Below are 57,671 nucleotides of genomic sequence, written 5' to 3'. Positions count from 1 at the left end.
CCACATTTGCTTCAGTAGGGTTGCTTACATAAGTAGCAGGTTTCCATTCTATTTGAGAGAACACACCTTGTACATTGTAGGCTACCAACTCACCTTTACAGATGGTGGTATCGCCAGCATTTACATCTAACTGTGTAGGCACATCAACATGAACCATTTTGCTTACAGTATCAGAACAACCAAATACATCTACGGCTACAAATGATACCGGATAGTCGCCACCAACGGTAAACACTTTATTGGTATTGCAAGAGTTATTGAAACTTCCATCGTGGAAAATCCACAAGCAAGATTGCAATGCACCACTGCCCTGTACCGATTGGTTAATTAAAGCCATTGGAGTGGCTTGGCACACAGCTTGCCATTGAAAATCTGCTGTTGGTATTGATAAGATTTGGATATTGGTAGTAGCTGTATCTACACAACCGTTGGCATCTGCCACAGTAAGTTTTACTGTTTTATTGCCCGGAGTTGCATATTTGTGGCAAGCTACTTTATCGGTAGTGTAATCTACGGTTCCATTTGCATTCATTTCCCATGCGTAGGTAGTAATACTGCCTTCGCCCGGAGTTGAAAGGCTTGTTAATTGCACACAGTTGTTTAAACATACTGTAGAGTCGTACACAAACATTTTAGCCTGCGGTCCTTCAAAAATCCTGAAGGCAGAGTTAAGCGTATCGGCACACCCTTTTGTATCTGTAACTACTAATTGTACTGCATAATTTCCGGGAGCATTTCCAACTTGTATGGCAGGGTTTGCGGCAGTAGAAGTTGCTGGTGTACCTGTACCAAATATCCAGTTGTGAGCAGCAATGCTATTGCTTCCTGCAATGCTATTAGATGCAAAGTTAATAGTGGCATTGGTACAGTTGTTAGCCACGCTAAATAATGCTTGAGGCAATACAAACACTGTAACTTGTTTTACGGTATCGTGAGCACAACCAAAGTTATCGGCTACATGCAAAGCTGCTTGGTAAGTACCTGCTGCAGCATAAGTATATTGAGCATTGTTAGTTCCGGCTGCTGTATCTGCTCCGGCTACGACAGTATTAAAATCCCACAACAAGCTATTGATAACACCTGTTCCATTCTGTGCTGTTGCAGTAAAATCTGTTGCTTTTCCTTCGCAAGCTTGTGTTGCGGTAAAGTCTGCCACAGGATTACTGCGCACAAATATGTTGATAGAAGTACTGTCTGAGCAACCAGCATCGTTTGTTACTTTTAAAGTAGCAGTAAATAAACCGGCAGTAGGGAATGTAACAGTAACAATTGAATCTGATTTTACTTGATTGGCTACGTTCCAAACTCTGCTTACGGCATTAGCACCACCTAAGTTAGAAACATCGGTTAGTGTAGTTGCTTGACCAAAACAAACCGTATCGGCAATTGCTTGAGCAACTGGAGTAGCTCTTACAATTACAGACTGTATAGTATCATCTTGGCAACCATGATTATCGGTAACAATTAAACGCACGCTATATGAATTAGCAGCAGTATAGCTATGTGCATGGTTAGCAGTTGCAGCATTATTTCCATCGCCCAAATCGTAGAAATACGAAGCTATGTTACCGTTGGTATTAGATCCGTTGTATGAAAACTGAGTAGCAGCAGGGAAACAAACTGAGTTTGCAGTAAAGCTGGCATTTATTTTTGCAACTCTTACCAATACGGTATCTGTACCTTGGCAACCGTTTGCATCAATAGCGGTTAAAACATATTGTTGATCATTATCCGGAGAAGCTACCGGATTGCAGCTGGCAGGATTGTTTAAGCCCACCGCTGGCGACCACACACAGTTTACGCCACCCAAGCCCGAAAGTTGTGCAGCACCGCCCACACAAATGGTGGTGTCGCCTGTGCCTTGTGCTGTTGGTAACGCATTGATAGCAATATCTAACCCACCTACTCCTGTACATCCAAAACTATCTACTACGGTAAGTTTAACATTGTATAAACCAGCAGCAGTATAGGCCTGCGAAGGATTTGCTACGGTTGAAGTATTTCCATTTCCAAAATCCCAGCTTAAAGAAGCTATTCCTGTAGTAGAATCTATTAAAGAAACATTAGAGAACTGTATTGTTTGTGGCACGCATCCTGTAGAATCGTTGGCAGCAACCATTACTTTCGGAGAAGCGTGAATATGAACTTTTTGAGTTTCGCTCATACTGCAACCCAAGTTATTGTAAACAGTTAGTGTAACCATATAATCACCAGGCGCACTAAATACGTGGCATGGGTTGGCAACAGTATCGGTATTGCCATCTCCAAAGTTCCAAAGCCTTGAAGCAAATGCAGTACCCGGTGTAAAGAACATGGTATTGTCTGTAAAACATACACTGCCGGAGTCGCATACATTGTTTACAAAGCTGAAATGAGTAGAAGGCGTATCAATAAGAACCGGAATCGGTTGCAGCAACACATTACACCCGGCACCATCGCTCACTAATACTTGAGCATTGGCTGTACCTGAAGTACAGAACTGTACTTTTCTTTTCAACACCACAGGATTATCAAAAGTACCTGATGGTACAATTGGAGGGAAAGTGTAAGGTGAGTTTTGACCATCTAATAAAATGGCTTGTACAGCACTTACGGTGTTAATAGTAAATTCCACACTATCGCAAGGGCAAATTCCCGGCAGTGGTGCAAAGGTCATTGTTGCATAAGGACCTTCTACCTTTACAGTATCTTTAACCACAGTTGCTTCGCAACCATTGTTTGTTCTTACGGTAAGGCGTACCGGGAATTCACCTGCATGGTGGTAATAATGCGATGGATTTCTTAGGTTCGAGATTGGCGTTCCATCACCAAAGTCCCACTCCCAACTTTCAATATCATTTCTAGAAGAATCATAGAACTGAACCAAAAATGGTGGGTTCGGACATTGTGCATATTTTTGACTTAATCCATAATTTGCAATTGGATTGTAAACGTGTATTGTATCGCGTAAAGTATCGCGGCAAGTTCCTGTATTATCGTGCACTACCAACATCACAGGGTAATCACCTTCTACATTGTAAACTACATTCACATTTCTACCAATAGAGTAAGAAGGAATACCTCCGGGGAAGTGCCATTGATATACTTGGTTTATACCGGTAGATTGGTTAGAAAACAAATTGGTAGTTCCCACACAAGTACTGTCATCGAAGGTAGCCACAGCCACAATTTTATTAGCTAAAATTTGTTTTGAAGCTGTATCGCGGCAACCGTATTCATTGTACACAGTAAGTACCGGACGGTACACACCTTGTACGGTGTATTCATGAGAACCATTGTTTGAAGAATCAACATCAGAGCCATCGCCATACGACCACACACTTTGGGCAACCGAAGACATAGCCGCAGTTGAAGTATTGGTAAATGTTACTGTATTAGGAATACAAAAAACAGTATCGCTTGCACTCATATTAGCCGTTACCTTAGTTATCTTAATTAAGTTAGGTTTAGTAATGGTATCGCGGCAACCTTTAGCATCGGTGTTTATCATAGATACTCCAAAGTAACCCGGAGTAGTATAAGTATTGCTAGGAGTGGTTGGGCTATGAGCAGCATTCACATACTGCCTTCCGTTATTAGTATTAAAATCCCAACGGGTTTGAGTTTTGCTCGATGAAGTATTGGTAAATACCGGACGGAAATTGATACAACCCACAGTATCGCTCACAGTAAAATCTGCATCGGGGCAAATAACCGAAGTAAGCAATGTTTTAGAGTGCGTACATCCTGTTTGGCTGTTGTAAGCAGTTAGTTTAACACTGCATGTATCGCAACCGGCATAAAGCTTCTGCATATTAAACTGAGTACTGGTAGTGCCATCGCAAAAACTCCAAACATAAGAAGTAGCTTGTTTAGAATCATTTAAGTAGTAAAACTGCTTTCTGTTTGTACAGTGCGAAGAATCTTTAAAGTTAGCAGCAGGGCCATTTATGGTAACTTGGTTCAAACAAATAGAATCTGAACGACAACCATCTTTTGAAGCAATTACACATGGAGAGAAGTTTCCTAAATCTTGATAGAAATAGCTAATTGAATCTACCAATGTAGTGGCTTTTCCGCCATCGCCAAACGACCAAAATAAAGTATCAAATGCACTGCCTGTCCACTTAAACACGTTCGGTATTTCTTCATAACAAACAGTAGTTGGAGATACTGTAAATGGACCTGCTGGCTTATTCGATACACGAATGGTATCTCTTACAGTAGCCACACAGCCAGAAGCGGTTTGAACCTGCATGGTTACCACATATTCACCGGTAGTATTGTATGTAACAGCCGGAGGTGTTTTGCCTGTGGCCGAAGTAATATTAGCTCCCGGAAAACTCCATGAAACACCTGTAATTGGTTCCGGAGCTCTAGTGCTATCTGCAAATGAAACAGTATATGGAGGACATCCGCCTTTTCCTGTTTTAAATAATATTGCCTTTAGGTTTGAAATTTTTACGATAGAATTTTTTGTGGTTGTAGAAGAACATCCATTTGCATCGGTAACAGTAACACTGATATTTTTATTGCCCGATGTAGTGTAAGTAGCATTCAACGAAGCTGTATTAGCAATGGGCAAACCAGTAGTACTCCATTTGTATGTACAACCCACGCAAGGCGTAACTAGAGTAGCTACCGAAGTAGCCGGAACCGTACAATGCGCGGTTTTATCAACTGTAAAATCTGAACTCGGCAAAGTACCTACAGAAATAAAATTAGGCGCACAGAAAGTATCCATGCAACCTCCATTAAAAGTAGCAATTAAACATACATTGTAAGTTCCTACCGTAGAAAACGAATACCCGATAGAATCGAATAAAGCTGGAGAACCAGAACGCTGCACTACTACATTGTTTTGATCATCTGTAATCACCCATTTTAAGTTAGTAGCATTGCCCACAGTTTGGTTTCTAAGCACAACATTCAATGGAGTACAACCCGATGTTTTACTTGCTGTAAATGCAGGTTGGGCAGGTTGCCCCACCACTACATAATCTAATCTGCTTAATGTATCTGAACAGCCAATTACTGTATCGGTTACAACCAACTTAACATCGTGCGCACCATAACCAAAATTGTAATTAAACGCTAATGAAGTACTATTTTGTTGGCTAACACCATCTACAAACCATTGGTATTTAGCTCTTGGGCCTTGTGTTTGAGCACTAAAACTTACTGCATAAGGAGCAGTGCAACTTTGAGTACTTCCTGTGGCAGTAAAACTGGCTGTTGGTTTTGGTGAAACAACTATTGGTGCCGTCCAAGTAGAATCGGCATAGCAACCACAAGAATTTTTCACATAGAAAGTAGGCGTGTAATTTCCAGAGTTGGTATAAGTTGCAGCATAAGTTCCGCAAGCAGGAAAAGTTTCTACTGTTCCATTTTTAAAATCTATGGTTACGCTATCAATGGTTCCGCACAGCGCCTGCGAATTACACTGGTAATTTACAGTAAGTGGAGGACAGCCACCCATAGTTGACAAGGTAAAATCAATTTTAGGGCGTGGCTTCACGCAGATATAATCTTGCTTCACCTTATAGTCAGAAACTTGAAAACGGTTCACCGATAAAAGTGATACCGTATAGCATCCTGCCTCTGTTAGGTTTAAACCAATTGTAGTTTTATTGGCATTATCTTGAAACACCGTATCGCCCGAGGCATTGGTTATCACCCATCTCCTAGCAGTAATTGTGTTATCGCTCCGAGAGGAGTCAAACAAAAGAACCACAAATGGGGAACATCCCTGAGTATTCAGCGCTTTAAAATCGGCTGTAACGTAAGATGGTGATTGTGCATGGGCAATTCCGATACACACAAATGCAAACAGTGTTGCAAAGAGGAGTTTCAAATTTTTCATAACAAAACAGGTACGGTACTTAAAATCGCAACTGTGTGTTTCCACACGCTTGCTTGGTACACTTTACGCGTAGCCCATTTTTTTGTTACAAAAATCTTAAACCCACACTCTCACAATCCATTCCAAATCATTGCCATCACTAGCTTTCAAAGAATATAGCATCTAATATTTTTTTTACATTCTTGAAGCAAAATTCCCCTTGCTTAATATACTCTTTAGAGAAAAAACAAAACATTCCACCTTCAATTTGGGGTATGCCTAATCTTGAGCTTATACTAAGTTCAAAGCCGCCTAATAGCTTACTTTTAACTTTTCTTTCCACAAGGTGTTTCGTAAAGGCATTTTTCGGCTTAACTTAGCAGCCGTGTAATTATGGAAGCATTAAATGAAGAACAGGTAAAAAATGCCATCATAGATGTCATAAAAACCATCTACGACCCAGAAATACCTGTAAATATTTACGACTTAGGACTTATTTACGAAGTGAATGTTTTTCCCACTTTTGAAGTGGAAATTGTAATGACCCTCACTTCTCCAAACTGCCCTGTTGCAGAAACCCTGCCGAGCGAAGTGGAAGAAAAAACTAAAGCCGTAAATGGCGTAAAAGATGTAACCCTCGAATTAGTGTTCGACCCACCTTGGGGGCAAGATATGATGAGCGAAGAAGCCAAATTAGAACTCGGATTTTTGTAAGAAATATTCAACCAACAACTCATTTTTCATTTCAATAAAATATAAAGTATATGTATCCAGCAGATTTAGTTATGCCCATGAAAGCAGACTTAACAGATGTGGGCTTTAAAGAATTAACCAATGCAGCAGAAGTAGATGCCGCCCTCCAAAACCAAAGCGGAACCACATTTTTAGTTATCAACTCGGTTTGCGGATGCGCAGCAGGCTCTGCCCGCCCCGCAGTACAAGATGCCGTAAAAACAAGTGCTAAATTACCTTCCAATTTAGTTACAGCATTTGCCGGAGTTGATACCGAAGCTACTGCACGCGCTCGCGAATACACACTGCCCTACCCTCCTTCATCGCCTTCAATGGCATTGTTTAAAGATGGTAAGCTGGTTCACTTTATTGAGCGTCACCAAATTGAAGGCAACAATGCTGCCACCATTGCTGAGCATCTAAAAAAGGTATTTGAACACTTTTGTTAGTATTTACTGTGCTGCCAACACACATTGAAAGGCATAAAATTTATCCATTATACCAAATAGCAAAAGGCTGTTCGTGCAACAGCCTCCTTTGTTTAAAAACTAAACACCTATTCGCACATTTACAATGAGCAAATTCAACAAACTAAAAGTAACTTCGGTAAATAGAGAAACACCCGATAGCGTAAGTGTATCATTCGAAGTACCTGCCAGCCTCCAAAACCAATACCAATATATTCCCGGGCAGTACCTTACTTTAAAACTCAGTATAAATAATGAATTTGTAAACCGCAGCTACAGTTTCTGCAGTTCCCCATTTGCAAACGAACCCATGACCATTGCCGTAAAAGAAGTTACCGGAGGCAAGGCTTCTACTTTCATAAATAGACACTTAAAAGTGGGCGATGAAATAGAGGTTATGGAACCTATGGGAAATTTTCATGCTCCACTAAGCGAAAGCAATCAAAAACACTACGTTCTGTTTGGCGGAGGTTCCGGCATTACGCCAGTTTTCAGTATATTAAAAAGTGTATTACTGAAAGAACCCAACAGTAGAATCACGCTCTTTTATGGCAACCGCGATGAGCAAAGCATTATTTTTAAAGAACAGTTGCAAGCTCTACAAATCCAGCACGCCACACGCTTAAATATAATACATGTATTAAATGAAACTTCATCTACTGCCAAGTACCGCGGTCTTATATTAAAAGACATGGCATTACAACTGCTGCGCGAAAACACCAACCTGCAATTTGCCAATGCCGAGTTTTTCATCTGCGGTCCGGTACCTATGATGAAAGAGGTTGAAAATGCTTTAAACGAACTTGGAATTGCCAAACAACATATACATATAGAATACTTTACGGCAAAAGCCGATGAAGATAAAACTGCTGCCAGTGTAGGTACCACCACGCCATCGACAGAACCTTTCACCGGAAAAGCTAAAGTAAAACTCATTTACGATGGCAATGAGGTTGAATTTGAAATGAGTGAAAAAGACACCGTTCTCAATGCCGCATTAGATGCCGGTTTCGATCCGCCATACTCTTGCATGGTAGCAGCCTGCTGTACCTGCCGTGCTAAATTATTAGAAGGGAATGTGGTGATGGACGACCGCGAAAGCCTCACCGATTCTGAAATTTCCAAAGGTTATGTGCTTACATGCCAAAGCCATCCTAAAACCAATGTGGTAGTTTTAAACTACGATATATAATTCTATTTATAGCAAACAGCTTTAGCAGCCTCTACTACTTTGGCAACCGATGGTAAATATGCCTCTACCAAATTAGGAGCGTAGTGCATAGAAGCATCCGCCCCACACACTCTTCTTATAGGTGCGTCTAAACAATCGAAACCATAGCGCTGTACTTGAAAAGTTATTTCCGATGCAATTGAAGTAAATGGCCAACTTTCATCTACTATTACTAAACGGTTAGTTTTCTTCACCGATTGTAAAATAGTTTCCACATCCAGTGGTCGTATGGTTCGCAAATCAATTACTTCTGCGTTAATGCCGCTTTCTGCCAAAGCATCGGCAGCACCCAAAGCTATTTTCATCATTTTATTATAGCTCACCAAAGTAACATCGGTGCCTGCACGTTTTACATCGGCCTTTCCTATTTCTATAATGTATTCGCCCTCCGGTACTTCACCCAAGTCGGAATACATCATTTCGCTCTCCATAAACATTACCGGGTCATCATCGCGTATGGCAGCTTTCAATAAACCCTTAGCATCATAAGGATTTGAAGGCGAAATAACTTTTAAACCCGGCACACTTGCCAACATATTGGTAAGCATTTGCGAGTGCTGCGCTGCCAACTGCCCCGCGCTTCCCTGCGGCCCGCGAAACACAATTGGGCAACCAAACTCCCCTGCGCTCATAGAAAGCATTTTAGCTGCTCCGTTTATAATTTGGTCGAAAGCTAAAATGGCAAAATTCCATGTCATAAATTCTATAATAGGCTTGGTGCCATTCATGGCAGCTCCTACTCCAATACCAGCAAAACCAAGTTCTGCTATTGGTGTATCAATTACGCGCTTTGCGCCAAACTCTGCCAACATGCCTTGGCTTACTTTATATGCTCCATCGTATTCCGATACTTCTTCACCCATTAAAAATACGCGGGAATCGTTGCGCATTTCCTCGCTCATAGCTTCGCGAAGTGCTTCACGAAATCTTATTTTTCTTATGCTCATGATATTGTTCGTTTCCGTTTATTTCTATTTAAAAGTGGTGCAAAATAAAAAAGGCTGGCAAGCATACCAACCTTTGGGCGACCAATGGGACTCGAACCCACGACCAACGGAACCACAATCCGCTACTCTAACCACCTGAGCTATGGTCGCCATAGCGGGCGCAAAAGTAATTTCTTATTCTGAAAATTGGAAGTTTATTCTTTAGAAAAATAAAATTTTACGCAACCACCCAACTTCTTATTGAAAAAAGATATGCTACACTTTTTCGTTTTAATGTTTTTTATATTTTCACCCGTCTTTTTCAAAAAACCAAACGAAACAAAAAAACGGACGTAATGAAAAAACTTCTCCTTTCAGGTGCATTTGCTTTATTATTTATTCTTTCTTATTCCCAAACACGAAACATTAGCGGTAAAATTTCGGATGCTGCTAACAAAGAAGCCCTTATTGGTGCTAGCGTTTCGATAAAAGGGACCACTACGGGTGTTACTACCGATTTAGATGGACGATTCAAGTTGGAAATTCCTGAAACTGCTAAAGTATTGGTGTTTTCATATGTTGGATACGAAGCAAAAGAGGTTCCAATTGGGGCAGGCGGAGTCTATAATATTACTTTAGAGCCATCTTATTTTGGTGGTAGTGAAGTAGTGGTAACTTCATCCAGAGTAAGCGAGGCTTTAAAAGAAGCTCCTATCCAAATTGAAAAGATGAATGCAAGAGAGATTGCCAATTCTGCTTCGGGCGATTTCTATCAAAGTTTAGGCAACTTTAAAGGTATAGATATTGTTACATCCTCTGCAGGTTTTCAAGTTGTAAACCTTAGAGGTTTTAGCGATACCCGTTCATTAAGAACCAAACAATTTATAGATGGTACAGATAATGAATCGCCAGGCTTAAATTTTCCGGTGGGCAACTTGGTTGGCGCCAATGATTTAGACTTGGAGAGTGTAGAGATTATTTCGGGAGCTGCTTCGGCTTTGTATGGTGCCAATGCTATGCAAGGTGTTATTTCTATGACATCAAAAAACCCATACGATTTTCAAGGGTTTGCAGCTCAAGTAAAAGGAGGTTACAAAACTGTACCCGGCCCTTATGTAGATGCTCAATTCCGATACGCACAGGCATTTGGCAAAAACCAAAAGTTTGCGATAAAACTTACCGGTGGCTATACTTGGGAATACGACTGGCTGGCAAAAGATTCTGCCTTAAATACCTATGGCGATTTAGATACACTTACCAACCCCACCTCTGTAAACGTAAGTAAAATTCTTCGCCAAAATGCTTTAAAGCCTTATGGTCCCGGAACAGATGTAACTCAAGAAGATCACGAAACTTTTGTAAAACTAAACAACTGGCTAGATTTTAATCCATGGGCAAACCCCGATAAAGTAAAGATAAGAGCTCCCGGTTTTAGAGAGCCTGAACTTATTGACCCTAAAGCGCAAAGTTTTAAATTTTCTGCATCGGCTCATTATCGCTTTAATAAAGACTTAGAGCTTTCTGCTACCTATAAATTTGGATATGGAACAGCCGTGTACCAAAGCGCAGCTCGCTACCAAATTAAAGACTTTACTTTCCACAACCCTAAACTTGAATTAAAAGGAAAGAACTTTGTAATTAGAACTTACGCTTCTATTGAAGATGCCGGAAAATCATTCAATGTAGGATTAACCGGAGCTTACCTTACCCGCCATTCTATTAAAGAAAATTATTTGCCGGAGTGGATTGGTAAATACTTTGACGTGTTAGATACTGCAACAAATGGCTTCTGTGCCGACTGTATTGGCGACAGACAAAAAGCCCCTTTAAGAGCCAACGCACGCGGACAAGCATTTTCTTATGCACGCGATTTTTGGATTCAAAGGGGATCGCACGAATTTGATTCTGTTTACAACCAACTGGTTTCCGATCCAAATTCACAAACAGGAACACGTTTCTACGATAAAAGTGCGCTCTTTCATTTAGAGGGTCAATACTCTTTCGATTTTATTAAAGCTGTAGATTTATTAGCAGGAGCTTCATACCGTTTATACCTGCCAAATTCAAATGGAACAATTTTTGAAGATACTGCCGGCAGAAGGATTAGAGTACAAGAAGTGGGCGGCTTTATTCAGGCTTCTAAAAAATTGGCTAAAGACAAACTTAGAATTATTGGTTCTGTTCGCTTAGATAAAAACTCAAACTTCCCTGTGCAGTTTTCACCAAGATTAAGCTTTGTAATTACTCCCGATAAACAAAACACCATTCGTATTAGTGCTTCACGCGCATTTAGAATTCCTACGCTACAAGAACAGTATTTATACCTAAGCATTGGCGATAACTTCTTGGTGGGTAACTTAAATGGCTACGGAAACCTATATACGCAGCGTTCCGTAGATATTTTAGACTCCCTTATTACCAATAAGTACTACACTATAGACCAAGTTGAAAACCAATTAGGCGGAGTATTAAAAACATTTGATGTAAAACCATTAAAACCGGAACAAGTAACTACGGTAGATTTGGGTTGGCGTGGAGAGTTCTTAAATAAAAAATTGTATATAGATTTTTCTGCCTACTATAGCTACTATCAACGCTTTATAGGCTTCACCAGAGTAGCAGCTCCGGCAAGCGGCACCGCAAGCGAAACAGGTCAAAATGATATTTATGCCAGCTTAACCGATGGTGGCGATACCAACTACTACAAACCTTTACAATTATATGTAAACTTAGATAAACCAGTTTCGGCATGGGGTGCTAACCTTAGCATTAGTTATTATGTTGGAAAAGGTATTACTCCTTATATCAACTATACCTATGCAGATTTGTACGATAAACCTTTTAAACAAGCCGACAACTTACAACTTACAGGATTTAACACACCACGCCACAAAATAAATATTGGGGTAAACGCTTCTAAAGTTTGGAAAGGTTTAGGCTTTTCTGCCAACTTTAAGTGGGTACCTAATTACGAATGGCAAGCGCCAATGGGAGACGGCACTATTAAAAGCTATACTACTTTAGATATGGCAATATTCTATGTAGTAGAAAAAGCTTATTCTACATTTAGAATTGGCGGTTCCAACATTTACGACAAACGCTACCAAACAGCAATTGCATCGCCATTTATTGGCGCTCGCTACTATGCCGGATGGACTTTTGACTTGGCTAACTTTGGCAACTCAAGAAAATAATAATGTAGATTCAATAGGCAACAAAATCCAACATGTAAACGGGCTACTCCTAAAAAGGTAGCCCGTTTTTTTTATAGAAGCCTAAACATCCTCAGCAATTTTAAATTATACATTTGCAACTTCACTCATTTTACAATCCACTAAACAATACTGTGGCAAAAGTTTTTGAACAAGTGCAACTTGCTGATATGGCAACGGTAGCAAAAGCAATTTTGCAACTCTTTCCAAACACAAAAGTGTTTCTTTTAAAAGGCAATTTAGGAGCAGGCAAAACCACACTCACCCAACACTTTTGCAAAGAACTACACAGCACCGATACCGTTTCCAGTCCCACCTATGCTATTGCAAACCAATACGCTACCAACAGCAGCGCCTATATCTTTCATATAGATCTTTATAGATTAAAAACCGAAGAAGAAGTATTAGATGCAGGCATAGAAGAAATGCTGTTTAGCCCACACTATTGCTTTATAGAATGGTACGAAGTTGCCCAAGCACTTTTACCAGAAAATTGTGTGCAAATAGAAATTGAAAAACAAGATACCGATACTAGAAAAATAACCGTTCAACATTTTCAACACTAAGCCATATCCCTTCTGTAATTATTTTATTTTTTTACATTAGCATTTACTTATTGAAACATACAAATACACAATATGAAAAAACTATTCAGCATTATTTTAACTGTATTAACTATTTCGGCAATAGCACAAGTAACCCACGAATACGATAAAATCGGAAAGTTTAACCAAGGAGTGGCTTTAGCTTGGAAAAACGGAAAAGTAGGCTTGGTTTCGCAAGATGGCAAAGAAATTATTAAACCACAATACGAAGCCATTAGCGGCTTTGGTAGAGATGGTTTAGCATACACTACCAAAAAAGGATTAAAAGGACTCATTAACATGACCGGGAAAGTTATTGTAGATAACATCTATGGCGATATTGGAGCCTTTCATGGTTTTTGGGCAATTACGCGCAAAAATGGACTTGCAGGTATGATAAATAAACAAGGAGCCGTATTAGTTGAAAACAAATACGAAACCATAAAAGTTGAAAAAGGAGGAATTATCCGTGCCATAAAAGAAGGCAAGGAAGTTATCTTGAATTTAAAAGATGAATAAGCAATAGTTTCAACTAACTTGTACTAAAAAACTCATTGGTAAGCCAGTGAGTTTTTTTTTATGCCTATAGTCAATATTGTTTTCACAAACTAGATATATTTTCTTATACATTCAACAACTACTACACACCTAAAACTCAACAGTAAGAACAACTCCAATCTTGAATTTTTACTCTGCAGGATTTCCGTTCTTTTTACATAAAAATAAAGACGTATGAAAAAAACACTACTCAGCTTGTTGGCATACATGCTAATAATTTCATCCTGCAACAAAGAAAACAGCAGCAAATCCGTTACACTTTCAGACGACCAAATTGCACTACAAGGTGAAGTATTTGAATTCTCTACTCATGGCCCATCTTTCTGTGGAGCAGCTATTTATGGATACTATACACACTACCGCGATGTAATTCGCCCTAATACCACACAAAACACCCCCACCGTAAATATTACACTCACCAAATTGCCCGATCCGGGGCAAACGGCAACATTCACTTTAGATAATGGTACGTGGCTATACTCTGCCACCTCCCCTGCCGGCAGAGCAACCATGCGCGTTAGCAACTATTACGATGCCTCGGCACAGCAGCAACAAAACTGGTTTAGCGACAGTCTTTCCGGCACAGTAACAGTGGCTGTTTCCAGCGCAGGAAAACCTACATTTAACTTCACAGATGTGAAACTAATTCATACTTATACCGATATGGATAAACGCAAAACTGTGAGTGGCAAAAATGTTGTTTGCCACTAGTTATAGATTACATATCCGGTAACCTTGCTGATACTTAGTTATACCTAAATTTTTAAGCGAATACCGGCTAATACATTAATACCAGCCTGCGGATAGTAATAATTATACACCACGGGAGCGCCCACTGTACCCGCAGAATAATATCTTTCACTGTAAGTATAACCATTGCTTTCAAACATATAGTTAAACAGATTATTTACCAGTACCGAAACCGTTACGCTCCTACTCTTTGCAAATTGAAATGTATATGCTGCATTAAAATTAGTATATGAATAAGGTTTCAGTTTTTTAGCCTCACTTTGCGTGTTATCTAAATACTGCTTGCTTACTGCTTTAGTGCTAAGCGATAATTGCAAACCCGGCAATGGCGAACCCATCAACTCTATTCCTGCAATTACATCGGGCGAAAATGCAATACGTGTATTGGCATAATGCTGCACCAACAATAGCGTATCTATACGATTGTAATCATCATCAAAAGTTGGCGTTTGCTGTTCAAAGTTTTTAATTTTGCTTTGAGCATAAGTTAAGTTATAGCCAATTCTAAAAATTTCGCGCTCACTTATTTTAGAATTGAAAATGATAGCACCATTCAACTCCACTCCTGCCCTAAAACTCACCGGTACATTCACACGCTGTGCATTGCCCACATCATCTAACTGCCCTGTTAACACTAACTGATTAGTATAATACATATAATAGCCATTTACATACAACGGAAATTTTCTATGTCTGAATTGATAGCCTCCTTCCCAGTCTATTAACCGTTCACTTTTTACAGCCCTATTGTATGCCACATCATCGCGGTTAGGCTCTTTATTGCCCACAGCAACCGAAGTATAAAAATGATGCAGCGGTGTTGCCGCAACCGATATTCCGCCTTTAGGATTTACAAAATGCCACTTAGAATTAAAATCTATCTGAACTTTATCGTTATCGAAACCTTTGCCATTGTAGCCCACAAAACGGTATTGCACATCTGCAAATAGCGTTACCCTTTCTGCAAAAGTATAGCTTACGCGCAGGTACACATTAAAATCGTTCTTCACCGAATTATTATCGTAATAATGTGTATTGCTTGAAAAATCGTAACCTGCATCATTCCAAATAATATTACCAAAGTGCTTGCCCCTGTATTGGCTCAGCAAGCCACCCAAATACACGTTTACATTTTTCCTTTCAAAACTTAAAGAAAATGTACTTCCGTAAAAAATATTCTGAAGCCACCGCCTGCGTATCACATCTGTTCTCGAAGCATTTAAAAGCGTATCGAAAACAGGTGCATATTTTTTCAATTTTTGATTCACTTTGTATTGTTCATAATAGCCTTTTCCCAAGGTGGTAAACAAACCTACGTTCATCGAAAACCCTTTCTTGAATCCCTGCGAAAACAGCAACTGGCAATAGTGCTGTCCATAATTATCTACCTCGTTTCGCCATGGATTTTCTTTAGCACCATAATCTGTTCCCGCGCTATTGAATCGCCTGTTTGTTTTCAACATATCTTCCGAAACTCCATTCCATGCCTGATAAGTTTTTTCATTGCCTCCAAAAGCCACCAACTTTAGCACAGTGCTTTTATGCTGCATTCCGGTTGTTACAAAATAGCTCCACAAATTGCTACTTGCACGCTCCACATATCCATTGGAGTTTAGCTTAGAAAGTCTTCCTTCTATAAAGAATTTATTCTTAATTAAACCACTACTAGCTTGCGCAGTAAGTTTCACGGTATTAAATGAACCACCCGAAACTGCAAATATACCGGATGGCTTTGCTGCAATCTTTTGTGTTCTAATATTCACCGATGCACCAAAAGCACCTGCGCCATTGGTAGAAGTACCCACGCCACGTTGCACTTGAATATCTTCTACACTTGAAAACAAATCGGGTGTGTTTACCCAAAAAACATTGTGGCTCTCGGCATCATTTACCGGAATACCGTTTATGGTTACATTTATGCGAGTGGCATCGCTGCCACGAATGCGCATAGAGGTGTAGCCAACGCCCGCGCCTGCATCGCTGGTTGAAACAACCGAAGGCGAAAAGTCCAGCATCACAGGTAAATCTTGCCCAAGGTTTACCCGCTGCAATTCAGCAGATTTAATGAGTGAAAAAGTAGTAGGCGTATTAAGCGCTGCTCGCGTAGAAGTAATAAGTACTTCGTTGGCATTAAAGGTTTTAATACTATCCGGTTCTTGAGCCGCAACCAGAAACGGCATGGTAATGAAAATAAGTTTTTTCATGGCTTTGATTTGTTTTTAAAAAATTCAAAGCCTTCTGTAATAAGTTGAAGAGCCAAGGCAGAATAGAGCAGCAATGCCGCTATTCCGCTTTCATTTCCTACGCATGTATAAACATGTTCAGGTTCAAAGGGACTCTCTCAATCTTTACCTGTTAAATAAAGATACCCCCAGAAAGCTGGCGCAATAATATGCAAAGAATTGAAACTTGTGAGTGCTTTACATAAAAAAAGAGGCTGCTTCTATAAAGAAACAGCCTCTTGGCTATTAAGTAAACGTTGTAAACTATCCTATTAGTTCTACTCCGCTTTCTTGAGTTTGTTGTACTTTCTTTTCTGTACGCTCCATATCTTCTTTTCCGGCAATAAACAATTTAGAAAACTTACGCAAGCCTGTTCCTGCAGGAATTCTGTGTCCTACAATAACGTTTTCTTTTAAGCCTTCTAAGTAGTCTTCGCGAGCAGCAATAGAAGAGGTGCTCAATACTTTTGTAGTTTCTTGGAACGATGCAGCCGAAATCCATGAACCTGTACTCAACGAAGCTCTTGTGATACCTTGCAACTGTGGTGTAGCAGTAGCCGGAATAGCATCGCGGTATTCTACTACTTTTTTATCGTTGCGTTTCAACACCGAGTTTTCCTCACGAATTTTGCGAAGGGTAAGAATTTGCCCCGGCTTTAAATTGATAGAATCGCCTGCTTCGGTTACTACTTTCTTATCAAACAATTGGTCGTTTACATCCAATAATTCAAATTTTTCAACACTTTCACCTTCTAAGAATTTGGTATCTCCCGCATCTTCAATAATCATTTTGCTCATCATCTGGCGCACAATCACCTCAATATGCTTATCGTTGATTTTAATACCTTGTAAGCGATATACTTCTTGAATTTCGTTCACCAAGTATTCTTGAACGGCAAATGGCCCTTTAATGTTCAAAATATCGGCTGGTGTAATTGCACCGTCAGAAACAGATGTTCCTGCGCGAACAAAATCTTGTTCTTGCACCAATATTTGTTTTGAAAGTGGTACAAGGTATTTTACAATTTCACCCTCGCGGCTCTCGATAATTACTTCTCTATTACCACGTTTGATTCCTCCAAAACGAACAACTCCATCTATTTCTGCCACGGCAGCCGGATTGCTTGGATTTCTAGCTTCAAACAATTCTGTAACGCGTGGAAGACCACCGGTGATATCTTTAACTTTACCCATTACGCGAGGAATTTTCGCAATAATTTGTCCGGGTTTTAAAGTATCTCCGTTTTCAATAGAAATGTGTGCACCCACCGGCAAGCTGTAGTTTTTCCAATCCTTACCGCTTTCTACCACAATGGTTGGAGCCTTGGTTTTATCTTTAGACTCGGTAATTACCTTTTCGTGGTGGCCTGTTTGCTCATCCATTTCATCGCGGTAGGTTACGTTTTCAATAATATTTTCGAAACGTACTTTACCACTTACTTCAGAAATGATAACGTTGTTATATGGATCCCATTTACAGATAACATCGTCTTTGGTTACTTTTTGCCCATCTTTAAACATGATTACAGAGCCATAAGGAACGTGTGCAGAGATTAGCACTTTATCGCTTTCAGGCTTCACAATTCTCATTTCTCCTGTTCTTCCGATAACGATATTTTGCTTTTCTCCATTTTCATCTGTTGCAGCAATAACGCGTACACCATCTAATTGTAGTACGCCTTCAAATTTGGCAACTAATTTAGATTCTGAAGTGCCCACGCTTGCAATACCGCCCACGTGGAAGGTACGGAGTGTAAGCTGTGTTCCCGGCTCACCAATAGATTGTGCTGCAATAATACCTACGGCATCGCCTTCTTCGGCTACACGGTTGGTTGCTAAGTTTCTACCATAGCATTTTACGCAAACTCCTTTGCGGGCTTCGCAAGTAAGCACAGAGCGAATTTCTACCGTTTCTATTCCGGCAGCTTCTACTGCTTTTGCTTCTGTTTCATAAATATGTTCGGCAGCGGCTACAATTAGTTCATCTGTTTCAGGATGTACAATATCTACCAATGCAACACGGCCTAAAATTCTATCGGAAAGTGATTCTACGATTTCATCTCCGTTTTTAATGGCACTAACTGCAATACCTCTTAATGTTCCACAATCTTCTTCGGTAATTACTACATCTTGTGCCACATCTACCAATCTTCTGGTAAGGTATCCCGCATCGGCAGTTTTTAAAGCCGTATCGGAAAGACCTTTACGAGCACCGTGCGTAGAAATGAAGTATTCCAATACGCTCAAGCCTTCCTTAAAGTTAGCCAGAATTGGGTTTTCGATAACCTCTGCTCCGGTAGAACCTGCTTTACGTGGTTTTGCCATAAGCCCCCTCATTCCGGAAAGCTGCTTAATCTGCTGCTTAGAACCCCTTGCTCCAGAATCCAACATCATGAAAATACTATTGAATCCTTGGCGATCTTTAGTAATTTGGTTCATCAACTTAATAGTAAGTTGATTATCGGTATGTGTCCAAATATCTACTACTTGGTTAAAACGCTCTTTATCTGTGATAAAGCCCATTTGGTAGCTCTCGGTAATTTCATCAATTTTTTCTTGAGCTTGAGCCATCAACTTCTCTTTTTCGGCAGGTACCAACACATCACCTAAATTAAAGCTCAAACCTCCTTTAAACGAGTAGAAGAACCCTAAACGTTTAATATCGTCTAAGAACTTAGCAGTGGTAGGAATATCTGTTTGGGTAAGGATATCTCCGATTACATTCTTCAATTCCTTTTTACCCAATAATTTGTTTACATAACCAACTTTTGCAGGAACAACTTGGTTGAGTATAATTCTACCTAAAGTAGTTTCTAATACCTTGGATTTAATTTCACCGTTTTCTTTAGCGGCTACACGGCATTTAACTACTGCATTTAATTCTACTCTGCCTTCGTTGAAAGCTACAATTGCTTCTTCGGCACCATAGAAAGTTAAGCCTTCTCCTTTAATTTTTTCTGCCTCAGTACTTTTCTTAGCCTTGGTCATGTAATACAAGCCCAACACCATGTCTTGCGAAGGAAGTGTAATTGGTGTACCGTTTTGCGGGTTCAAAATGTTGTGCGATGCCAACATGAGCATTTGAGCTTCCAGTATTGCAGCATTGCCTAGTGGCACGTGTACCGCCATTTGGTCACCATCAAAGTCGGCATTGAAAGCCGTACAAACCAATGGGTGTAACTGTATGGCTTTTCCTTCTATCAATTTCGGCAAGAATGCTTGAATAGATAATCTGTGAAGTGTAGGAGCACGGTTCAATAATACCGGATGTCCTTTCAACACGTTTTCCAAAATATCCCAAATGATAGACTCTTTTTTATCAACGAGTTTTTTGGCGCTCTTTACGGTTTTAACAATACCTCTTTCAATAAGTTTGCGGATAATAAATGGCTTAAACAATTCCGCAGCCATATCTTTTGGCAAACCGCATTCGTGCAATTTTAATTCAGGTCCCACCACAATTACGGAACGACCTGAATAATCCACCCTCTTTCCTAATAAGTTTTGACGGAAACGACCTTGCTTTCCTTTTAATACATCGCTCAAAGATTTCAATTGGCGACCACCTTCTGCTTTAACGGCATTAGATTTACGTGAGTTGTCGAACAAGGAATCTATAGCCTCTTGTAGCATGCGTTTTTCGTTACGCAAAATCACCTCTGGGGCTTTAATTTCTAGCAATCTTTTTAAACGATTGTTACGAATAATTACTCTTCTGTAAAGGTCGTTTAAGTCTGAAGAAGCAAAACGTCCACCATCTAAAGGTACTAACGGGCGCAACTCCGGTGGTATTACCGGTAAGTGCTGAACCACCATCCACTCAGGGCGATTTTCCACATGCTCATTAGCTTCGCGGAAGGCTTCTACTACGCTCAAGCGTTTTAGCGCTTCGCTTTTACGCTGGCGCGAAGTTTCGTTGGCAGCAGCATGGCGCAACTGGTAGCTTAACTCATCTAAATTGATGCGGCTCAACAGTTCTTTTACTGCCTCTGCACCCATTTTAGCTACAAACTTATTGGGATCGGTATCTTCTAACTGGTAGTTATTCTTCATGATTTCGTTGTCGAAAACAGAAAGATACTCTTCCTCTGTAAGCAAGTCTAAGTAAGCTAATTTACGCTCTTCTTCACCTTTTTCAGTTTGCAGCATAACACCTTCTACTGCCTTACCCGGTTGAATTACCACATAACGTTCGTAATAAACAACACTCTCTAATTTTTTAGAGCTCATACCCAGCAAATAGCCGATTTTATTTGGAAGGCTCTTAAAATACCATATATGCACAATAGGCACTGTTAATTTAATATGCCCCATGCGCTCTCTGCGCACTTTCTTTTCAGTAACTTCTACTCCACAACGGTCGCACACGATTCCTTTGTAACGAATGCGCTTATATTTTCCGCAGTAACATTCAAAATCTTTAGTAGGCCCGAATACTCTTTCGCAAAACAAACCTTCCATCTCGGGTTTGTAAGTACGATAATTGATGGTTTCCGGTTTTTTAATTTCACCGTGGCTTCTATCCAAAATAGAGTCTGGACTTGCCAACATAATGGTGATTTTAGAAAAATTAGGATTTAGGCGATTTTCTTTTTTTGCCATGTATGTGAGATTATATTTATTCCAAATCTTCTCAAAGAAGCCCAAGTGAAGTTTTGCGTCAAGCCGTTGCTGCGCTTATGTTTCAAGCCAAAAAAACCATTAAAAGAATACCCACTTCGCTCAAAGAGAAGCGCAAAGATATATTAAGACAACATATTTCCAAATTTCACTTTATTTCTTACCGTAAGCCGCCAATTTCCTTTAAGAAGAAAAAATTTACTAGCAAGCACTGTTATTCTACAGCTAAAACTAATCCCTTTAAGTATTCGCCTTCGGGGTGAAATATATTTACGGGATGGTCTGCCGGCTGTGTGAGGCGATGGATAATTTTTGCTTTTCGCCCTGTTTCTATGGAAGCTGCGGTAACGGCACCTTCAAACATTTCTTGGTTCACGGCTTGTGAGCACGAAAATGTAAATATAAAACCTTGCTTTTTTACCTTTTGCAAAGCAGCTGCATTGAGTCTTTTGTATGCTTGAATAGCTTGGTGGCGTGCACCGTGATTTTTGGCAAAAGCTGGCGGATCGAGTACTATAATATCGTAAAAATCTGCCTGAGTTTGCTTGTGAATAAAATCGAACACATCGGTAGTAAAAGATTCGTGGCGCTTGCAGCCGTTTAACTCCATATTTTCGTTGGTAAGCTGAATAGCTCTAACAGAACTATCTACAGAATGAACTAGGGCTGCACCCGCCTTGGCTGCATATACCGAAAAACCGCCTGTATAGCAGAATGTATTCAGCACTTTTTTGTTTTCGGCATACCTTGCCAACAATCTGCGGTTTTCGCGCTGGTCTAAAAAGAAACCGGTTTTTTGCCCCGTTGGGAGTTCTACCTTAAAGCGAAGTTTATATTCATTTATCTCGGTGGCAAGGCTATTGCCTTCGAGCAAGCCATCGGTAGCTTCTTTATGTTTAAGTGCCGCATCGCTCTTAGAATATACATTTTCTATTATGCCTTTTGAATGCCTGCGCAACAAGGCTGCAATAAGTGCGCGGTGCTGAAACATGCCTTTACTATGCGCCTGTAGCACGGCTGTATTGCCATAAATATCTACAATCAACCCTGGCAATTCATCGCCTTCGCCATGTATTAAACGAAAAGCGTTGGTAACATCATTTTGCCACAAACCTATTTGCTTGCGCAGAGCAATGGCTGCTTCAATCTTTTGTGCAAATATTTTCTCTATATTTTTCTCTGCTGCGAACGAAAAAATACGCACGGCAATACTGCCTTTGGCATAATGCCCCAGCCCTAAAAAATTTCCTTTTTCATCGGCTACTTCTACTACATCGCCATCGTTTGGATTGCCTGCAATATTCTTAATAGCTCCGGAAAATACCCAAGGGTGAAATCTACGAACTGCTTCGGTTTTGTTTTGGTGTAATGTAACTTTCAAACTATTCAACTTTAAATTATTTCATATTGTTTGATACGAGGCGAAATACTGATAAGGTGCGGCTCAATTATTTTTCAAACCTACGTGAATTACTTTGAAAAAACCAATGAGCTGCAATTGCCGCCAAAGCCAAACGAATTAGACATTACATGGCTTACCGATGCTTTGGTGTATTGCAGTACAGGAACAAGCCTTGTGGCTGGAATTGGCGTTTTAAAATGCAAACTGGCATAGATTTCTTGATACTTGATGCTCAGCAAACAAATAACGGCTTCTATGGCTCCTGCTGCTCCAAGCGTGTGTCCTATATTGGATTTTGCCGAAGCAAATGGTGGCACATTGGCAAATACGCGCAACATGGCGCTGCTTTCGGCTTCATCATTATTTTCGGTACCCGTGCCATGTGTATTTACAAAATCTATTTGTACAGGCTCCAATTGTGCAACTGCCAATGCTTTTTGCATGGCAAGGAATGGACCTTCGCCTTCATCGGAAAGCGATGAAGGATGAAAAGCATCGTTGGTATTTGCCCAGCCCGACACTTGTGCGTATATTTCTTTCCCCTTGCAGTTTTCTTCTTTCTCCAATACTAAATAAGCGGCACCTTCACCTAAATTAAGGCCATTGCGCTCGGCATCGAAAGGGCGGCAAACTTCTGCGGAAAGGATATTGAGCGAATTAAAACCATTGATGGTAAACTTTGCAAGGCTCTCGGCTCCACCCACCACCACGCGCTCTGCCAAGCCGTGTTGCAACAACCGTGCGCCATACATAATAGCATTAGCAGAAGAAGAACATGCCGTATTGAACGTATTGGTAATACCTTTTATTCCATATTTATTTTGAATAAAAAGTGCTACCGAACCTAAGTCGTAGGCGTTCAGATAATCGGAACCAACCTCGTTGAAATTCGCATCTTGATAAAGTGTATCTGAAGCACACATACCGCCCACAGTAGTTCCATTTATGAATGCTGCCGTTTGAAGTTCGGCAGTTGAAAGTTGTGCATCTTTCACAGCTTGCTCAAAGGCTTCTAATGCCAGCAGTGTTGTTCTGGTAATACCCAATTGGCTAATTCCATGCTTTTGAGCCAAGGCTGCATTGCTCCATTTTACTTCGCCAAAGGGCAATTTACTGGCATAAAGCGATGGCGTAAATTCCATAGAGCCTAATGCGCATTTCCCTTGCTGTAATGCAGTTCTATTTTCGTGCAGCGAATTGCCTAGTGGAGATATTATTCCAATGCCTGTAACTACTATTTTGCTCATTGCTGAACAGTTCCTGCGCGGTGATTTTCAATATAATCGGCTATGGTATTTACATCTACCAAAATTTTTCTTCCCTCTTTGGGGTTTTCTATTTTAATACCGTATTCGCGCTCCAACATCACCACTAATTCAATAGAGTCAATAGAATCTAAACCAAGCCCGGTACCGAATAGCGGCATATCATCTCCAATTTCATCGGGAGAAATAGATAAATAATTCAGGTACTTGATAATCTTTACTTTTAAGTCGCTTTTTAATTCTTCTTTTGTCATACGGCTCGGTTAAACAAAGTTTTGGCTTTTCAGTTTCACCCACGAAACTAATTGCATTGCAATAATGAAGAAAAGTAGCGGAATAATACTCATTAGAACACTTTTTACGCCTCCACCTTGTAAAAACATTACATAATAGGCTTCTATACACCAATGCAATGGCGACATTTTCATTACCATTTGTAATGCCTCCGGCATGGCAAAAGCAGGAACAATTACACCGCCAATGGCAGCTAAAATTACCACAGACACCGCACCAAAGCCAATTGCCTGCTCCATAGTTTTGGCAAAAACGCCTACCAGCAAACCATAACTTACCGCGCTCCAGCCGCAGAAAAATGTTACTACAATCAATCCAATCTTATTGGTAGGAAAATTTAAAGCCGGCAAGCCAAGATGTGGGAATATGCCATAACCGATTGAAAAAATTACCAGCGCCTGCAACATGGTTACTAAAACAAATGTAATTTGCTTTGCCAGCAGCAACCAAGCGTAATTGGTAGGTAAGGTTTTTAGGCGAATAAAACTGCCACTTACTTTTTCTTTTACAATATTGGTACTAAGTGTTACTACAATAAAAAACATGGCGAAAATGGTCCATGCCGGCACATTGTGTTGCGAAGTATTGGGAATAGCGCGACTGCCATCTTTTGCTACAGGAAATTGAACGACATTGGATTTTGAAGCAAGAATTTGCTGCTCTAATGAATCGGGTAATTTTTTATTGCTCAACTGCTTGTAAAGCGCCTGCAACACTTGCCTATTTTCCGTAAACTGCTGTGCACTTTGTAATGCGCCTATTACCGATAGCCTAAAACTTTCTTCCATTACGGGATTATACACCATTTCTAAAGTAGTGGAGGTTACAGCCGCTGCAGCAGGCATGCTATCTGACGCAGCAGCCGTTGCCATGCCAAGCGATTGCAATGCTTGATGTGTAATGCGATTTGCCTTAGTGGCAATATGCTCCGAAAATCCCTGAGGTATCACTACAGCCACCATAGCATCGCTATCGTACATACTTTTAGAAACTACGGCAATTACAGAATCGGTATAGTTAATTTTAAACATGCCGATTTTTTGCAATGCTTCCACAAACTGCATACTCACTTCTGCCCTATCGGCATTTACTAACAGCAATGGAACTTTGTTTTCGTTCACTAACTTGAAAGAACTGTTTTGAATGCTAGAAATAACCACTACCAACAGAATGGGCATGGCAAACATTACTGCCAAACCTGCCTTATCTCTAAACAGGATTTTTAAATCTTTATTTATGGCTGCCAGTAATTTTTGCATCAGTTATCTCTAAAGTTTCTTCCTGTAAGCGATAAAAACAAGGCCTCTAAATTATCTTTACCGCTACTGTTCAACAATTCTTGTACCGTACCTTGAGCCATGATACTGCCATTATCCATCAATGCAATTTGCGTACAAAGTTGCTCCGCTTCGCTCAGCAAATGCGAAGTATAAACCAATGTGGTTCCTGATGTATTCAACTCATGCAAAAAACTCAGTATGGCATGACGCGATTGCACATCAACTGCCGATGTAGGCTCATCTAAAAAGAGAATTTCGGGAGCATGAATTACTCCTATGGCAAGATTCAAGCGGCTCTTCATGCCACCAGAAAATTTTGAAACCAATTTATTTCTTGCCTCCCAAAGCCCCATTTTATGGAGCAACAATGTTCCTTTCTCTTTAATTTCTTTTGTGCCCATGCCGCTCCACGCACCAAAAAACAACAAGTTTTCCATTGCCGTTAATTCTGCATACAAAGAATGTGCTTGCGGCACTAAGCCAAACACCGACTTTGCTTTCATTGGCTGAGCCGCCATATCTACCTGCTTAATATATACACTGCCTGCATTGGGCTGCAACACTCCGGTAAGCAAACTCATGAGCGTGGTTTTTCCTGCTCCGTTTGGACCTAGCAATCCAAAACGCTCACCTTGAGCAATGTTTAAATTGAAGTTTTGAAACAGCGCACTGCTCTCTACATCGTAACCAAAAGAAAGATTAGCAACCTTAATTGCGGGCACTACCTCCATGTTGCTTTCAATAGTTGTTTAAATGCCCTATGTTCCTTATCGGCAATTTCCATAAGCATATCGCTTACTATTTTAAAATCTGCCTGCTCTGTATTTCTACCTCGGTAAATACCTGCGGCTTGTACTGCGGCATTGCGCCATAAATCGCCCACCTCAGAGAACTTTGTTGAGGCTTCCGGCAAAACAGGATTGGCAATATACCTATGTGCCTGCTGTAAAAAAGCAGCATATACAAACCTAAATCCTCCGCCACCTGTGCCAATTTCTTCTTGCATGCGCACCAACTGAGCCAAATATGCACCGGCTGTTTTTACGCCCAACTTATTGCGCCATTTCAACACCTGCTTTGCAGTAAAGCGAATGCCATTGGTACCTAAAATTGGCACGGGTGTTTCGGTCATAAACCATGCGGCATGCTTTATACCTTTTACGATGGCTTTCTCTATTACGGCATTGTTTACTTCTTTCTTTTCTTTCGGAAAGTAAATATGCCCGTTGGGAGCAAGCGCACCTTTGGCAAACCGCACGCGCTCTAAATCATAACTACTTAGTGTGGTAACGGTTTCCATAATGGGATCGCTCACTAAATAAGTATCGCCTTCTTTTCCGTAAACCACCAAATTATGAGCATTGAAATGAAAACGATATTCTTTAGGAAAATAGGTGAGAAAATATACTCCTACCTGACAGCCCACCGGCTGGTTTTCGCTTAACTTACTATCTAAAAATTGTTGCGCTTTTTCTTTAGAACTAAAAGTTTTATGAATCATTTTAATACCCAGCCCATTACAAGTTCTACGAAAAATAGTGCCAGGTGCAGTTCTAAACGAAATGGCGGGACCATTGCTTATTTTCATAAACGGTATATGGATATAGAAAATACCGCCTCCTATACCAAACGCCAATGGTTCTGTAATTTGCTGTACACCTGCATGCTGCAGCAAGTTGGTGGTAACACCGTTTTCGCAGTGAGCCGATTGTATATGTTTGAAATCAATTTTCACTTACCTCGCATTTTTTTAATTGCTCTACTGTAACGCCAAATACTTCGGCATACTTTTGAAGTTTTGCTTGGCTTAGCTTTTCAAATACCGATGGCTTTAAATGACGTTTAATTGTCCAACGCCAAAAACCTGTGTAATCCGACAGAATAGATAACTCCATTAAGTTAAGCTCCATAAAAAATAAAATTGGGCTGGCTACTCCGTTGGCTACCTGCTGCTTGGCATAGGCAATTCTATCGGCTGCTTCTTGCCACGAAATTCCTAAAGCATCGGCCTTTATTTGCCAACCGCGGCTAAGCTGTGCAGTATATTCTCCTTTATCGTTTACGGCATACAGCACTTCTTTTGTAAACTTATCTAAAGGACTGGGGTCTTGTGGAATTTCGGTATTCTTCATAAAACAAAACTATGTGGCAGTTATATTCAACAAACTGTGAGTAACGCGTACACATAAGAGAAACGAGAGCTTTCCGGCACCATGAGCAATATCTTCTGCCCTACTTCCAGCTTTCCACTTTTTACCAATTCATCAATCATAATATACACAGAGCCTGCACCTACATTGCCAACTTCGGTAAGGTTAGAGAACCATTTTTCTTGTGGAATTCCCATTCCATTTTCTTCGAGTTTGGCGGCAATTTTACTTCTAAAAAATTCGCTTGAAAGGTGCGGCAAAAAGTAATCTATATCATTTACCGATAAGTTCTTTTTATCGCAGATGGCGCGGAGCTTATCGTAACCTAATTCTACAATGTACTTATCTAATAGTTTCACATCTTGCTTCATGCTTAGCACGGAGTGTGCAGCAATTTCTTCGGGTGAAAAATCCATGTAGCTTTTCAGTGTACCATCGGGCAATTTATCGCAGCCTTGATACATACAAGTTTCTATCTTATGTGCATACGAAGCGCTTTCTATCCACTCAATTTTTAGACTTATACCTGCCGTACTTTTTTGGTTAGAAAGTAGAAATGCACCTGCGCCATCGGAGAGCATCCAGCGCAAAAAATCTTTTTCAAAAGCAATATATGGATTGGTTTCTAAAGCTGCCAAGTGCTTGGCTTCTTCTTCAAAACCGGTAGCACGCAAAACGCCCGAAGTGCGTTCAGAACCGGTGGCTACGGCTACGTTTGCTTCACCTGTTTTTACAGTTAGGTAAGCAAATTTTAGAGCGTGCATTCCCGAGCAGCAATTTCCTGAAGGTGAAACTACTTCAACAGCGCCTGTTTCGGGTAAGCAACCATGCACCATAATACCGTGCGATGGCATAATTTGGTCGGGCGAAGATGTGCCGCACGCCAACACTTGTATTTGCCCGAGTGCCGCATTGCTATTGGCAAACAATTCACGTACAGCCAATGCTGCCATTTCAGCATTGGTATGTGTGGTTTTGCCCCCTTTTTCTAATGCATAATATCGTTGCTTAATGCCATTATTCCGCAACACAATTCTACGCGAGCGCGATGGCTTTCCATTTATACATCCAAGGTACTCTTCTATTTCATCGTTAGAAACCGGATGGTTGGGCAAAAAGCGTGCTGTTTGTATAATGTAAACCTCGTTGAAACTCATGTTCGTTAATTACCAAATCTAAGTCGTGTATGTAATACAAACCTCAAAAATAAGAATAGATGCCATAGTTAAGTACATAAAAAAAGCCGCTTTGTGATGAATTTCAACAAAACGGCTTTTAGAAAGCTATTTACTAGCGTCTACTTTTGAATTTGAATTTTCTTTTGGATAGTGCCATTTCCTGAAACTTTCAAAATATAGTTACCTGTTGCAAAATTGGCAACGCTGAAATTGAAATTGCTAACGCCTGCAGCTAATTCTTTTTCTGCTGAATATACTACCTTACCTACCATATCTACCAATTGCACTGTTGCTGTTTGTGCTTGCTGAGCCAACATGGTTACATTCAATAGGCTGGTTGCCGGGCTTGGATACACTTCTACTTGAGCAAATGGAGCAACCTCCTTTACCGAAGTAGTATAACACTGCCCTGTGCCTGCGGCATTGTAAGTCATATTTTTAAAATTGATATAGCAAACCCAATCAGGATTATCAATAAACGGATTGCGGTTACCTTGCAAATCGAATACAAATTCGTTTCTGGCAATTTCCTCTGCACTTGGCGGATCGGCTTGGCTCCATTGTTTCAACAGTGCTTCGTCTTGCACCAGATACAATTGCAAATCAGGATTAGGTGCCACACCCGGTACTATCAACGAGTCCCACTGCCAAGCATTGGTTACCGGTTGCAAGCCTGAAGATGCAGAAGCTCTATTGGGCAATTTTTGATAACAAGTACTCATATAAAAAATTGACCTTGCCACATCACCTTTAATTTCATCGCGTGGCTGAAATACTTTGCGATTGGTAGCATCTTTTCCCAATTTAGATTCAAAGTAAGTTGAAGTTACCGTTGTTACATCTCCAAAACCGAAGTTACTTCTTGGGTCGTTTACTTTAGTTTGGTTTGCTAAGTGTAAATTGTGATAATCTGAATAACCATATCTTTCAGAATGCCCTGCCTTACCAAAAGTAGGCATCCAGCTGGAAGCAAATGTGTGTTCACGCGCCATATCTAAACCTGTAAAATCAAACGGCTCGGTGTATTGAACCAATTCATTGCTGTATTCACAGTTTACAGCTTTTTTACCATCGGCTGTATCGCGTGCATAAAACCCATCAATCATGGTGGCCTTGTAGCTGCTGTAAAACTGGAGCGTTCTATTATTGATTAAAGTGCCCAAATCTGAAACAAAAGTTGAGGCAGAACTATTTATGGCAGTGTAATATGAACCCGGAGCTCCATTGCCGCTGGCTTGCGAAGCTACCAATGGCGACAATTGTTTATAGTTGATATAATTACCATTTCCATTGAATGAGAACACAGCAAAATGATAAGTTAAACCTGCTCTAACTTCTTTTACATTAAAATTGGCAGCATTGCCAACATAAAAAACTTTTGAAGCGCCAACACCTTCGCCTAAGGTATAAACCGTTCCATCAACCGGAGTTTCTGTAACAGCACTACCGAGCTTACGCAATACCAAATAACCATCGGCATTATTGCCTGCAACCGTTGCTTTGAAACCATACGATTTTACGTTTGAAAACGTTAATGCTGTAGGATTTTGTGACGGCTCTGTAGCATAATCGCCACCAATACCATTCAAGTTTATTTCATACGGATTTTCATCAGCATCATTGTTATTAAATGAAAGTTTAGCAACGCGCGTTCCGGCAATAGATGGGTTAAATGTAAAATTTACTTCTCCACTATCTTTAGGTGCAATAGAAGAAGGATAGCTTCCTAAAAGAAAATCGGCACTTGCAGCACCGGTGATGGCAGCATTAGATAAAGTAAGCGTAGAATCGCTTCCAAGATTATATACCTTTAGCTTAAGCCCTGCCGGAGTACTTACCGGTGAACTAAACCAAACTGTGCTACCGAGTGGAGCCGCAGCACCTTTAAACTTAGCATCAATTTCTTGTGCAGCACCCGCCACAGGCAGTTCGACAGAAATATCATCGAGCGCAACGTTTCCCGTACCTTTGGTAGCAAAAAACAAACGAATAAAACGTGCTTGAGATGAAGGTGTATCTACAGCATTTACAAATGGATTGCTCAGCACAGGCAAGGTGGTGTAAATGCGCATATCTGTCCATGCAGTACCATCTACCGACCACTGCGACTTAAATGTACCACTCCATGAACCACTACCAACAGAACCCTTTATATTGTATTTTACCAATCCCGGAGCATCGTTGATATTGATTAAAATATATTCACCCGTAAAATCTAATCTGGCAGATGAAGGAGCGCTGGTGTATAATTCCTGCGAGGTATAATTGAGATTACCCGGAGTGCCCGTTTGCACTTGGCTCCAACCTGTAGGCGGAGTACCGGAACAATCCCAACTTGTAGGCACCGATGCCACTTGGGCAAGTGCTGCCGCAGATATTGCAGCGCCAAAAAGTAACAATGAAAGTTTACGCATGTAGATGTATTAAATATTAAATTTTAAAAATTATCTGTTTTATGTTTTAGCTCTTTATTAAAGTTTATCCAACTAATTTCTACCCCCACATTCCAACGAAATCCTTGCCCATAAAACACCGATGCACTTCTGGCATCAAACTGCTGAAAATTAGAATTGGTACCCAATGCATTATTGTTGGTAGCATCTTGAATATAATAACCGTTGGTAATATTAAAGAAGTTTGTTCTAACCGTAAAAATTAGCTTCTTTTTTAACTGATAAGTATAACCCGCAGAAACGTCTAAGTAATAATAGCCGGGAAGTTTCCACGAATCTCTTCCGGCATTGGTGCCTGAAAGCGTTTGAGGATTAAAATCTGCATAAAATTTATCGAAATAAGTGATACGCGGTTTAATATAAAGTCCCTTTAATGGTTCTATGCGCACAGCGCCACCTACTTGCATTTGCGCCACTCCGCCCACATGCACTCCTTTAGGATTAAAAGACAAATTGGCTACCGTTCCGCTTTCGAACTGCCATTGAAAATCTACTTTAGAGTTCCAAATCCAATCGCCATAAGAAAGCAATCCTTCTATGCTTACCATTTTGTGTGGTTTCACCGTAAAGTCTAATTCCACCCCTGTGTGCCGTGCCATAATGCCCGGCACATACACCAACTCTCTTATATCCGGATCGCTAGGATCTTGAAATGTGGTGGTATAAGGCTTATTCAGCCATTCTGTATAGTATCCATTTAAGTTAATGGCAAGCCAACGTGAGCGAAAAAGATACCCAACTTCTACCGATATAATTTCTTCGTTCTTAATATTTTTAGAAATCTTTAAACCATTTAATGGCATTACGAAATTATAGAACGGTGCTTTGTATAAATAGCCTAAATTGGCAAACACATTGTTTCTTTCATCTAGGTTAATGCTCAATCCCGATTTAACGGTAGCACTTGGCAACACTATTAAATCGCTTTTAGAATACACTGCTTCCGGTGAATTATTATAGTACCATTTTCCTTGATACTGAATACTGTCGTAATAACCTAATTTTTGCTCTGCAACAATTTTGCCGTCTATTTTCAAACTCTTCTTAGCAAAGCGATCTTCTTTTTGGTAAAACGATGCCGAACCGGAAACATTCAAAAAAGCCGACAGTACTTTATTGCTCCATTCTATTTGCGCAAAACCGCCACCCCAGTTTACTCTACCATAATCGTATCTATCTACTTTTCCACCTTCTTTTAAAGTATCTCTTCTGGTGGCATTTTGATTGGCGTTGGTAGGTACAATAAAATATTGCCCTCCCAACAAATCATATACTTCGCGATAATGCTCGCCTATGTAACTTCTTACATCTACTCCTCCCGACAATTCAAAATTACTATTGAATTTGTACGAAGCAGTGAGCAAGCCTCCGAACCAATAATGATTATTTACCGAGCGCCTGATATAGATATTACTCTGCCCTGTTTTGTTTCTAGCATTGCCATCGTAAGCTTGCTGCAATCGCAACTGCCCAGTACTATCGGCAGTAATATTGGTACTCGGCACTATATTGGTACCGCCCCCCATTCCAATAGAGGCATAGGCCGTAGCCGAAAGAAAGAATTTTTGATTTGGCTGGTAAGAATAACGCAGCAACAACTGCGGCTTATGGTAAATATTTTGCGATGTATTGTACTTGTCTATTTCACCGGAAGATATAGTGTCTATAATTTGTCCGGAATCATCGCGTACAAATGTTCTTCTATCTAAGTAACCCCAAGTTGGGTTAAAGCGGTATCCTTTGTTTATATCTCTGTAAAAACGTACTGCGCTATCTACCGGCACACCCAATTCTCGTGCTGCCGATGAATCGTAAGTAAGTATTGCCTGCTGGCTAAAGCGCTGCCCGTGCTGCTGCGGAGAACCAAACACGCTTAAACTGAGCAGATGTTTGCCCTCTTTAAACATCTTTTCAATTTTTGCATAGTAAAAACCTGCTTGTACATCGTTACCCGTAACCCAGCCATTGCCTTGCTTGTAAGAACCTGCAAGCGAAATTCCCCAGCCGCCTTTCAGCCTGCCGGAATTAAACATAAGCGAAGTTCTATAAAACTGATTATTTGCAAATTCTTGCTTTACCGAAAGTTCGCTTCTATCGCGAATACCATTAGTAAGTATGTTGATAGTGCCGCCTACCGAAGGTAACGCCAACTTAGAAGCTCCCAAACCGCGCTGCACCTGCATGCTTCTGGTTACGGCATCTAAACCAAACCAGTTACTCCAATACACTTCTCCATTTTCCATATCGTTGATGGGAATACCATCAAACATTACAGCCACATTATTTTGGCTGAAACCACGAATAGAAATAGTGGCATCGCCATCGCCACCACCTTTATTGGTAGCATACACACCCGGTGTGCTATTGAGTGCCAGCGCTATATCGCGAGAGCCTAAATCTTCCTGAATGGTTTTTGCTTCTACTTTGGTAAAAGCTACAGGCGTTTTTCTATCTACTGCGGCATCGGCAACTATAAGCACTTCCTTTAGTTCTGCCGGTTTCAATGCCATATTTACATGCACTACGGGTTTATTGGCTACTACCTTTTCGGTAATAGCTTCGTAACCTGAGTAAGATACACGCACCGAATAATTTCCGTATGGAACATCTATAGAAAAGTTGCCATCTAAATCGGTAGTGGTACCAACGCCTTCCTTAAAAAGTACATTGGCTTGTATTAAGCCTTCGCTGGTGGTACCATCGGTAATTTTACCAATAATTTTTGCAGTTTGGGCATGCACTGCGGCTACGGCTATGCCTAACAGAAATAAGAAAAGATGTTTCAAAGGAATTGTTTAGTAACAGAAATAAATAAGCGGCAAAAAGTGTTGCTTACTTTTGGCTGTACACTTGCAGCACCTTAGTAGCTACGCTATTTCTACTTGTTCTTACATGCAACAAATACACACCTTTAGCAAGTTGCAGTTCTTTAATATTCAACACCGGATTCATTTGAAACAGTTTACGGCTTACAACTGTTTGCCCTGCAAAAGTGGTAAGTTTAATTTCGGCAATTTCATCGCTGCAAGAAACTTGCACAAAATCAACTGCCGGATTAGGCGAAATTTCGAACTGCGCAGCAGCAACCGTAGTTATTGCAGAAAGTTCGTTGCATTCACAACGGTGAAAGCCTAAACTATCGTAGGTATTCAATGCTACAGAATCCCATTCAACAGCAACATTCCATGCCGGATCGCCATTGCCTTTATACAACGCTGCCATACCGTTTTTTACATTATATTTTCTAATGAGTGTGTGATTAGTAGTCCAAGAATTTTCGTTTGAATCTGCTGCTGCATAAGTTGGCGGCACATTATTCCATCCACCACCGGCAGTTGGGTTGCCCGGATCATCGCCAATATAACCAAAGGCATCTATTACAGTTTTATCTAACTTTTCTAAAGTAAGTGCATCGTTACCATTAAAGCAAAGTGTTCTATTGGCACTTGTAGGGGTGCAACTTGCAGTTAAGTAATCATCTGCTTTAGCTTTAATACTATTCCAAACACCACCTTCGGCTGTATCTTTTACAAATACTCTTACACTCTTGGCAGGCACAACTCCTTTTAATTGCTCGGTATAGCTATTGTCATAAATAGCAGTGCCATTATTCCAACGGTGTAATTGGTATTCGCTTAAATCTACTGCCGCATTAGTGGGATTGTAGATTTCAATTACTTTGTTGTTCACTGTTCCTTCTACATATTCACTAATGAATATTCTAGAACAATCTTGTGCCATTAAAACGGAGGTTGCCGAAACCGACAATGCGAGTATAAACTGCTTCATATCATTTTTAAATTTGTGCAAATGTAGCTGAAAACGCTTTTTACCAAAATTATGAATTTGTAAAGTGAAAATTTGTGGAGCATTTGTTGAAAACAAGCTTGAAGATGTTAAATGTTCAATTAGTTTCACCTGCTGAAAATTAAACATGCAGCATCCGAAAATAATTATTAGCGGAGGAGGAACCGGAGGGCATATTTTCCCCGCCATAGCTATTGCCAATGAAATAAAAAGAAGGTTTCCTGCTGCCGAAATTCTTTTTGTAGGCGCCATAGGCAGAATGGAAATGGAAAAAGTACCACAAGCAGGTTATGCCATAAAAGGCTTAAATATTGCAGGATTCCAGCGCGGTAGCATTACAAAAAATATCGCCCTACCATTTAAAATTTTAAACTCGGTTTGGGAGGCAAAAAAAATTATTGCCGATTTTAAACCCCATGCTGCAGTTGGCGTAGGCGGCTATGCAAGTGCGCCATTATTGTTTGCTGCTGCACTTGCAGGTGTGCCCACCATTATTCAAGAACAAAATTCCTTTGCAGGCATCACCAATAAAATTTTGGCGCGTTGGGCAAAGCGTATATGCGTAGCTTACGATGGCATGGAAAAAGTATTTCCCGCACATAAAATCATTAAAACAGGTAATCCGGTTAGAGCATCCATTGCACAAGTGCATATTGAAAAAGAAAAAGCACTGGCACATTTTGGTCTTCAAAAACAGCAACCTATTATTCTAGTTATTGGAGGAAGTTTAGGAGCAAAAACTATCAACCAAAGCATAGAAGCCACGTTTGAAAAAATAATTGAAAACAACATGCAGCTTTTGTGGCAAACAGGTAAGGTGTATTACGAAGACTATAAACACTTTGGCGAGCAATACCATTCTGTAAAAGTATTGCAGTTTATTGATAACATGGAAGCCGCTTACACAGCAGCCGATGTAATTATTTCAAGAGCCGGAGCACTTTCTATTGCAGAACTCCAAATCATTGGAAAACCTGTAATACTAGTGCCATCGCCCAATGTTGCAGAAGACCACCAAACACACAATGCCATGGCATTGGTAGCCCAAAATGCTGCGATTATGATTAAAGACAGTGAAGCAAAATTCAACCTGCTGCCGGCAGCTATTGATTTATTGAACAACGAACCACTAAAACTACAACTTGCTGCCAACATAAAAAAAATGGCCATAGCAAATGCAGCCGAAAAAATTGTTGATGAAATTGTTACCTGTATTACAATATGAAAACCACGTTTAACAAAGTATTTTTTTTAGGAATTGGCGGTATTGGAATGAGCGCCTTAGCTCGCTACTTTAAAGCTCAAGGAGCACATGTTTCGGGCTACGACCGAACACCAACAGCGCTTACCCAACAATTGCAACAAGAAGGCATTTCCATCTTCTTTGAAGACGAACTTGCGCTGTATCCAAACGATGCAGATTTGATAGTTTTCACACCCGCCATTCCATCCAACCATACTGGTTTAAATCATTACAAAAGCTCACATTTCAACTTAAAGAAACGAAGTGAAGTATTAGGACTTATTTCTAATAATCATTTTACCATTGCAGTGGCCGGCTCTCATGGAAAAACAACCGTAAGTTCTATGATTGCGCACATACTGTTGCATAACCACTATAACTGCACTGCATTTTTAGGCGGCATTTGCAGCAATTACCAATCTAACTTTTTGCACCCCGGCAAGCATACCACCAAGCCATTAAGAGGAATGGGCAACGAGTCTTTATTTGTAATTGAAGCCGATGAATTTGATCGCTCTTTTCACCGCTTACAACCAAACTATGCTGTAATTACGGCCGTAGATACCGACCATTTAGATATTTACGGCAGCAAAGAAGCTATAGACGAAGCCTTTATTGAGTTTGCCAACAAAATTGATGAAGAAGGATTCTTGGTTATTAAACAAAACCAAAGTATCAACAACAGTTTACCTTCTATAGACAAAGCATTTTATGCACTGCAGCAAACCGATGCAGATGTATTTTGCAGTAAATACTGGGTGGTAGAAGGCGGCTATTTATTTCACCTAAACTACTTCGGAAAAGAATACAAAAGTATTCGGTTAAATATTGGCGGATTGCACAATATAGAAAATGCCATTGCCGCATTTACAATATGCAAAGAACTCGGTTTAAACAACGAAGAAATCTATGCAGGAATAGCTTCTTTTAAAGGAATTAAAAGAAGATTCGAAAAACTGGTAGAGCATGAGCGCCATGTGTTTATAGACGATTATGCCCACCATCCCGAAGAAATACGAATGTTTTTAAGTAGCTTGAAGGAACTGTATGCCAATAAAAAGATTACAGCAATATTTCAACCGCACTTGTTTACGCGCACACGCGATTTAGCCATTGGCTTTGCCGAAAGTTTAAGCATAGCCGATGAAGTAATTCTGCTAGATATTTACCCTGCCCGCGAGTTGCCCATAGAAGGCGTTTCCTCGCAATTGATATTTGAAAAGATTACAGCCAAAGAAAAACACCTTATTACCAAACATGAATTGGTAGAATTTATTCGTACCAAACAGCACATCGAAGTATTGGCAAGTATTGGAGCCGGAGATATAGATAAATACCTTCCCGAAATAGCTGCACTATTGGCATAAACCAACTTACTTAAAAAACAAAAAGCCTCCGAAACTAATCAGAGGCTTTTTTGTTGACCCAGCTGGATTCGAACCAACATACACAGAACCAAAATCTGTAGTCCTGCCATTAGACGATGGGTCAATGCTTCTTTAAAAGCGGATGCGAAACTAAGCAACTTTCGCAAAAAATCAATAGCAAAATAGATTTTACCCTGAAAAAATTTAAAATGAGTGTATAGTTTCTATGGCTTATTCACATTTAGTACGGCTCCATTATCGGAGTTGATGGTAATTACCACACCATCTGCAATGGTAATGGTGTTGCAATAAGCACTACCTGAATTTACTAAAGGATTATTGGGAGTGCCCGCAGGAATTACCACATCTTTTGTAGAAGATGGAACAGTATTGGTACTCCAATTGCAAGCATCGAACCAATTATTACTATAGGTACCGCGCCAAGTGTAAGTACCATTTACATCACCTGCATAACTCCAATAAACATTTATTTCTGCACCATATCTTCCACTACAGGCAAAATAATCTCCCGCATCGTTCCATTGGCAGGGTGGGCCATAATTTCGGTAATAAATATCTGATGCAAATTCGCCAGGCCCACAGTGGTAATCATCATCATCGAACCAACAATCATCATCATAGGAACAAGTATTGCCACAATCATCATCTTCCCACGCATCAATATATAAATCGAAGCGTGAAGGAACTGTAGCCCCAGTATAGGTTTGGTCTAATAAAACAACACTTCCGGGTCCCCAAATCCAACCATAATTGGAAGTACTGTTTTGCTGAATACACAGCCCTCCTTGCCAGCCCAATCCTAAAATATCTTGGTCGGCTCGTGCCCAATATTTCCAACGCACTTCTTGGTCTCCAAAACCTGCATCTTGGTAGCTATCAATATAAGTATAGCGTACACGAATTTGAAGCCGCATTGGTCCATCGCTAAATGTTTGTGCCCATATATCCGATACGCCTAAACACACCAAAGAAGCAGTTATGAACAGAATATTGAATAGTTTCATTTTTGCTTCGTTTTTGGGTTACGGTATTCCATGGGAGCTGTAGCTGAATCGAAGATCGGCACATTAGGTTCCGGCATTTTTTTCCCGGCTAAATCCGGCAACGCACCATATTTTTGGGTATATCCCTTTTTATCATAGAGATAATACCAATGCTGCAATTCGTTGTTGTAAACTGTAATATCCCAATCCTTATTTCCTGTTTCCTTTAACTCCGGCCTCTTTTCTGTTACCGGATACTTCATAAAAGCCGGAAAATATGGATGTGCTACTGCTTTGCCATCTTCTCCAACCTTCATTACAAATTTAGATTCAACAGTTTGCTGTGCCAGCACGCTACGCATACCACACACACTAAATGCTACCGATAAAAATCCGGCTATGAATAATTTTCGCTTTGCTATCATCGCACTAGGTAGTTTATTTTTGAGATTTCAAACCCAATAGGTTTTGTAATTGCTGCAAACTCACTTCTAATGCTGCAAATTTATTTTCCACCGAAGTATGCAGTATATTTAACTGCTGCCTCTGAGTTTCAATAATACTTTGTTGTTTCTTAATTGCTTCAATTAATACAGGCACAATGTGGCTATATTCAATAGATTTCATTCCTGCTGCATCTGTAGCTACCACTTCGGGCAATATTTTTTCAACTTCCTGAGCAATTAGTCCAATTTGTGTATCACCTTCAAAGTTCATAGCCGGATATTTATCTGCCTTCCACTTATAGGTAACACCACGCAATTCCAAAATTTTATCTAATGCACTTTTTAAAGTTGCAATATCCTTCTTATAGGTTGAATCTGAAGTTTCGTTGATACCATTCGATTTAAACTTTCCTGTGATATTCAAATTGCCGCTTAGTCGCGTGCCACCTGCTACAACATAAGATTCAATAGTTGTTTGTGGATTTACTACCACACTGTTTGCTAGTGTTTTTGCAGCAGCAGTGTAGTTAGTTACTCGAGTGGTGTTATTGCTTCGGGTAGTATAAGTAGTGCTACCTCCACGCAACCATACTATAAACTCAGTTGAATACTGGTTATACTCATACCGTGCAATAAACTGTTGTGTACCATAATATATTTCAGCATTTATGAAATCGGCACCATGCCCCCACTGAGTGCCATGCGACCGAAACTTTGCTTGCAAAGAGCCTCTCCAACTTGCATCAGTATGTACATTAGAGCGCGAAATATCTAATTCCATAGGGCCATCGTCCCAAGCAGCATCGGTAAAAACAACGGGATAAAACGTATTAATATCGCCACCAACTGTAAAACTTTCGGTTGTAGGCTTAGTTCTAACAGAGTTTTTCCATGTAGCATTTCCATTAGCATCTATAGCGGTAAGTACCATATCTGCTGCGGGAGAGCCACCACGGATGCGGACATTTCCATCTACATCTAATCTTTGGCTGGGCGTAGCTCCAATCCCTACATTTCCATCTTTATCAATCCGTACACGCTCCAACCCATTGGTAAAAAATCGGGTAACACCATGTGTAAAAGTCCCTGCATTTTTATCTGTTTGACCAATTGATAAATCTCCGGTTCCTGCTCCCGTTGTGCCGGGTGTATATGTTATTTTCAACCCTCTATCCCAATCTAAAGCATAGTTTGGAGAAAGTACGATTGTGGACTGATTGGGATCACCAGACATAAGCCATAAACTATTGGAGTTGTTGTAACTTAACAATTCAAAAGGCGCTTGAAGCGAGGTTTGAGCCAACCGTATATTTCCTCCATCTACATGTAATCTTGCTGAAGGTGAAACTGTTCCAATGCCTATACCTGAGCCATTATCGTACATAATACCACAGGTTGCCGAACTTCCGTTGCTTTTTAAAACATAATTGGTGTTAGTACATCCAACAGGCCCTGTAATTCCTTGTGGTCCTACTGCGCCATTGGCTCCAGCAGCTCCCGTTGGGCCTTGTGGACCCACTGCTCCTTGCGCTCCTGTATCGCCTTTAACGCCTTGTGCACCCGTAGCACCAGCTGCTCCGGTGTCTCCTTTAGGTCCTTGTGGACCAATAGCGGCAACCCAAGATGAGCCATTGAAATACCAAAACTGGTTAAGGCTTGTATCGTACACCATCAATCCGGTAGCAGGACTGCTGATTGCAGTTCTTTCAGATGTAGTCATCCGTGGAATTAAGATACCTTTCGAGTTTGAATTGATTTCTAAAGCGGAACTTACATCTGGCGCAGAAGCACCAATCCCAACTTGTCCTTCTATAATAGCACCATTGGCTGGAGCTGCCACACCGGAATAATTTGTACCTACCGAAAGATTTCCTTTTATAGATCCTTTACTGCCGGGGTTGCTTTCGCCAATACCCACTCTGCCGCTTTGGGCAATAGTAAACTGTGTGCTTCCGAGCAATAATATCCACATAATGGAAGCAGGAAGGAGGTTGCATTTTTTCATATATCTAACTTATGTCTATTCAATTTTTCAACAACTAAATAAAGAATAACTTCTCCAATAAAACACCTAATCACTCATTAGCACTTCAAAACAAATACGAAAATTTATTATGTAAGTTTCAAGGCTAAGCGCAAAACCACGTATTACAATTAACTATCGCCATCCAACAAATTACCCAAGCCCCCCAAGAGGCTACCCTCTTCTTTCCTGCTTCCCGTTTGTGGAGCATATTGTATAATTCTTGAGGCTAATCTAGAAATTGGCAATGTTTGCAACCATACTTTTCCCGGCCCACGCAACACAGCATAAAACACCCCTTCGCCTCCAAAAATCGTGTTCTTAATTCCACCAATAAATTGCACATCAAAATCAACATCTTTGGTGTATGCTACTACACAACCGGTATCAATTTTTAAAGTTTCGCCCGGCAGCAACTCTCTTTCAATAATATGCCCGCCTGCATGAACAAATGCCAACCCATCGCCCTCCAGTTTTTGCATAATAAATCCTTCGCCACCAAACAATCCGGTGCCCAGTCTTTTTTGAAATTCAACACCAACCGAAACACCTTTTGCAGCGCATAAAAACGCATCTTTTTGGCATACAAACTTGCCGCCTAACTGCAATAAATCTATTGGAATAATTTTTCCGGGATAAGGAGATGCAAAAGCCACTTTTGCTTTGCCACCGCCTTGGTGTGTAAAGGCTGTCATAAACAAACTTTCTCCAGTAATCAATCGCTTTCCTGCTCCCAGCAGCTTTCCGAATATACCGCCTTGCTCATTGCTGCCATCGCCAAAAATGGTTTGCATTTGTACCGTATAATCGGAATACATAAATGAACCCGGCTCTGCAATTACAGTTTCTTGCGAATCGAGTTCAATTTCTACACACTGCATTTCCTCTCCAAAAATTTTGTAATCTATGTCGTGATTAGTCCTCATTTTTCTTATTTTGATTTTTCGCAAAAATGTATGAAGTATTGGATTTGGCAAGTTTTCTCTTCACAAAGAATTTTAAAGCGGCAGAAACGCTATTTAACAACAAACATACCAACATTAAAGGTTCATAAATTTTATATCGGTTCTTTGGCTTTGCCACAAAGGCAATTCACTTTTGCAGCGTGAAAGATCTATTTAAAAACAGAAGTGTTGTTTTTCAAATTGCATTTGCCTTAGTGGCACTTGCTTTTGCGGCAAGGCTGTTTTATGTGCAAGTAATAGATACCAAATATGTTTCGCTAGCGCGCAGCAATGCCATTAAAGCGCTGGATATGTATCCCACGCGCGGTTTTGTGTATGATCGCAACAAGGAACTAATTGTGTATAACGAAGCTATTTACGACCTAATGGTAATTCCCCGACAGGCAAAAAATGTAGATAGTGCCAAACTATGCGAACTCTTGGGCATTCCGTTGGAGCGCTATACCGAACGTTGGAAAGAAGTAAAAGACAAACATAAAAACAGAGGATATTCAGAATATAAAGCACAAGTATTTTGGAAGCAGGTATCGCAAGAAGATTATTCACGCCTGCAAGAATTTTTATACCGCCTACCGGGGTTTTACGGACAGGTAAGAACCATCCGCCATTATCCGCACCGTGTGGCTGCCACTATTTTGGGCGATGTGGGAGAGGTAGATGACCGCACTATTGAAAAATCGGATGGATATTACAAACCGGGCGACTATGTTGGTAAGAGCGGCATAGAAAAAGTATATGAAAAAGAACTGGGGGGCAGGCGTGGTAAACGCTTAGTTTTTGTGGATGTACACAACCGCGAGCAAGGAAGTTTTGGAGATGGAGAGTTTGATACTTTGGCAATTTCGGGAAGTAACGTAGTAACCACGTTAGACATTAAACTGCAAGAATATGGCGAAGCACTCATGCAAAACAAAAAAGGAAGCATTGTAGCCATAGAGCCTTCCACCGGAGAAATTTTAGCCTTAGTTAGCAGCCCCGGATACGACCCTAATTTACTTTGCGGAGCTATTAGAGGCGACAACTTTAAAAAACTAAGCAGAGATACATTATTGCCTTTGTATTCGCGCCCAACCTTAGCTACCTACCCACCAGGCTCCACATTTAAAACCCTAGTAGCACTCATTGCCTTGCAAGAAGGCGTGCAAACCGAAAACTACGGAGTACCCTGCAGCGGTGTATATTACTTTGCAGGATTGGCACTTAAATGTTCGCACCGCCACCCTTCTGCCGGCAATATTATTCAGGCATTACAGCAATCTTGCAATCCATACTTTTGGCAAACATTCCGCAATACCATAGAAAATAAAAACTATAGCAGCACTCAAGATGTTTACGGCAAATGGGTAGAGTATTGCAATAGTTTTGGACTAGGAGTAAAAACAGGAATAGACCTTCCAAGCGAGAGTAAAGGCAATATTCCATCCGTAAAATATTTCAATAAAATTTATGGCGAAAGAAGATGGCACTCTTCTACCATTATTTCACTCGGTATAGGGCAGGGCGAAATACTAACCACTCCGCTGCAAATGGCAAACCTATATGCAGCAGTTGCCAATCAAGGATATTGGTTTACACCGCACATAGTGAAGAAAATTACCGACCCCACTACAGGAAAAAATATACTAAAACCTTTCGAAAAACACATCACCAAAGTAAGCCCCGAAAAATTTCACTTTGTGAACGAAGGATTATTTTCTGTGGTAGAAGCCGGAACCGCACGCAGTGCCCGCGTAGAAGGCATTACCATGTGTGGTAAAACAGGAACAGCCCAAAACCCACATGGAGACGACCACAGTATGTTTGCAGGTTTTGCACCTAAAGACAATCCTAAAATTGCCATTGCCGTAATTGTAGAAAATGGTGGATTTGGCTCTACTTATGCAGCTCCCATTGCCAGTTTAATGGTTGAAAAATATTTGAACGACACTATACAAACCAAGCGCTTACCAATGGAAGATCGCATGCTCAAAGCCAACCTGCTTCATAAATACGGTATTGACACATCCCGCACTCATTCTGTTTTTATGATAAAAGACTAATGCAGGTAAATACACGCGCCATAGTTTTACACCATACTAAGTACTCAGAAACGAGTATCATCACCAAACTTTTTACCGAACAGTTGGGAGTAGTTTCTTACATGGTAAACGGAGTTCGCAGTAGCAAAGGTAAACACAAAGCAGTGCTATTTCAACCTTCTACACTTTTAGAAATACAAGCCACTCAGCGCGAAAATAAAACCCTGCAACGCCTTACTGAATACAAGCGCTTGCATACATACGAAACTATACCTTTCGATATAAAAAAAACAGCCGTTACCCAACTTTTAACCGAAACACTCAACCGCACTATTTCGCACCACGAGCCCAACACCGAATTGTTTGAATTTGCCTGGAGCAGTTTCGTTTTTTTAGACACATCCACTACACTTAATCCAGATTTTCATCTAATTTTCTTATTGCAACTTTCAGCCATTTTAGGTTTTCGACCACATGGAAATTACACTTCCGTTACCCCAATGTTCGATTTACAAGAAGGCAGTTTTGTATCGCAAGCCCTTTCGCTAGAAGGAGCAGTAGGCTATCCGTACAGCCATTACATTTCTGAATTAAAAGATCTTAACACCACACACTCCGAAGCAGTAATTCCCAATGGAAAAGCACGCAGCTCCGTACTAAATCACTTGTTGAATTACTTCAGGTTTCATATTGCAGACTTTGGGAACTTAAAATCGCCAGAAGTATTAAGAGCGGTGTTTGAATAAAAAAAGCCCGGTGTGGTTACACCGGACTCCTAAACCTAACTGTTCAACAATAAAAACTAAACCTAATATAAAGACCTTGTATGCTCCCAAAAGGTTGCTTTTGTATTTTAATCCTATTCTTTAACAAATTGTAAAACAGCCTTTTTATTTGATTGGCTATAACTGTAAGCCCAATAATTTCCAGCGGGCAAAGTGCTAATATCTACACTGTATTGGCTGCCACGTTTCTCAGGCAGCAAAACAGCAATTACTGTTTTTCCATCCAAATTTAGTATAGAAATCTCAGCTAAATCTTCATTTGTTTGAACATTGAGTACATTGCCCGCAGGGTTGGGGAATAATATACAACTAAAAGCAGCAGTAACAGATTGAATATCGGTAGGTGCAATTACTACTGTTTTAGTGGCTATGTGCGTATGGTTACAAGAATCATCTTGAGCAGTTAATTGAACCTGATACATTCCAGGAGCAGTGTAAGTATGCGTAGGCGATACTGCTGTAGAAGTTTGTCCATCGCCAAAATTCCAGCTATAACTGTCTGCATTAGCCGATTTATTGGTAAATGCCACATCAAAACCTGAAACATTCAATAAAAAACCGGCACTTACTATATTAGGCGCATGCTCAAAACAATAATCTAACCTATCAAACACTTTTGCTTTAGCAACAGCCTTAATAGTATCGGCATTAGAAGCGCTCACGGTAAAATTGTATGTAGTGAGTTCCGGATTTTTTCTAAACATAATGGAATAAAAAGTGCAGGCTGCCGCAAAAGAACCTTGGTTGCTCGGATGGCTTTCATCTGCATTATACAACTCTATGGCAGCATGGTTTGTTCTAAGTTCGCGCCACACCTCTCCTACCGGGGCAAGTGCTGCATTGTTATCTCTTGCCATTGTACTATAGCGTAATTGCAGCATACTATCCATTCCTGCATAAGTACACACCACAGGAAAGAATCCACAATTAGAAGCATCACCATTTTTGCGCCCCCACGTCATGTAAAACACCGTAGTGGCACAAGCATTATTGGCCTTAATTATGCTATCCAGCTTTGCGGCAAAAGGATATACCTGAAATTCCACATCTGCATCGGGAAAAGAAGGCAACTGGCTTTGCTCTTGCAACACCACAAAATCCCAATTTCCTGCTTGGATAAGATTTAAACTGGTGGTATTGGTAGAATGTCCCTGCAAAGTATAACCGCCCGGAGTATTCTTTGCATATTCTAAGGTGTCGCCAACAGAAAGCGCCAACTGCTTTACCAACTCGGGCAGATTATTTACATCGGTGTAGCTATTTCCTAGAAACAATGCTCTTACCTTTTTGGCGTGAGCTTGCAAACTCCCTAAACATACAACTGCAATACAAACCAACAAATACTTCTTCATTACCAATTTTCTTTTAAAACAGCTGCAAGACTAATGCTAAGCAGATATAGGTTGCCTCTACTCCACTTTTTTTTATCTTTTTTTGGAACGAAAACAAGTATGCCATATTGTTTTTCCACAAGTGCTTCATTAAAAATTAACCTCAAATTTTACCTTTGAATTAGTAAACAACAGTGCAGAGCAACTAAACATCCACAAGCAATTTATTACTTACACACAAAACAAATCACCTTGCAGCAGCTACAAAAAACCATTAGTTATCTTTCCAGCAAATCGCCCTTTTACCAGCAATGGTTTCAAACACAAAAAGTATTACCCCTGCAAATCTTGGAGGTAGCGCATCTATCGCAACTTGCTACTGTTTCTAAGAAAGATTTTGCTGAAAACAATTTCGATTTTTTATGCTGTGAGCGCCAGCAAATTGCAGATTACTGCACCACTTCCGGCACTACCGGAGCTCCTGTAACTATTGCACTCACGCCAAACGATTTATTGCGCCTTGCGCACAACGAAGCACACACATTCCAATTAGCCCAATTAAGCAATAGTGATATTTGCATGCTCATGCTCACTTTAGATCGCCAATTTATGGCAGGCATTGCCTATTACGAAGGGCTGCGGCTATTAGGTATTCCGGCAGTGCGCTCCGGCAGCATTTCGCCAGCAGCACAACTAAAAAATATCTTACAGTTTAAACCATCTGTATTGGTGGCCGTTCCTTCTTTTATTCTAAAAGTAATAAGTACCGCCAAAGAAGAAGGCATTGACCTTGCTACACTTTCGGTAAAAAAAATTATTTGCATTGGCGAACCTATTAGAACCCAAAACTTAGAGCCCAATAATCTTGCTTTGCAAATTGCCAAACAGTGGAATGTACAACTATTTTCCACTTATGCTTCGAGCGAAATGCAAACAGCATTTTCTGAATGTACACACGGCAAAGGCAACCATGTGAACCCACAACTTATTATTGCCGAAGTGCTGGATGAGCAGGGAAATGAAGTACCCAACGGAAGTATCGGAGAACTCACCATTACTACACTAGGCGTAGAAGCAATGCCTTTGCTGCGCTACCGAACTGGCGACATGGTATTTGCCATTCGCGAAACGTGTGCCTGCGGCAGCAATGCAATGCGTATATCGCCCGTATTAGGTAGAAAAAATGAACTATTGAAATATAAAGGAACCAGCATTTTTCCCGCAGCCATTTTTAATGTATTGCAGAGCGAAAGTGCTATTCAAGATTACTTAATTGAAGCTAAAAACAACGAAGGCAGAACCGATGAACTTTTAGTACACATCGTATGTGCCGAAGCCAATGAGCAGTTTAAACTTCATTTAGAAAACCAATGCAAAGCAGCGCTGCGTGTTACACCAGAATTTCAATTTTCTACCGCAGAAAAATTAGCAGCGCTACGCCCGGCAGAAAACAGAAAAATTATCCGTTTTATAGAACGGTAACATTCTTTTTCTTTCATTTAGTGCCGAAAACGGATACTATATGAAAAAAACATTGCTCTCATGCTTTCTTTTCTGCATGGCATTCTCCACCATTGTACTTGCTCAATGCGAACAAGGGCGATTTGTAGATGATCTTTTTAATGTAAAAAGTAACTTAAACATTAAGTACGGTGGCAACTATAAATTCGATGGCTCTTTCCAAGAATTGTTTTTAAACATATATGAACCCGATGGCGACACACTCCAACGCAGACCACTCATTATGTTGGCATTTGGCGGTAGTTTCACCTTTGGCAGCCGCACCAGCCCCGATATTTTAAAACTATGCAATGCCTTTGCAAAGAAAGGCTACGTTACCACCACCATAGATTATCGCCTCGGTTTTGAAGATGGTAACGATAGCGATACCAACCAGTTTAAAGCACTCATACGCGCTACGCAAGATATGCGAGCAGCCATTCGTTTCTTTTACAAAGATGCTTCTACTGCCAATTTATACCGAATAGACACCACTCAAATTTTTATTGGAGGCGTAAGCGCTGGTGGCTTTACTGCACTAAACTTAGCTTACGGAAAGCAAGACACGCTCTCGCGCGTGCGTCCGCCATATGTAGATGATGCGCTCGCCCAAGTTGGAGGAGTTACAGGATTTAGTGGCAATGCAGGCTACAGCGAAAAAGTACGTGGCGTTATTAACCTTTGTGGAGCTATTGCCGACACCGTTTGGCTTATGCCGCAAGATCCAATTTTATGTGGCGTACACGGCACCAACGACCAATTAGTACCATGCTATTTCGATAGTGCCAAAGCTGCCAGCTCCGTTGAAGCACTTATGTTTGGCTCTGGCGATTTAAATACCCGTGCACAACACATCGGGCTTCCACATTCATTTTACTTCTTTGAAGGCGCATCGCATGTACCATTTGTTTTTAACCAAGCATACATGGATACTACCATTTGGACCATCCGCGATTTCTTGGCACAACACATTGTGTGTGGAGGCTTGAGCAGCATTCACGAACAAGCTATAAACAAAGTATCGGTACAGCCCAATCCTTTTAAAAGCAACTTCACCATAAATATACCCGATGGCTTATGGCTTAAAATTACCCTCACCGATATTGCAGGAAACTTACTGAAGCAAGAAAATATTTACTCCTCAACAGTACTAGAATTGAACAATGCAGCCAATGGCATCTATCTTCTACGGTTAGAAGACTTAGATAAGCGCTTGAGCAAAACAATTAAACTTGTGAGAACCGAATAAGCAAGCTACAAGAAACTATCAATAGCCAACACATAGCTTTCTAAACCAAAACCGGCAATTACACCTTTACAAACTGCCGATAACAGCGAATGCTGCCTAAACTCTTCGCGTGCATAAATGTTTGAAATATGTACTTCTACCACCGGAGTTTTTACGGCTGCCACGGCATCGCGCAATGCTACCGAAGTATGCGTATAGCCACCCGCATTTAGTATGATGCCTGCATACGAAAATCCCACTTCCTGAATTTTGTTTATCAATTCGCCCTCTACATTACTTTGGTAGTAAGAAAGCTGTGCTTCGCCACTATAAATATCTTTTACCTCCTCAAAAAACTCTTCAAAAGAAATATCGCCATAAACATCGGTTTCGCGCTTGCCGAGTAAATTCAAATTGGGGCCGTTTATAATCAGTATCTTCTTCATGCTATATAAATTCTAAAAACAAAAGTGCAATAATTTAAAACTAATAACACAGTAAAATACCTGTAAACACTATTTATCGGCACTTTAAGTTGAACTAGAAAGTTACCATTTCTCTTTCCCCTAAAATAAATTTGCGCAAGTAAATACTTGCATTATATTTGCAAGCAAATACTTGCATATAATGGAAACACGCAGAGATGTATTTCAAGCAATTGCAGACCCAACCAGGCGCGCAATTATTGGCATGATTGCAGAGCAACCTACTCGCATAAACAGCATTGCAGAACAATTTGATGTTAGCCGGCAAGCCATTTCGCTACACCTAAAAATACTATCGGAATGCGGTTTGCTACATATAAAGCAGCAAGGCAGAGAACGCTACTGCGAAGCCAACTTGGAGAAATTAAACGAAGTGCACGAATGGGTACAACAATATCACTTACTATGGAAAAACAGACTTCAAGCATTAAAAAAGTTGCTTGAACAAGACACAGTATCGTTATCAAACAATATCAATAAACATTCAAAAAAGAAAAGTTATGGAAAACAGCAACAAAAAAAATGAAGTCTTAATCGAAGAAACCTTCGATGCCGGCATTGAAAAAGTTTTTGCAGCATGGACAGATCCTAATCTACTTGTAAAATGGTATGCACCCGATGGATGCACCATTCATTTCAAAAGTATCAACGTAGAAAAAAACGGAAAATTCCACTCCTGCATTTCTAATCCGCAATATGGCGACTGCTGGTGCATTGGCGAGTACAAAGAAGTAGTACCCTATTCAAAACTGGTATTCACCATGATAAATGCAGACGAAAACGGTAACCAAATAAATCCACAATCTATTGGAATGGATCCGGAGTGGCCTGCAGAAACACTGGTAACCATTTTGCTTACTGAAGAAAATGGCAAAACCAAACTACAACTTCATCAAACAGTACTACAAGAAATTGCACAAAGAACCGGAGCTTATCCAAGTTGGCTGCAAATGCTCCACAATATGCGTTCACTTTTAAATTAGGTTTAAAAGATGAACTTAGCAGCGTGAGCTGGCAACCTTATTTACATGGTTTTGAATCTTTTTTACGCTTAGAAAAATCGCTTTCAGACAATTCAATTAAAGCATACTTGAGCGATGTTCAAAAGCTTGAGAATTTTCTTACCACAAACAATCACAACCTTGCGCCAAGCGATGTTCAACTTTTGCAATTACAGCATTTTCTAAAGGAACTGAACGAACTTGGCTTTGATGCCCACTCACAAGCTCGTATTATATCCGGCCTTCGCACTTTTTGGAAATACCTGCTGCTTGAAAACATAAGCAGCACCAATCCTGCAGAACTTTTACAACTACCCAAACTATCGCGCAAGCTCCCACATACACTTTCGGTACACGAAACCATAGCCATAATTGAAAGCATAGATATGAGTAAACCCGAAGGGCAACGCAACCGTGCCATGCTGGAAGTGCTATATAGTTGTGGCTTGCGCGTAAGTGAGTTGGTAAACCTCCAAATTTCCAATCTGTATTTGGCAAGTGGCTTTGTAAAAGTTACCGGAAAAGGCGATAAAGAGCGCATTGTACCAATTGGCAACGAAGCCGCAAAGCAACTCAGTAATTACTTAGATTTTGTACGTAATAACATAAGCATTCAAAAGGGCGAAGAAGATATTGTATTCTTAAACAAACGAGGCAAACGGCTTTCGCGCATCATGATATTTTATATCATAAAAGCACAAGCTGCTTTAGTTGGAATTGAGAAAGAAATTTCACCACACACATTCCGGCATTCTTTTGCCACACACTTAATTGAAGGAGGTGCAGATTTACGCACGGTTCAAGAAATGTTGGGTCATGCATCTATTACCACCACCGAAATTTACACGCATTTAGACCGCGATTACCTGCGCAGTGTAATCATGCAATTTCACCCACGCTATAAAAGTTAATCTGATTTTCTGAGCCACTTCTGGGCTTCGTTACAAAACATATAATCCTCTTCTATGCGAATAAATGTTTTGTCTTTATAGAGTTTCACCCAGCGCTCTAGTTCGCGTTGTGTTTTTGCATTTTTTGCCGCTGCCTGAATTTTAGGATAATCCATATCTAAGCTGGCTTTGTGTGGCTTGGTTTCGCTTTTTAAGAGTACAATTCTATAACCTTGCTTTTGCTCTCCGGTGCGCTCCATACCGCCAAAAGGAAGCACATCGGTATATTCACCAACTTTAATTTTATCTAAGGCAAAAATAAGGTTGCCCTCTATATCACTTTTCTCAAAATAAGTGGTTCCATTTTTACTATTGGAAATTAAACCTCCAACTGCTTTAGAATGTTCATCCATTGAAAACTTGCCCACAGCTTCTTTGAAAGTCATAGAATCTACATCTAATTGATGTTTAATGCTATCCATTGTACTTTTGCACGCCACATAATCGGCCTGTGTCAATTTGGGTTTCACCAAAATGTGGCGCATCTTTAAGCGTTCTCCACGCTTTTCATCAACGGTAATAATGTGAAATCCAAAAGGAGTTTCAACCACTTCACTAAGTTCTTTTTCTTGCAAGCGATAAGCTACTGCCTCGAACTCCGGCACTAATTCGCCACGCTCTATATAACCCAAATCACCACCTTCGCTGCTGCTGCCCGGATCTTCGGAATAAAGAATTGCTTGCAGCGAAAAATCGGAACCATCCACAATATCTTTCCTTATTTTTTCCAATTTAGTTTTGGCAATTTCCTTCTGCGTTTCGTTTATGGTTGGGTACATTACAATTTGCGACAGCTCAACTTCCGAATTAAAATATGGAATACTGTCTTTAGGAATACCACTAAAATATGCTTTTACTTCTGCAGGTGAAACCTTTAAATTTCCTAAAGCTTTTCCACGCATTTTATCGGAAACTAATTGGTTTTCTATATCGGTTCTAAAATCGTCTTTCAGTTCGTTTAAAGTTTTGCCATAGTACTCTTCTAATTTCTCTTTTGAACCAAAAACTGAGGTAAAGTACCGTATTCTTCTATCTAACTCTGCTTCTACTTCATCGGGGCTGGTGGTAATACTATCTAACTTTGCTTGTGCCAAAAAAAGCTTTTCCAACATAAGCCTATCAAATACTTCGCACTTAAAATGCTCCGATAGTGGGCTTTCGGTTTGTGCTTTTGCTTGCACATATTGCATTTCTATATCCGATAACAAAATTGGATTATCGCCAACTACAGCAACTACCTTATCGGCAATTAGTTGAGCTTGCACTTGATATACACAACAAAATAAAATAAGTAGCGCCAGTTGTTTAACCATTGGTGTACACATAAAAATTATAGCCCGTTAAATGAAATTCCCACCGAAAACTCATGTGCTTTAGGACCGCGTCCTTGTTTAAATACATCTACCACTCCGTAATAAGCAGTAAGATTAAACACGCTGTATCCAATTCTTAAAGTTGGCCCTGCGCGAAACAGGTTAAAGTCGGGGAATCTACGCTCTACATAAACCTTAGTTCCACTAGTTTCTTTAATAGTTTGCTTGGTATGCGAATCTACTCTTATACCCGCTTTAAAACCAATAGCAACTTTCCAAAAATTATCTGATTTATCGGGATTGCTTCTTATGCGCAATTCCAGCGGAATATCAATATATTGTAGTGTAACTTTATTTACTTTAATCTTATCTAACTTAGTGGCATCCATTGGCTGAAAGCTAATACCGGTGCTATCGGAAACCATTTCGCTGCGATGGTAAATATTAACGGCTCCATAACCAATACCGGGTGCAAAACTTACGCGCGATTTCTTAATTCTTAAATCGTAGTAAAAATACACATTTATGCCCCGCGAATACCATTTTGTATTAAATCCATTACCTACTTGGTGAAACCAGTTAGTTCCCAAAAAGTCTATGGCAATACGGTCTTTAGGCAGTTTCATGCGTTGGAGTTGCTCTTCACGCTTTTTACGCAACTCTTTTTTAGTGTGCTCCTTTAAATCGGTAGCTGTTGTATCTTGTGCAAAAACCGAAAAAGTTACTAATACAAAACACAAGCCGATAAGTTTCTTCATGCTCAAATTTAATTAACAGGAACGCGAAAGTATTAAATTTGGTGTGTTGCAATGAAAATCAATAGAATTTATCAATAATTAAAAAGGATTTCTGCAATTAAGGAGGAATTGAATACAATTCTTTTCTTTGATACATGCACTTTACAGCACTTAGAATTTTAGCTATACTTCCTTTACTTTGGTTTGGCTACAAGAAAAAATCACTCACGGCTTGGATTTTCATCAGTATGCTTATAGGTATTGAAGTGGGCTACGACTTCCCCGAATTTTCGCAAAACCTCAAAATTCTTTCAAAAATATTCTTGCGGCTTATTAAAACCATTATTGCGCCTTTACTTTTTGGCACATTGGTGGTTGGCATTGCCGGGCATTCTAATTTAAAACAAGTAGGTAGGATGGGCTGGAAGAGCATTTTGTATTTTGAATTTGTTACCACCCTTGCTCTTTTTATTGGATTAGCAGCCATCAACTTTACTCAAGCAGGCAACGGCATTCAACTGCCACCAAGTGCGGCACACGAAACATTGCCCACCATAAAACAAAGCTTTGAAGAAGTTATACTACACACTTTTCCCGAAAACATAGCTAAAGCAGTTGCCGAAGGGGCTGTGTTGCAAATAGTAATATTCAGCATTCTGTTTGGTATTGCTACAGCGATGGCAAACGATAACTTCAAAAAACCGATGATACTATTTGCCGAGAGTTTAAGCGAAGTAATGTTTAAGTTCACAGCACTCATTATGTATTTTGCACCTATTGCCGTTGGCGCTGCCATTGCATATACGGTAGGGCACATGGGCTTGGGTATTCTTTTTAACCTTCTAAAACTGCTGCTTACACTTTATGGCGCATTGGTGGTATTTCTATTGTTTGTGCTATTACCAATTGCACTATTGCTTAAAGTTCCAATTAAAAAATTTATTGAAGCCATTGCCGAGCCTGTATCGTTGGCATTTGCCACTACCAGTTCCGAAGCTGCACTCCCCAAAGCAATGCAGGCTATGATTGGTTTAGGCGTGCCAAGAAAAATTGTGGCATTTGTAATGCCTATGGGTTATAGTTTCAATTTAGATGGCACCACACTTTACCTTTCGCTGGCATCCATATTTGTAGCACAGGCAGCAGGTATTCAACTGGCATTTTCAACACAATTGGCAATAGTTTTTACGCTTATGCTTACTTCTAAAGGAGTGGCAGGTGTGCCTAGAGCATCGTTGGTAATTCTGCTGGGCACTTTGGCTTCTTTTAATTTACCCATAGAACCTGTGTTTATCATTTTAGGTATAGATGAACTTATGGACATGGCACGCACCTCGGTAAATGTAATTGGCAATTGCTTGGCAGCCGTTATTATTGCCAAATGGGAAGGCGAATTTCAACCACCTTCTTTGAATTAGTACTATATGAAAAACCTTACCGAAAGAGATGCAGATGTTTTATGGCATCCTTATACTCAAATGAAATTATCGCCATTTTCTATTGCCATTGAAAAAGGCTCCGGTGCATATTTGTTTGATTACTCGGGAAAGCAATACATAGATGCCATTTCGAGTTGGTGGGTAAATACTCATGGCCATGCACATGCACAAATAGCAGCAGCCATTTCCAAGCAGGCAAACCAATTAGAGCAGGTGATATTTGCAGGCTTTACCCACGAACCCGCCATAACATTGGCAGAGAAATTATTACCGCTACTTCCTGCCAACCATAAGAAAGTTTTTTTGAGCGATAACGGTTCTACTGCCGTAGAAGCCGCTCTTAAAATGAGTATTCAATTCTTTGCCAACAAGAACATTCAACGCCATAAAATTATTGCCTTCAAAGACGCTTACCATGGCGATACTTTCGGCAGCATGAGTGTAAGTGCACGCGGTGTATTTACCCAACCTTTTCACCAACTTTTATTTGATGTAGTTTTTATTGATACTCCCACGGGCTTCAATACTGCTACGGTTACAGCTCAATTGCAAGATGCCATTCAGCAATATGCACACGAAATTTGCGCCTTTATTTTTGAGCCTTTGGTACTCGGCTCGGCAGGCATGTGTATGTACCCGCCAGAAGTATTAAATGAACTTATGGGCATAGCAAAAGCAAACAACATTATTTGTATTGCCGATGAAGTAATGACGGGATTTGGAAGAACAGGCAAAATGTTTGCCACCGAATATCTTTCTGTTCAACCCGATATTATTTGCCTTTCTAAAGGAATTACAGGCGGTTTTTTGCCATTAGGTGCCACCACCTGCACCCAAGAAATTTTTGATGCCTTTTGGAGCAACGAAAAAAGCAATATGCTTTTCCACGGGCACAGCTATACCGGCAATGCATTAGCTTGTGCGGCTGCAGTGGCATCGCTGCAAGTTTGGCAAACGGAATGCACACTTCAAAAGGTGCAACAAATAGAATTGCTGCAACAAAAATTTATAGCAAACCTTACGCACCACCCCAAAATAAGCAATGCACGCGTATGTGGAACTATTGCCGCATTTGAAGTAAACGCGGGCAGCAATAGCTATCTAAATCCTGTAAAAGAAAAATTGGCACCCTACTTTTTGGGACAGGGCGTACTGCTTCGCCCTTTGGGCAATACAGTATATATTCTCCCTCCTTACTGCATTACAGAAAGTGATTTAAAACACATCTTTACCGTAATTGAACAGAGTTTAAACCTCGTTTAATTTCACACCAATTTTGCTATTAAAAATAGTGCCAACTAGCCAACCTATTGCAATACCCAGCAATGCTCCACAACATACATCGGCAGGGAAATGAACGCCTACATACACTTGCGAAAAAGCAATGCTTGCCGCCCACAACATCAGCAAAACCCTTACCCATGTTTGCTTAAAAAGAAAGCATAAAAAAACAGCTAAACCAAAATGGTTGGCAGCATGGCTGCTTACAAAACTATATCCGCTTCCACAGCGCACCAGCAATTTTATTTGTGCTGCAAGTTCAGTATTATTGCAAGGACGCAAGCGGGCAAAAAACGGCTTTATGAGCGATGCCGAAATTTGATCTGCCAACAAAACAACCAATGCACCAAAAACAACAACCCAAAGCGATTGCCACTTGTATTTTTTAAAAAACAATGCCCCTAAAAAAACATACAGCGGTATCCAAAAAAACTTATTGCGCCACAATGGGCATACGGCATCTAAAAAAGGATTGGCAATATCCTTATTGAAAAATAAAAACAGCGAAACATCAAGTTGCTGTAATGTTTGCAAGCGATATTATTTAGTAACCAAACACTTCTTCTAAAGTAAGTTCTTTCAACTTACCTAAGTGCTCTAAATCCTTAAAGTTGATATCGCTCTTGTTTCCTAAAATGCAGTAGGTGAATTTTTTGTTTTTCACATGCTCATTAAAGAATTTTTCGAGCGTAGAAAAATCGGCAGATTGGACTTCTTTATATACTTGAATACGGCTATCTACCGATAACCCGCGCTTGGTGGCAAGGTCGTATTCCCAATAGATATCTTCTCCGTTTACTCTTTCGCTCTCTAATGTTTTAATGATATTTTCTTTGGCACCATTAAACTGCTGCGGCACATTTGGTATGTTGGTAAACAGCTTATTCATTTCAGCCAAAGCGGTTTTCAACTTATCGCTTTGTGTACCCACATAACCATGAATATAGTGCGAGCGATTGGCGTACTGCGGCATTTCAAAGAAACTATATACAGAATATGCCAATGCCATTTTCTCTCTTATTTCTTGAAATAAAATACTCGATAAACCTCCGCCATAATATTCGCTATAAAGGTTTTGAGGTGTAAACAATTTACTATCGAATTTCACATCTTTAGCCAACATGCGCACTTCTGCTTGTTTCATGTTGTAGTTACAGAAATAAACCAAAGGTTCTTTATTATCTAACTCAGGATACTCAATGGCAGTTGGGTAATCTTTTAATGCAGCTTTGGGTTTATGATATTTTGCCACAGACGCTAAAGCTGTGGCGGCATCTAAATTTCCGTAATAAAAAACCTTGTGTTTGTAACCCAAAAGCGACTGCACCAACTGCACCAATTCATCTGGAGAAGTAGACTCTAATTCGGCTTTTGAAATAACATTGTTGAATGGATTTTTTGCACCGTATTTGGCATAATGAGCCATTGCTCTATGCAAAATCTGACTTTTGTTCAACTTAGCATTCGCGCGCTCTTGAAGTATATTGGCCACAAATTCCTTATACGCCTCTTTATTACCTTTTATATTTGCAAGTACATGTTCAAAAAGCCCTACTCCTTTCTCTAAATTATCTTCTAATCCCGATAATGTAACAAACACTCT

General features: G+C 40.3%; 43 protein-coding genes, 2 tRNA genes and 1 riboswitch (2 of these 46 running past the window's edge). Of the genes, 18 read left to right on the top strand and 27 right to left on the bottom strand.

The window, feature by feature from the left end; all coding sequences use genetic code 11:
- A protein-coding gene (locus KF872_10335; GenBank protein ID MBX2903942.1) for a PKD domain-containing protein crosses the window boundary here: on the bottom strand, window positions 1-5,833 show its 5' portion. It extends 650 nt beyond the left edge of the window; 5,833 of the gene's 6,483 nt are visible here — the first part of the coding sequence; it begins with the start codon at window positions 5,831-5,833; its stop codon lies beyond the left edge, outside the window.
- Window positions 5,834-6,214: 381 nt separating this feature from the next.
- Here KF872_10335 and KF872_10330 point away from each other — a divergent pair, with 381 nt between their 5' ends.
- The 3 genes from KF872_10330 (at window position 6,215) to KF872_10320 (ending at window position 8,212) form a co-directional block, all read left to right on the top strand.
- Entirely contained in the window at window positions 6,215-6,535 is a 321-nt protein-coding gene (locus KF872_10330) for an SUF system Fe-S cluster assembly protein (GenBank protein ID MBX2903941.1), read from the top strand.
- Between the two features lie 50 nt (window positions 6,536-6,585).
- Window positions 6,586-7,002 (top strand): BrxA/BrxB family bacilliredoxin, encoded by a 417-nt coding sequence (locus tag KF872_10325; protein MBX2903940.1) that lies wholly within the window; start codon window positions 6,586-6,588, stop codon window positions 7,000-7,002.
- A 124-nt stretch (window positions 7,003-7,126) separates the two neighbouring features.
- A complete protein-coding gene (locus KF872_10320; GenBank protein ID MBX2903939.1) occupies window positions 7,127-8,212 on the top strand; it encodes a ferredoxin--NADP reductase in 1,086 nt (361 codons plus the stop codon).
- 2 nt (window positions 8,213-8,214) lie between these two features.
- Here the strand turns inward: KF872_10320 and KF872_10315 are convergent, their stop codons facing one another.
- Together KF872_10315 and KF872_10310 are read right to left on the bottom strand one after the other, a co-directional pair.
- Window positions 8,215-9,198: a pyruvate dehydrogenase complex E1 component subunit beta gene (locus tag KF872_10315; GenBank protein MBX2903938.1), complete on the bottom strand. Its 984-nt coding sequence runs from the start codon at window positions 9,196-9,198 to the stop codon at window positions 8,215-8,217.
- Between the two features lie 76 nt (window positions 9,199-9,274).
- Window positions 9,275-9,348, bottom strand: a tRNA-His gene (locus KF872_10310).
- 185 nt (window positions 9,349-9,533) lie between these two features.
- Between KF872_10310 and KF872_10305 the strand changes: the two genes are divergently transcribed.
- From KF872_10305 to KF872_10290, 4 genes are all read left to right on the top strand, one after another.
- Window positions 9,534-12,371 carry a TonB-dependent receptor gene (locus KF872_10305; GenBank protein ID MBX2903937.1) on the top strand — a complete coding sequence of 946 codons (2,838 nt, stop codon included), beginning with the start codon at window positions 9,534-9,536 and terminating at the stop codon, window positions 12,369-12,371.
- Between the two features lie 188 nt (window positions 12,372-12,559).
- Complete coding sequence (tsaE, locus tag KF872_10300; protein MBX2903936.1) at window positions 12,560-12,955, top strand: tRNA (adenosine(37)-N6)-threonylcarbamoyltransferase complex ATPase subunit type 1 TsaE; 396 nt, start codon at window positions 12,560-12,562, stop codon at window positions 12,953-12,955.
- Window positions 12,956-13,027: 72 nt separating this feature from the next.
- Window positions 13,028-13,492: a WG repeat-containing protein gene (locus KF872_10295; protein ID MBX2903935.1), complete on the top strand. Its 465-nt coding sequence runs from the start codon at window positions 13,028-13,030 to the stop codon at window positions 13,490-13,492.
- Between the two features lie 213 nt (window positions 13,493-13,705).
- A complete protein-coding gene (locus KF872_10290) occupies window positions 13,706-14,242 on the top strand; it encodes a hypothetical protein (GenBank protein ID MBX2903934.1) in 537 nt (178 codons plus the stop codon).
- A gap of 44 nt (window positions 14,243-14,286) precedes the next feature.
- On the opposite strand, the gene KF872_10285 is transcribed toward KF872_10290, so the two are convergent.
- The 13 genes from KF872_10285 to KF872_10225 all read right to left on the bottom strand — a co-directional run bounded on the left by KF872_10285 (window position 14,287) and on the right by KF872_10225 (window position 34,934).
- Window positions 14,287-16,485: a TonB-dependent receptor gene (locus KF872_10285; GenBank protein MBX2903933.1), complete on the bottom strand. Its 2,199-nt coding sequence runs from the start codon at window positions 16,483-16,485 to the stop codon at window positions 14,287-14,289.
- 76 nt (window positions 16,486-16,561) lie between these two features.
- Window positions 16,562-16,664: riboswitch (TPP riboswitch) on the bottom strand.
- Between the two features lie 103 nt (window positions 16,665-16,767).
- Complete coding sequence (gene rpoC / locus KF872_10280) at window positions 16,768-21,105, bottom strand: DNA-directed RNA polymerase subunit beta' (GenBank protein MBX2903932.1); 4,338 nt, start codon at window positions 21,103-21,105, stop codon at window positions 16,768-16,770.
- A 232-nt stretch (window positions 21,106-21,337) separates the two neighbouring features.
- Entirely contained in the window at window positions 21,338-22,513 is a 1,176-nt protein-coding gene (locus KF872_10275) for a class I SAM-dependent rRNA methyltransferase (GenBank protein ID MBX2903931.1), read from the bottom strand.
- A gap of 80 nt (window positions 22,514-22,593) precedes the next feature.
- Complete coding sequence (locus tag KF872_10270; GenBank protein ID MBX2903930.1) at window positions 22,594-23,772, bottom strand: beta-ketoacyl-[acyl-carrier-protein] synthase family protein; 1,179 nt, start codon at window positions 23,770-23,772, stop codon at window positions 22,594-22,596.
- The gene (locus KF872_10265; protein MBX2903929.1) at window positions 23,769-24,044 is read right to left on the bottom strand and encodes an acyl carrier protein; all 276 of its coding nucleotides are present in this window, start codon (window positions 24,042-24,044) and stop codon (window positions 23,769-23,771) included. Before KF872_10265 ends, KF872_10270 begins: the two co-directional genes overlap by 4 nt.
- Before the next feature lie 9 nt (window positions 24,045-24,053).
- Window positions 24,054-25,343 (bottom strand): ABC transporter permease, encoded by a 1,290-nt coding sequence (locus KF872_10260; protein MBX2903928.1) that lies wholly within the window; start codon window positions 25,341-25,343, stop codon window positions 24,054-24,056.
- Window positions 25,343-26,095 carry an ABC transporter ATP-binding protein gene (locus tag KF872_10255; GenBank protein MBX2903927.1) on the bottom strand — a complete coding sequence of 251 codons (753 nt, stop codon included), beginning with the start codon at window positions 26,093-26,095 and terminating at the stop codon, window positions 25,343-25,345. The genes KF872_10260 and KF872_10255 overlap by 1 nt, the downstream gene beginning before the upstream one ends.
- Window positions 26,086-27,099, bottom strand: coding sequence for a BtrH N-terminal domain-containing protein (locus tag KF872_10250; GenBank protein ID MBX2903926.1), 1,014 nt, complete (start codon window positions 27,097-27,099; stop codon window positions 26,086-26,088). The genes KF872_10255 and KF872_10250 overlap by 10 nt, the downstream gene beginning before the upstream one ends.
- Window positions 27,089-27,496, bottom strand: coding sequence for a hypothetical protein (locus KF872_10245; GenBank protein ID MBX2903925.1), 408 nt, complete (start codon window positions 27,494-27,496; stop codon window positions 27,089-27,091). Before KF872_10245 ends, KF872_10250 begins: the two co-directional genes overlap by 11 nt.
- 26 nt (window positions 27,497-27,522) lie before the next feature.
- The gene (locus KF872_10240; GenBank protein ID MBX2903924.1) at window positions 27,523-28,671 is read right to left on the bottom strand and encodes a beta-ketoacyl-ACP synthase III; all 1,149 of its coding nucleotides are present in this window, start codon (window positions 28,669-28,671) and stop codon (window positions 27,523-27,525) included.
- Between the two features lie 140 nt (window positions 28,672-28,811).
- A complete protein-coding gene (locus tag KF872_10235; GenBank protein ID MBX2903923.1) occupies window positions 28,812-31,106 on the bottom strand; it encodes an endonuclease in 2,295 nt (764 codons plus the stop codon).
- Window positions 31,107-31,129: 23 nt separating this feature from the next.
- Window positions 31,130-33,931, bottom strand: coding sequence for a TonB-dependent receptor (locus KF872_10230; protein ID MBX2903922.1), 2,802 nt, complete (start codon window positions 33,929-33,931; stop codon window positions 31,130-31,132).
- A 46-nt stretch (window positions 33,932-33,977) separates the two neighbouring features.
- A complete protein-coding gene (locus tag KF872_10225) occupies window positions 33,978-34,934 on the bottom strand; it encodes a lamin tail domain-containing protein (protein MBX2903921.1) in 957 nt (318 codons plus the stop codon).
- A 145-nt stretch (window positions 34,935-35,079) separates the two neighbouring features.
- On the opposite strand from KF872_10225, the gene murG reads away from it, so the two are divergent.
- A complete protein-coding gene (gene murG, locus KF872_10220; protein ID MBX2903920.1) occupies window positions 35,080-36,177 on the top strand; it encodes an undecaprenyldiphospho-muramoylpentapeptide beta-N-acetylglucosaminyltransferase in 1,098 nt (365 codons plus the stop codon).
- Complete coding sequence (locus KF872_10215; GenBank protein MBX2903919.1) at window positions 36,174-37,562, top strand: UDP-N-acetylmuramate--L-alanine ligase; 1,389 nt, start codon at window positions 36,174-36,176, stop codon at window positions 37,560-37,562. Before murG ends, KF872_10215 begins: the two co-directional genes overlap by 4 nt.
- A 53-nt stretch (window positions 37,563-37,615) precedes the next feature.
- Here KF872_10215 and KF872_10210 read toward each other — a convergent pair.
- The 5 genes from KF872_10210 to KF872_10190 all read right to left on the bottom strand — a co-directional run bounded on the left by KF872_10210 (window position 37,616) and on the right by KF872_10190 (window position 41,961).
- Window positions 37,616-37,686: transfer RNA gene (locus tag KF872_10210), tRNA-Gln, on the bottom strand.
- 100 nt (window positions 37,687-37,786) lie between these two features.
- Window positions 37,787-38,587, bottom strand: a complete 801-nt coding sequence (locus KF872_10205) for a hypothetical protein (protein ID MBX2903918.1) — start codon at window positions 38,585-38,587, stop codon at window positions 37,787-37,789.
- On the bottom strand, window positions 38,584-38,991 hold the full coding sequence (locus KF872_10200) for a hypothetical protein (GenBank protein ID MBX2903917.1): 408 nt from the start codon (window positions 38,989-38,991) through the stop codon (window positions 38,584-38,586). The genes KF872_10205 and KF872_10200 overlap by 4 nt, the downstream gene beginning before the upstream one ends.
- A gap of 13 nt (window positions 38,992-39,004) precedes the next feature.
- A complete protein-coding gene (locus KF872_10195) occupies window positions 39,005-41,017 on the bottom strand; it encodes a tail fiber domain-containing protein (GenBank protein MBX2903916.1) in 2,013 nt (670 codons plus the stop codon).
- A gap of 149 nt (window positions 41,018-41,166) precedes the next feature.
- A complete protein-coding gene (locus tag KF872_10190) occupies window positions 41,167-41,961 on the bottom strand; it encodes a TIGR00266 family protein (protein ID MBX2903915.1) in 795 nt (264 codons plus the stop codon).
- Between the two features lie 179 nt (window positions 41,962-42,140).
- On the opposite strand from KF872_10190, the gene mrdA reads away from it, so the two are divergent.
- On the top strand, window positions 42,141-44,039 hold the full coding sequence (mrdA, locus tag KF872_10185) for a penicillin-binding protein 2 (protein MBX2903914.1): 1,899 nt from the start codon (window positions 42,141-42,143) through the stop codon (window positions 44,037-44,039).
- Complete coding sequence (gene recO / locus KF872_10180) at window positions 44,039-44,764, top strand: DNA repair protein RecO (GenBank protein ID MBX2903913.1); 726 nt, start codon at window positions 44,039-44,041, stop codon at window positions 44,762-44,764. The genes mrdA and recO overlap by 1 nt, the downstream gene beginning before the upstream one ends.
- Before the next feature lie 113 nt (window positions 44,765-44,877).
- On the opposite strand, the gene KF872_10175 is transcribed toward recO, so the two are convergent.
- A complete protein-coding gene (locus KF872_10175; protein ID MBX2903912.1) occupies window positions 44,878-46,155 on the bottom strand; it encodes a PKD domain-containing protein in 1,278 nt (425 codons plus the stop codon).
- A 231-nt stretch (window positions 46,156-46,386) separates the two neighbouring features.
- Here KF872_10175 and KF872_10170 point away from each other — a divergent pair, with 231 nt between their 5' ends.
- Both KF872_10170 and KF872_10165 read left to right on the top strand, forming a co-directional pair.
- Window positions 46,387-47,616 carry an AMP-binding protein gene (locus tag KF872_10170; protein MBX2903911.1) on the top strand — a complete coding sequence of 410 codons (1,230 nt, stop codon included), beginning with the start codon at window positions 46,387-46,389 and terminating at the stop codon, window positions 47,614-47,616.
- A gap of 40 nt (window positions 47,617-47,656) precedes the next feature.
- Window positions 47,657-48,883, top strand: coding sequence for a T9SS type A sorting domain-containing protein (locus KF872_10165; GenBank protein ID MBX2903910.1), 1,227 nt, complete (start codon window positions 47,657-47,659; stop codon window positions 48,881-48,883).
- 5 nt (window positions 48,884-48,888) lie between these two features.
- On the opposite strand, the gene aroQ is transcribed toward KF872_10165, so the two are convergent.
- Complete coding sequence (gene aroQ / locus KF872_10160) at window positions 48,889-49,308, bottom strand: type II 3-dehydroquinate dehydratase (protein MBX2903909.1); 420 nt, start codon at window positions 49,306-49,308, stop codon at window positions 48,889-48,891.
- A gap of 181 nt (window positions 49,309-49,489) precedes the next feature.
- On the opposite strand from aroQ, the gene KF872_10155 reads away from it, so the two are divergent.
- The 3 genes from KF872_10155 to xerD are packed head-to-tail and all read left to right on the top strand — an operon-like array spanning window position 49,490 to window position 51,259.
- On the top strand, window positions 49,490-49,873 hold the full coding sequence (locus KF872_10155; GenBank protein MBX2903908.1) for a helix-turn-helix transcriptional regulator: 384 nt from the start codon (window positions 49,490-49,492) through the stop codon (window positions 49,871-49,873).
- Entirely contained in the window at window positions 49,848-50,330 is a 483-nt protein-coding gene (locus tag KF872_10150; protein ID MBX2903907.1) for an SRPBCC domain-containing protein, read from the top strand. The genes KF872_10155 and KF872_10150 overlap by 26 nt, the downstream gene beginning before the upstream one ends.
- 23 nt (window positions 50,331-50,353) lie before the next feature.
- Complete coding sequence (gene xerD, locus KF872_10145; protein MBX2903906.1) at window positions 50,354-51,259, top strand: site-specific tyrosine recombinase XerD; 906 nt, start codon at window positions 50,354-50,356, stop codon at window positions 51,257-51,259.
- Here the strand turns inward: xerD and KF872_10140 are convergent.
- The gene (locus KF872_10140) at window positions 51,256-52,611 is read right to left on the bottom strand and encodes a peptidylprolyl isomerase (protein ID MBX2903905.1); all 1,356 of its coding nucleotides are present in this window, start codon (window positions 52,609-52,611) and stop codon (window positions 51,256-51,258) included. The two genes, xerD and KF872_10140, sit on opposite strands and share 4 nt — an antisense overlap.
- A gap of 17 nt (window positions 52,612-52,628) precedes the next feature.
- Window positions 52,629-53,369 (bottom strand): PorT family protein, encoded by a 741-nt coding sequence (locus KF872_10135; protein MBX2903904.1) that lies wholly within the window; start codon window positions 53,367-53,369, stop codon window positions 52,629-52,631.
- 134 nt (window positions 53,370-53,503) lie between these two features.
- Here KF872_10135 and KF872_10130 point away from each other — a divergent pair, with 134 nt between their 5' ends.
- Both KF872_10130 and bioA read left to right on the top strand, forming a co-directional pair.
- Window positions 53,504-54,766, top strand: a complete 1,263-nt coding sequence (locus KF872_10130; GenBank protein ID MBX2903903.1) for a cation:dicarboxylase symporter family transporter — start codon at window positions 53,504-53,506, stop codon at window positions 54,764-54,766.
- 6 nt (window positions 54,767-54,772) lie between these two features.
- Window positions 54,773-56,050 (top strand): adenosylmethionine--8-amino-7-oxononanoate transaminase, encoded by a 1,278-nt coding sequence (gene bioA, locus KF872_10125; protein ID MBX2903902.1) that lies wholly within the window; start codon window positions 54,773-54,775, stop codon window positions 56,048-56,050.
- Here bioA and KF872_10120 read toward each other — a convergent pair.
- Complete coding sequence (locus KF872_10120) at window positions 56,036-56,602, bottom strand: phosphatase PAP2 family protein (GenBank protein MBX2903901.1); 567 nt, start codon at window positions 56,600-56,602, stop codon at window positions 56,036-56,038. The genes bioA and KF872_10120 overlap by 15 nt on opposite strands.
- 10 nt (window positions 56,603-56,612) lie before the next feature.
- A protein-coding gene (locus tag KF872_10115) for an insulinase family protein (GenBank protein ID MBX2903900.1) crosses the window boundary here: on the bottom strand, window positions 56,613-57,671 show its 3' portion. Its footprint extends 1,842 nt past the window's final position; 1,059 of the gene's 2,901 nt are visible here — the last part of the coding sequence; the start codon falls outside the window, past its right edge; it ends in the stop codon at window positions 56,613-56,615.

This window comes from Chitinophagales bacterium (assembly GCA_019638515.1).
Lineage (GTDB): Bacteria > Bacteroidota > Bacteroidia > Chitinophagales > LD1 > UBA7692.
This window is presented reverse-complemented; position numbering and strand designations above follow the sequence as displayed.

What these genes read in the sequence shown, in the direction of transcription:
- KF872_10295 (MBX2903935.1), top strand. Translation starts at nt 13,028, where the DNA reads ATGAAAAAACTATTCAGCATTATTTTAACTGTATTAACTATTTCGGCA.
- KF872_10165 (MBX2903910.1), top strand. Translation starts at nt 47,657, where the DNA reads ATGAAAAAAACATTGCTCTCATGCTTTCTTTTCTGCATGGCATTCTCC.
- KF872_10255 (MBX2903927.1), bottom strand. Translation starts at nt 26,095, where the DNA reads ATGGAGGTAGTGCCCGCAATTAAGGTTGCTAATCTTTCTTTTGGTTAC.
- KF872_10235 (MBX2903923.1), bottom strand. Translation starts at nt 31,106, where the DNA reads ATGCGTAAACTTTCATTGTTACTTTTTGGCGCTGCAATATCTGCGGCA.
- KF872_10290 (MBX2903934.1), top strand. Translation starts at nt 13,706, where the DNA reads ATGAAAAAAACACTACTCAGCTTGTTGGCATACATGCTAATAATTTCA.
- KF872_10270 (MBX2903930.1), bottom strand. Translation starts at nt 23,772, where the DNA reads ATGAGCAAAATAGTAGTTACAGGCATTGGAATAATATCTCCACTAGGC.
- KF872_10135 (MBX2903904.1), bottom strand. Translation starts at nt 53,369, where the DNA reads ATGAAGAAACTTATCGGCTTGTGTTTTGTATTAGTAACTTTTTCGGTT.
- aroQ (MBX2903909.1), bottom strand. Translation starts at nt 49,308, where the DNA reads ATGAAGAAGATACTGATTATAAACGGCCCCAATTTGAATTTACTCGGC.
- KF872_10240 (MBX2903924.1), bottom strand. Translation starts at nt 28,671, where the DNA reads ATGAGTTTCAACGAGGTTTACATTATACAAACAGCACGCTTTTTGCCC.
- KF872_10305 (MBX2903937.1), top strand. Translation starts at nt 9,534, where the DNA reads ATGAAAAAACTTCTCCTTTCAGGTGCATTTGCTTTATTATTTATTCTT.
- murG (MBX2903920.1), top strand. Translation starts at nt 35,080, where the DNA reads ATGCAGCATCCGAAAATAATTATTAGCGGAGGAGGAACCGGAGGGCAT.
- KF872_10205 (MBX2903918.1), bottom strand. Translation starts at nt 38,587, where the DNA reads ATGAAACTATTCAATATTCTGTTCATAACTGCTTCTTTGGTGTGTTTA.
- KF872_10285 (MBX2903933.1), bottom strand. Translation starts at nt 16,485, where the DNA reads ATGAAAAAACTTATTTTCATTACCATGCCGTTTCTGGTTGCGGCTCAA.
- KF872_10225 (MBX2903921.1), bottom strand. Translation starts at nt 34,934, where the DNA reads ATGAAGCAGTTTATACTCGCATTGTCGGTTTCGGCAACCTCCGTTTTA.
- KF872_10195 (MBX2903916.1), bottom strand. Translation starts at nt 41,017, where the DNA reads ATGAAAAAATGCAACCTCCTTCCTGCTTCCATTATGTGGATATTATTG.
- recO (MBX2903913.1), top strand. Translation starts at nt 44,039, where the DNA reads ATGCAGGTAAATACACGCGCCATAGTTTTACACCATACTAAGTACTCA.
- KF872_10265 (MBX2903929.1), bottom strand. Translation starts at nt 24,044, where the DNA reads ATGACAAAAGAAGAATTAAAAAGCGACTTAAAAGTAAAGATTATCAAG.
- KF872_10175 (MBX2903912.1), bottom strand. Translation starts at nt 46,155, where the DNA reads ATGAAGAAGTATTTGTTGGTTTGTATTGCAGTTGTATGTTTAGGGAGT.
- KF872_10320 (MBX2903939.1), top strand. Translation starts at nt 7,127, where the DNA reads ATGAGCAAATTCAACAAACTAAAAGTAACTTCGGTAAATAGAGAAACA.
- KF872_10140 (MBX2903905.1), bottom strand. Translation starts at nt 52,611, where the DNA reads ATGGTTAAACAACTGGCGCTACTTATTTTATTTTGTTGTGTATATCAA.
- KF872_10155 (MBX2903908.1), top strand. Translation starts at nt 49,490, where the DNA reads ATGGAAACACGCAGAGATGTATTTCAAGCAATTGCAGACCCAACCAGG.
- KF872_10200 (MBX2903917.1), bottom strand. Translation starts at nt 38,991, where the DNA reads ATGATAGCAAAGCGAAAATTATTCATAGCCGGATTTTTATCGGTAGCA.
- KF872_10330 (MBX2903941.1), top strand. Translation starts at nt 6,215, where the DNA reads ATGGAAGCATTAAATGAAGAACAGGTAAAAAATGCCATCATAGATGTC.
- KF872_10245 (MBX2903925.1), bottom strand. Translation starts at nt 27,496, where the DNA reads ATGAAGAATACCGAAATTCCACAAGACCCCAGTCCTTTAGATAAGTTT.
- KF872_10215 (MBX2903919.1), top strand. Translation starts at nt 36,174, where the DNA reads ATGAAAACCACGTTTAACAAAGTATTTTTTTTAGGAATTGGCGGTATT.
- KF872_10130 (MBX2903903.1), top strand. Translation starts at nt 53,504, where the DNA reads ATGCACTTTACAGCACTTAGAATTTTAGCTATACTTCCTTTACTTTGG.
- rpoC (MBX2903932.1), bottom strand. Translation starts at nt 21,105, where the DNA reads ATGGCAAAAAAAGAAAATCGCCTAAATCCTAATTTTTCTAAAATCACC.
- bioA (MBX2903902.1), top strand. Translation starts at nt 54,773, where the DNA reads ATGAAAAACCTTACCGAAAGAGATGCAGATGTTTTATGGCATCCTTAT.
- KF872_10260 (MBX2903928.1), bottom strand. Translation starts at nt 25,343, where the DNA reads ATGCAAAAATTACTGGCAGCCATAAATAAAGATTTAAAAATCCTGTTT.
- KF872_10315 (MBX2903938.1), bottom strand. Translation starts at nt 9,198, where the DNA reads ATGAGCATAAGAAAAATAAGATTTCGTGAAGCACTTCGCGAAGCTATG.
- KF872_10150 (MBX2903907.1), top strand. Translation starts at nt 49,848, where the DNA reads ATGGAAAACAGCAACAAAAAAAATGAAGTCTTAATCGAAGAAACCTTC.
- tsaE (MBX2903936.1), top strand. Translation starts at nt 12,560, where the DNA reads ATGGCAACGGTAGCAAAAGCAATTTTGCAACTCTTTCCAAACACAAAA.
- KF872_10325 (MBX2903940.1), top strand. Translation starts at nt 6,586, where the DNA reads ATGTATCCAGCAGATTTAGTTATGCCCATGAAAGCAGACTTAACAGAT.
- KF872_10190 (MBX2903915.1), bottom strand. Translation starts at nt 41,961, where the DNA reads ATGAGGACTAATCACGACATAGATTACAAAATTTTTGGAGAGGAAATG.